Below are 57,671 nucleotides of genomic sequence, written 5' to 3'. Positions count from 1 at the left end.
CGATTTACCGCGAAATTGCTCAAAGCCCCGGCGCAGATCTGATTTCACCCGTCAACGCGTGGTGGGATCATGCGGTAGAATTCCATTTTGGAATAAGGATCGGAAGATGCACTGGCAGCCTCGGATCGCCCACTTGATGCCCGCCCCGCGTGAGTCTTGCCCCGCGGCGGAGCGTCTCGTCCGCCACGCACGATCGTGTAGCTGTATCTGAGCGCCACGAAGCGACCGGTGTGGGTTGACCGTCGGTCGTGCTTCGCTCCCCTAGAAGATTTCCAGCATTGCGCGCCACGCGCACCGTCAGCCGGCGCCTCACCAATGAGCGCGCCGGGTTGACCCACCGAGTCGTCCAAACATGAACGCACCTCAAGTTTTCGATCCGCACGGGGCCGCCGCTGCGGTGGCCGCCGATCCCGAAGCGCGTCTGCGCGAAATTCCCTATAACTACACGTCGTTCTCCGACCGTGAAATCGTTATCCGCCTACTAGGCGACGCCGCCTGGGCCGCGCTTGCCGAACTGCGCGCGGAACGCCGCACTGGCCGTTCGGCGCGGATGCTGTACGAAGTGCTCGGCGACATCTGGGTGGTGCGCCGCAATCCGTATCTGCAGGACGACCTGCTCGACAACCCAAAGCGCCGCGCGATGCTGATCGAGGCGCTGCATCACCGTTTGAGCGAGATCGAGAAGCGCCGCCGCGCCGATCTGACCGAACACGGCGATGAAGCGGGCGTGGATCGCGCCGCGCGCGTCGAAACGCTGGTTCAGGCCGCGCGCCGCGCCGTCGACGAATTCGCTAGCGAATTCCAGAAGACCTACGATCTGCGCAAGCGCGCGACCAAGGTGCTGGGCAAGGTCACGGAAAAGGACAACATCAAGTTCGACGGACTGTCCCGCGTCTCGCACGTGACCGACGCGACCGACTGGCGCGTCGAATATCCGTTCGTGGTGCTCACGCCGGATACTGAAGCCGAGATCGCCGGCATGATCAAGGCGTGTTTCGAACTCGGCCTGACCGTGATTCCGCGCGGAGGCGGCACGGGCTATACCGGCGGCGCGGTGCCGCTCACGCCGTTCTCGGCCGTCATCAATACCGAAAAGCTCGAACAGCTGGGCGCGGTCGAAATGACCGAATTGCCAGGCGTCGATCGTAAAGTCGCGACGATTTTCTCCGGCGCGGGCGTGGTCACGCGCCGCGTGACCGAGGCGGCCGAGCAGGCCGGCTTCGTGTTCGCCGTCGATCCGACCTCGCTGGATGCGTCCTGCGTGGGCGGCAACGTCGCGATGAACGCGGGCGGCAAAAAGGCGGTGCTGTGGGGCACGGCGCTCGACAACCTCGCCTGGTGGCGCATGGTCGACCCGGAAGGCAACTGGCTCGAAGTCACGCGCCTCGACCACAACATGGGCAAGATTCACGACATCGAAGTCGCGCGTTTCGAGCTCAAATGGTTCGACGGCAATTACGCGCCGGGCGAAAAGCTGCTGCGCACGGAAGCGCTCGACATCAAGGGCCGCGTGTTCCGTAAGGAAGGCCTCGGCAAGGACGTCACGGACAAATTCCTCGCCGGTCTGCCGGGCGTGCAGAAAGAAGGCTGCGATGGGCTGATCACGTCCGCGCGCTGGGTGCTGCACAAGATGCCCGCGCATACGCGCACCGTCTGCCTCGAATTCTTCGGGCAGGCGCGCGACGCGATTCCGAGCATCGTCGAAATCAAGGATTATTTGTTCGAGACGTCGAAGCAGGGCGGCGCGATTCTCGCGGGCCTCGAGCATCTGGACGAGCGCTATCTGCGTGCGGTCGGCTATGCGACCAAGAGCAAGCGCAACGCGTTTCCGAAGATGGTGCTGATCGGCGACATCGTCGGCGACGATGCGGATGCGGTCGCGCAAGCCACCTCGGAAGTCGTGCGCATGGCCAACGGCAAGAGCGGCGAAGGCTTCGTCGCGGTCAATGCCGAGGCGCGCAAGCGTTTCTGGCTCGACCGCAGCCGCACGGCGGCAATCGCCAAGCACACCAACGCGTTCAAGATCAACGAAGACGTGGTGATTCCGCTCGACCGCATGGGCGAGTACACGGACGGCATCGAACGCATCAACATCGAGCTGTCGATCAAGAACAAGCTGCAACTGGTCGACGCGCTCGAAGCGTTCTTCCAGGCCGGCAAGCTGCCGCTCGGCAAGAGCGACGACGCCAACGAAATCCCGAGCGCCGAACTGCTCGAAGACCGCGTGCAGCAGGCTCTCGATCTGCTCAAGCGCGTGCGCACGCGTTGGGAATTCCTGCGCGACAAGCTCGATCTGTCGCTTCGTGAAGCGCAGCACTATCTGGTCGGTCTCGGTTACGAAGCGCTGGCGGAGAAGTTCGCCGACCGTGCGGACGCGCAGCCCGATGCCACCGTGTTCCATGTCACGCAGGACCGCACGATCCGCGTGTCGTGGAAACAGGAGATCCGCGCCGAGTTGCGGCAGATCTTCAACGGCGGCGAGTTCAAGCCGATCCTCGAGGAAGCTCAGGCGATCCACAAGCAGGTGCTGCGCGGCCGCGTGTTCGTCGCGTTGCACATGCACGCGGGCGACGGCAACGTTCACACGAACCTGCCGGTCAACTCCGACAACTACGAGATGCTGCAGGACGCCCACACGGCAGTCGCGCGCATCATGAAGCTGGCGCGTTCGCTCGACGGCGTGATTTCCGGCGAGCACGGCATCGGCATCACCAAACTCGAATTCCTGACCGAAGACGAGATCAGCGAGTTCCGCCAGTACAAGCAGCGCGTCGATCCGCATGGCCGTTTCAACGCGGGCAAGCTGCTCGAAGGCGCCGACCTGCGTAACGCCTACACGCCGTCTTTCGGCCTGATGGGCTATGAATCGCTGATCATGCAGCAGTCTGACATCGGCGCGATTTCCGAGTCGATCAAGGACTGTTTGCGTTGCGGCAAGTGCAAGCCGGTGTGCGCGACTCACGTGCCGCGCGCCAACCTGCTGTACAGCCCGCGCAACAAGATTCTCGCCACCTCGCTGCTGGTGGAGGCGTTCCTGTACGAAGAGCAGACTCGCCGCGGCGTGTCGATCAAGCACTGGGACGAGTTCAACGACGTCGCGGATCATTGCACCGTCTGTCATAAATGCGTGACGCCGTGCCCGGTGAAGATCGACTTCGGCGACGTCACCATGAACATGCGCAACCTGCTGCGCAAGATGGGCAAGAAGAAGTTCAATCCGGGCAACGCGGCCGGCATGTTCTTCCTCAACGCGACCAACCCGCAGACCATCAACCTCGCGCGCACCGCGATGATGGGCGTCGGCTACAAGGCGCAGCGCCTCGGCAACGAAGTGCTGAAGAAGTTCACGAAGAAGCAGACGGCGCACCCGCCGGCAACCGTCGGCAAGCCGCCGGTCACGCAGCAGGTGATCCACTTCATGAACAAGAAGATGCCGGGCAACCTGCCGAAGAAGACCGCGCGCGCGTTGCTCGATATCGAGGACAACAAGATCGTCCCGATCATCCGCAATCCGAAGACGACCACCGCCGACACGGAAGCGGTGTTCTACTTCCCGGGCTGCGGCTCCGAGCGGCTGTTCTCGCAAGTGGGTCTCGCCACCCAGGCCATGTTGTGGGAAGCGGGCGTTCAAACCGTGTTGCCGCCGGGTTATCTGTGCTGCGGCTATCCGCAACGCGGGTCGGGCCAGTTCGACAAGGCCGAGCAGATCGTCACGGACAACCGCGTGCTGTTCCACCGCGTCGCCAACACGCTCAACTACCTCGACATCAAGACGGTGGTGGTGTCGTGCGGCACGTGCTACGACCAGCTCGCCGGCTACGAATTCGAGAAGATCTTCCCGGGCTGCCGGATTATCGACATCCACGAGTTTCTGCTGGAGAAAGGCATGAAGCTCGACGGCGTGAACGGCGTTCGCTACATGTATCACGACCCGTGCCACACGCCGATCAAGACGATGGATCCGGTCAAGCTCGTCAATCAGCTGATGGGCTCGGAGAAAGACGGCTACAAGATCGAGAAGAACGACCGCTGCTGCGGCGAATCCGGCACGCTCGCGGTCACGCGTCCTGACATTTCGACGCAGGTCCGCTTCCGCAAGGAAGAGGAGATCCGCAAGGGCGCGGCGAAGCTGCGCGGCATTCCTTTGGTGGCCGAAGCCGGCGCGAACGGGATCAATCCGGCCAATGCGTCGGCCGGTTCGGCGGGCGCGCCGGACGGCTCCGTCCTGAAGGCCGGCGACGGCCCGCAGCCGAAGGGCGCCACCGACGTGAAGATCCTCACGAGCTGCCCGTCCTGCCTGCAAGGCCTGTCGCGGTACAACGAAGACGCGGGCATCGAGGCGGATTACATCGTCGTCGAGATGGCACGTCACGTGCTCGGTGAAGACTGGATGGTCGACTACGTGCAACGGGCGAACAATGGCGGAATCGAGCGCGTGCTGGTTTAATGGCACGACTGACGATTTTTGCCTGAGGACGACGATGGATTGCGTTTTTTGCCGTGAAGATGGCGGCGATGTGCTGTGGCACGACGACACCTTGCGTGTCGTCCTCGCCGACGAACACGATTACCCGGGCTTTTGCCGGGTGATCTGGAACGAGCACGTGGCCGAGTTTTCCGACCTCGACGGAAACGACCGTGATCGCGTGATGAAGGCCGTGTATGCGGTCGAGCGCGCGATCCGGCGCATCCTTCAGCCGGCGAAGGTCAACCTGGCGAGCCTCGGCAACCAGGTGCCGCACGTGCACTGGCATGTGATCCCGCGTTTTTCGAACGACGCGCATTTTCCACTGCCCATCTGGGCGCCGCGCCAGCGCACGGTGTCCGAAGCCATGCTGTCGTCGCGTCGCGCGCAAGCTACCTTGCTGCGTGAAGCGGTGCGACAGGAAATCGAACAGGCTCTTGGTTGAGCGCCCCTGAACCTGTTGCGTCGCGCGAGGCTCCTGAAGGGCAAGAAAACTCGCGGCGGCGTTCTCTATGAGGTCAACATGAGCGGATTGACTCCCGATACTCCGGTGCCGACCGGCGTGGTCGTGCATTCCAAATCGCGCGTACTCGAATTGCAGTACGCAAACGGCGAATCGTATCGCCTGCCGTTCGAACTGTTGCGCGTGTATTCGCCGTCGGCGGAAGTGATGGGCCACGGGCCTGGCCAGGAAACGCTGCAGACCGGCAAGCGCGAAGTGACCATCACGATGATCGAAGGCGTCGGCAACTATGCGCTGCAGCCGACTTTCTCCGACGGCCACGCCACCGGTATCTATTCTTGGGACCTGCTGTACGACATGGCGGTGCGCCAGGATGAACTCTGGGGCGCGTATCTCGCCAAACTTCAGGCGGCGGGCGTCGATCGCGATACGCCCATGGTCCAGGCCGGCGCTGCGCACGGGCACTGTCACTGATACGATTCGCACCATCGCCGCACTGATGCGGCGCAACATTTCAGAATACGCGAAAGGACAAGCGCGATGAGCAAAACCCACTTCGGCTTTCAATCGGTCGACGAACAGGACAAGGCGCAGAAGGTGGCGGGCGTGTTCCACTCGGTTGCCGCCAACTACGACTTGATGAACGACCTGATGTCGGGCGGGTTGCACCGGGCGTGGAAGATGTTCACGATCGCCCAGGCCAACGTGCGGCCGGGCTACAAGGTTCTCGATATCGCGGGCGGCACGGGCGACCTGTCGAAGGCGTTCGCGAAGCAGGCCGGCGAAACCGGCGAAGTCTGGCATACCGACATCAATGAATCGATGCTGCGGGTGGGCCGCGACCGCCTGCTGGACAAGGGCGTGATCACCCCTGCGCTGCTGTGCGACGCCGAGAAAATTCCCTTTCCGGACAACTACTTCGACGTGGTGACGGTGGCCTTCGGCCTGCGCAACATGACGCACAAGGACGTCGCGCTGGCGGAAATGCGGCGCGTGCTGAAGCCGGCCGGGCGTTTGCTGGTGCTGGAATTTTCGAAGGTGTGGGATCCGCTCAAGAAGGTCTACGACGTCTATTCTTTTAAGGTGTTGCCGTGGTTGGGCCAACGCTTTGCGAAAGATGCCGAGAGCTATCAATACCTCGCTGAATCGATCCGGATGCATCCGGACCAGGAAACTTTGAAAACAATGATGGAACAAGCAGGCCTGGACGGCGTCAAATATTACAATTTGTCAGCTGGCGTGGTAGCTTTACATGTGGGGACCAAATACTAGGGTTCCTAACCCATCGATTTTTAAAGGAAAGTACGAAAATGTCCGATTCAGGTGCGTTATCTCCCCGTAAGGTTAAGCGGTCGCTGGTGAGAAGAATCGGACTGATCGCGATGGTCGGCCTGATCATGGCCGGCTCCCTCGCTTCGCTCGATGCGGAAGCTCGCCGCATGGGCGGTGGCCGCAGTATCGGCCGTCAGTCGAATAGCGTGACGCAGCAATCCGCTCCGTCGCAACCTTCCCAAAGCAATCAGGCCATGCAGCAGCGCGCGCAGCCCGCACCGGCGCCCGCGCCGACGCCGGCCGCGCAGCCTAACCGTTCGCGCTGGCTGGGACCGATCGCCGGTCTGGCGGCCGGTCTGGGCATCGCCGCTTTGCTGTCGCACTTCGGTCTGGGCGGCGCGTTTGCCGGCGCCATGGCCAACATCATCGTGATTGCGATCATCGCGATGATCGGTATCTGGCTGATTCGCCGTTTCATGGGCCGCAAGCGCGACGCGGCGCAACCGGCGTACGCGGGCAGTTCGCCGTCGTTCAATTCGAGCGGCACGGGCTACTCTCCGCAGGAACCGCGTTATAACGCCCCGCCTACCGGCTCGTATCTCGAACCGCAAGGCAATCCGCTGAACACGCCGACCATCAACGCCGCGCCGGTCGTGCCGGCCGGCTTCGATTCGGAAGCGTTTCTGCGTAACGCCAAGGTCTACTTCGTGCGCCTGCAAGCGGCTTGGGACGTCGGCAACACGGAAGACATCCGCGAATTCACCACGCCGGAAATGTTCGCCGAGGTGAAGGTCGATCTGTCTTCGCGCGGTGCCGAGACGAATCAGACCGATGTGGTGCAACTCAACGCCGAACTGTTGGGCGTGGAAGAGCGTGCGAACGAATACTTCGCCAGCGTGCGCTTCTCGGGCCTGATCCGCGAAGCGCCGGGCGCGGCGGCGGAGCCGTTCGTCGAAGTCTGGAACCTGTCCAAGGCGAACCGCCCCGGCGAAGGCTGGCTGCTGGCCGGCATCCAGCAGGTGGCGCAGCACTGAGACAACCGCGCGCCGGGGCCGCGGCAGGACCACACCTCCTGACCGGGCTCCTCGCGTTGGCCGTTCGGCATAGCGAGCCGCGAAGCGAACGGACGTTACAATAGGAACCCGCGCGGGCACCTCGCTCGCGCGGGTTTTTTCTTGCCACTTTCAATGACCCTCGCCGCCAAGCCATTCGCTGCTGCTGTCAATCATCTGCTCGCCCGCGAATCGTGGGCTCGTGAGCGCCTCGCCCCCTACGCGGGCAAGACCGCGAAGCTGTCCTGTCCGCCGGTCGTGCTGATGCTGCTGGTGCAACCGGACGGCTATCTGAGCGCCGTCGCCGCTACCGAGGCGCAACAGTTCGACGTGACCATCTCGGTGCCTTCCGACGCGCTGCCCGCCTTCGTGCGCGGCGGTCAGGCGGCGGTGATGAAGCACGTGAAGATCGAAGGCGACGCCGAATTCGCCACCGTGATCGCCAAGCTCGCCGAACATCTGCGCTGGGAGCCGGAAGAGGATCTGGCGAAATTCATCGGCGACGGCCCGGCGTGGCGGGTGGCGTCAGTTGTGCGCACGGTCGGCGAACATGTGCAGCGCACCGGGCGCAACCTGCTCGATACCGCCGCCGAATATCTGCTCGACGAGAATCCGCGACTGGTGCGCCGCGCCGCGCTCGAGGACTTCAACGTCGAACTGGCCCGCGCGCGCGACGCACTCGCGCGCGTGGAAAAACGCATCGAGCGTCTTGAACAGAAGGTCGAAGCCCGCGGCGCTCTTGCGCCGAGCGGCGCCGCCACGTCGCGCGGCACGCGCTAGTCACCGGGCACAACTATGCGTTTTCTGCGTTTCCTCAAGATTTTTTTCACGGTCATCCGCTTCGGTCTCGATGAGATGATGCTCAGCCGCGTCAATGACCGGCGCGTGCGTCTGTTGCTGCGTATCACGACTATCGGCCGCAAGTTCGACGCGCCGCCGGGCGTGCGTCTGCGGCTCGCGCTGGAAAGCCTCGGGCCGATCTTCGTCAAGTTTGGGCAGGTGCTGTCCACCCGGCGCGATCTATTGCCGGTGGATATCGCCAACGAACTGGCCAAGCTGCAGGATCAGGTGCCGCCGTTCGATTCGGCGGTGGCGATCGGACTGGTCGAAAAGTCGCTCGGCGCACCCGTCGACGTGCTGTTCGACGACTTCGAGCGAGTGCCGGTGGCGAGCGCCTCGATCGCGCAGGTGCACTTCGCCACAGTGAAGGCCGGGCAACACGCGGGCAAGGCTGTCGCCGTAAAGGTGCTGCGCCCGAACATGCTGCCGGTGATCGATTCCGACCTCGCGTTGCTGCGCGACATCGCCGTGTGGGCCGAGCGCCTGTGGGCCGACGGCAAGCGTCTGAAGCCGCGCGAAGTTGTCGCCGAATTCGACAAATATCTGCACGACGAGCTCGACCTGATGCGCGAGGCGGCCAACGGCAGCCAGTTGCGGCGCAACTTCGCCGGGCTCGATCTGCTGCTGGTGCCGGAGATGTACTGGGAGTTCTGCACGCCCACGGTGCTGGTCATGGAGCGCATGGTCGGCGTGCCGATCAGCCAGGTGGAAACGCTGCGCGCCGCCGGCGTGGATATTCCGAAGCTGGCGCGCGAAGGCGTCGAGATTTTCTTTACCCAGGTGTTCCGGGACGGCTTTTTCCATGCCGACATGCACCCGGGCAACATTCAGGTGAGTCTCGATCCGAAGCACTTCGGCCGCTATATCGCGCTCGACTTCGGCATCATCGGCGCGCTGTCGGACTTCGATAAGAACTACCTCGCGCAGAACTTCCTCGCGTTCTTCAAGCGTGACTACCATCGCGTCGCCACGCTGCATCTGGAGTCGGGCTGGGTGCCGCCCACTACCCGCGTCGAGGAACTCGAGAGCGCGATCCGCGCGGTCTGCGAACCGTATTTCGACCGCGCGTTGAAAGATATCTCGCTGGGCCAGGTTTTGATGCGGCTGTTTTCGACCTCGCGCCGCTTCAATGTCGAAATCCAGCCGCAACTCGTGCTGCTGCAAAAAACCATGCTGAACGTGGAAGGGCTCGGCCGTTCGCTCGATCCTGAGCTGGATCTGTGGAAGACCGCCAAGCCCTACCTCGAACGCTGGATGAACGAACAGATCGGGCTGCGCGGCTGGTACGAGCGCCTGAAGATCGAGGCGCCGCAGTGGAGCAAGACGCTGCCGCAGTTGCCGCGCCTGATTCATCACGTGCTGGCCGAGCGCCACGACCACGCGCGCGGTGCAAACGACGAAATGATTCGCCAGATTCTGCTCGAGCAGAAACGCACCAATCGTTTGTTGCAAGGTTTGCTGCTGTTTGGCGTGGCGGTCGGCGTCGGCGCGGCGCTGGCGCGGGTGTTTCTTGCGTTCGCCTACGGCGGTTGATTGCATTCTCAACGAGGTATTTGATGAGCGACCCGACCCAGCCTTCCGCGCCCGACTTCGAAACGCGCGATCCCAACTCGCCTGCTTTCTGGGACGAGCGCTTCGAGCGCCGTTTCATGCCGTGGGATCAGGCGGGCGTGCCGTCCGCGTTTCAGGCGTTCGCCGCTCGCCATAGCGGCGCCGCCGTGCTGATTCCAGGTTGCGGCAGTGCATACGAAGCGCTTTGGCTGGCCGGGCAGGGCAACCCGGTGCGGGCCATCGACTTTTCGCCGGCCGCCGTCGCAGCGGCGCACGAGCAGCTGGGCGCGCAGCACGCGCAACTGGTGGAGCAGGCGGACTTCTTCGCGTATGAGCCGCCGTTTACGCCCGCGTGGATTTACGAGCGCGCGTTTCTCTGCGCGCTGCCACTGGCGCGCCGCATTGACTACGCACGCCGAATGGCGGAGCTGCTGCCTCACGGCGCGTTGCTCGCGGGATTCTTTTTCCTCGGCGCGACGCCCAAAGGGCCGCCGTTCGGCATCGAGCGCGCGGAACTCGACGCGCTGCTCGCACCATACTTCGACCTGATCGAAGACGAAGCCGTGCACGATTCGATTGCCGTCTTCGCGGGACGTGAGCGCTGGCTAACCTGGCGCCGCCGCGCTTGAGGGCGTAGCTGCGACGCTCCCCGGCGGCGCGGGCCGCACTTGATTCAACCGCGGCTGCCCCCACTTGACTGGGCGGCGCCTACGTCGGGCGCTCGACCCCAAAATCCGGGGGAGGGGCATCGTTTGCGGCTATAATTCAAGGCTTTGCAAGCGTTTACAAGATTTCAGTAGGGAAAAGGATCATGCCGATCTACGCTTATCGTTGCGAATCATGCGGCTTCGGGAAGGATGTGCTTCAGAAGATGAGCGACCCCCAGTTGACGCAATGTCCCGAGTGCGGGAAAGACACTTTTCGCAAGCAGGTCACTGCTGCCGGCTTTCAGTTGAAGGGCTCCGGCTGGTACGTGACTGATTTTCGCGGCGGCAATGGCGGCACGAGCGCGCCTGCCAAGCCCGACGCCAATGGCGCCTCGAATGGCGCCGCCGGCGAAAATGCGGGCGCCAATAATGGCGCCGCAGCGCAAACCGACACGGCTTCGGCCGGTTCATCGAGCGCGGCCGCAACGCCGTCCGCGCCTGCTGCCGCACCGGCCGCTTCGGCGAGTTCGAGCGGTTCCGGCAGCGCCTAGTGGGACTGCCGCCCTGCGGGGCGGTGCACACGCCGCGCGTTGGGTCTCGGCCAGCGCGGCTTTCTGGCGGTACACATGACGACGAAAAAAACGACGCTCAAATCGGTGTTCCTGACTGGCCTGCTGGTGCTGGTGCCTCTGGCCATCACACTGTGGGTGCTCGGTCTGATCATCGGCACGATGGACCAGACCCTGCTGCTGCTGCCGCGCGCGTGGCAGCCGGAGCGCCTGTTCGGCTTCCGCCTGCCCGGCCTCGGGGCGGTGCTCACGCTGGCGTTCATCTTTGTCGTTGGGCTGTTGACGCAGAACTTCATTGGGCAGAAGCTCGTGAAGTGGTGGGAAGTCGTGGTCGCCCACATTCCGGTGGTCGGCCCGATCTACACCAGCGTCAAGCAGGTGTCCGACACCCTGTTGTCGAGCAGCGGCAACGCGTTTCGCAAGGCGCTGCTGATCGAGTACCCGCGCCGCGGCTCCTATACGATCGCGTTTCTGACCGGTATCCCGGGCGGCGACGTGCTCAACCACCTGAAAGAAGATCACGTCAGCGTGTATGTGCCGACTACGCCGAACCCCACGTCCGGCTTCTTCCTGATGGTGCCCAAGAGTGAAGTGATCGAGCTCGACATGACGGTCGACGCTGCGCTCAAGTACATCGTCTCGATGGGCGTCGTGGCGCCGTCCGCGCCTCCGGCGCCGGTGCGCCGCACGACAGTCGAGCCTCCGCTGTAACGCGGCACGTAGCGTTTTAATGCCACGCGCCGTTCAACCAATGCAAAACGAAAGACAAACATCATGTCGATGAGATCTGAATACTGCGGTCTGGTGACCGAAGAACTGCTGGGCCAATCCGTCTCGCTGTGCGGCTGGGTGAGCCGCCGCCGCGACCATGGCGGCGTCATCTTCATCGACCTGCGCGATCGCGAAGGCCTCGTTCAGGTCGTGTGCGACCCCGACCGCGCAGAGATGTTCAAGGCGGCCGAAGGCGTGCGCAACGAGTTCTGCCTGCAGATCAAGGGCGTGGTTCGCGCTCGTCCGGAAGGCACCACGAACGCCGCGCTCCAGAGCGGCAAGATCGAAGTGCTGTGCCATGAGCTGATCGTGCTGAACCCGTCGATCACGCCGCCGTTCCAGCTCGACGACGACAACCTGTCGGAAACCACGCGCCTTACGCACCGCGTGCTGGACCTGCGCCGTCCGCAGATGCAGCACAATCTGCGTCTGCGTTACCGCGTCGCGATCGAGGCGCGCAAGTATCTTGACTCGCTGGGCTTCATCGACATCGAAACGCCGATGCTCACCAAGAGCACGCCGGAAGGCGCGCGCGACTACCTCGTGCCGTCGCGTACGAACCCGGGCCAGTTCTTCGCGCTGCCGCAGTCGCCGCAGCTGTTCAAGCAGCTGCTGATGGTGGCGAACTTCGATCGTTACTACCAGATCGTCAAGTGCTTCCGCGACGAAGACCTGCGCGCCGACCGTCAGCCGGAATTCACGCAGATCGACTGCGAAACCTCGTTCCTGTCGGAACAGGAAATTCGCGATCTGTTCGAAGACATGATCCGTCATGTGTTCAAGGAAACGATCGGCGTCGCGCTGGACGAAAAATTCCCGGTCATGCTGTATTCGGAAGCCATGCGCCGCTTCGGTTCGGACAAGCCGGACCTGCGCGTGAAGCTCGAATTCACGGACCTCACGGATGCTGTCCGCGACGTCGACTTCAAGGTGTTCAGCGTGCCGGCCAACACGAAAGACGGCCGCGTCGCGGCCATTCGCGTGCCGAAGGGGGGCGAGCTCTCGCGTGGCGATATCGACAGCTACACGGAATTCGTGCGCATCTACGGTGCGAAGGGTCTGGCGTGGATCAAGGTCAACGAAGTCGCGAAGGGCCGTGACGGTCTGCAAAGCCCGATCGTCAAGAACCTGCACGACGAAGCGGTCAAGGCGATCATCGAGCGCACCGGCGCGCAAGACGGCGACATCATTTTCTTCGCGGCGGATCGCGCGAAGGTGGTGAACGACAGCCTCGGCGCACTGCGTCTGAAGATCGGTCATTCGGAATTCGGCAAGGCGAACGGTCTGGTCGAGACCGGCTGGAAGCCGCTGTGGGTGGTCGACTTCCCGATGTTCGAATACGACGACGAAGACAACCGTTACGTGGCCGCGCATCACCCTTTCACGAGCCCGAAAGACGAGCACCTCGAGTATCTGGAAACGGATCCGGCGCGCTGCCTCGCCAAGGCCTACGACATGGTGCTGAACGGCTGGGAAATCGGCGGCGGTTCGGTGCGTATTCACCGTGAAGAAGTGCAGAGCAAGGTGTTCCGTGCGCTGAAGATCAACGCGGAAGAAGCGCAAGCCAAGTTCGGCTTCCTGCTCGACGCGCTGCAATACGGCGCGCCGCCGCACGGTGGTATCGCATTCGGTCTGGACCGCATCGTCACGATGATGGCCGGCGCCGATTCGATCCGCGACGTGATCGCGTTCCCGAAGACGCAACGCGCGCAGTGTCTGCTCACGCAGGCGCCGAGCGAAGTGGACGAGCGCCAGCTGCGCGAGTTGCACATCCGTCTGCGTCAGCCGGAACCGAAGGCGTAATGGACTGAAGGCAGTCAGTGCTGTCTGAAAACGACAGCAGAAGCAACCGGAAAAGGCGCTCATGCGCCTTTTCCGTTTTTTGCGTTACAGTCGATGCAACTGTGTTCGACCGCTCGTCGAACCACTCTCCGACCTGTACCGCGCAAGCGTTGCTCCCAGTTTTTACGCCATGCCGAAACCGCCGAAGATTCCGCAATCCGTACTCGTCATCATTCATACACCCGCGCTCGACGTATTGTTGATCGAGCGCGCCGATCACGCCGGTTTCTGGCAGTCGGTCACGGGCTCCAAAGATCAACTCGATGAACCGCTCGTCGAGACGGCGGCGCGCGAAGTCGCCGAAGAGACCGGCATTGTGGTGGGCAGCGAGCGCGTGCCGCAGAGCGCGTTGTTCGACTGGCAGTATTCGATCGAATATGAGATTTACCCGGAGTTCCGGCATCGCTACGCCGAAGGCGTGATCCACAACACCGAACACTGGTTCAGCCTGCAGGTGCCCGAGCAACTCGAAGTCACGCTGGCGCCACGCGAGCACACCGCATTTCTGTGGCTGCCCTATGACGAGGCGGCATCGCGCTGTTTTTCCTCGTCGAATGCGGATGCGATCCTGCAGTTGCCTAAGCGGCTCGGTGCGCGTGCTGTCGCCGGGCATCCCACGGAGCGTGGCCGATGAGCGTCGGCGGCGCGCGCCGTTTCGCCCGACTGCGGCAAGCGCTGCTCGGCCGCCGCTATTGGCAGCGCTACCGGTTCACCAGCGGCAACGACGTCAAGCTGCTGCGCTCCGGCGAAGAGTTCTTCAGCGCACTGATCGCACGGGTCGATGCCGCGCAGAGCGACGTGGTGCTCGAAACGTATATCTTCTGCTACGACAACGCCGGGCAGGCGGTCAGCGCGGCGCTAAAGCGTGCCGCCGAGCGCGGCGTCAAAGTGCGCGTGATCACCGACGGCATCGGCACCGCGCGCTTGCCGATGTTCAACGAGTGGCCCGACGCCGGCATCGACCATCGCATTTACAACCCGCATCTTTTCGGCCGCTTCGGCTTCTCGCGCACGCATCGCAAACTCGCGGTGATCGACGATCAGTTCGCCTACTGCGGTGGGATCAACATCGTCGACGACTACGAGAACAACGGCGAGAAGCTGCCGTATCGGCGCTGGGACTTCGCTGTCGAATTGCACGGGCCGGTGGTCGGCGATATCCGCCAGGCGTTCGAGGTGCAGTGGCGCCGGATTCGCCTCGGGCATCGGCCGCTCGAGTCCATGGCGCCGGATCTGGGGCCGAACACCACGGCTTCGCTCGGCAGTCTGCGCCGTCGCCGCCGCCGTCGTAACGAGGAGTTGTGGGCGGGCGGTCAGCCCTGCGTCGCGTTCGTCGCGCGCGACAACCTGATCAATCGGCGCGCCATCGAGAAGGCCTATCTGGCGGCGATCGGGCAGGCGCGCAACGAAGTACTGCTCGCCAATCCGTACTTCATGCCGGGGCGCAAGCTGCGGCGCGCGCTGGTGTACGCCGCGCGCCGCGGCGTGGAGGTGAAGCTCATTATCGGGCGCAAGGAATTCAAGGCGCTCGACTATGCGGTGCCGTTTCTGTATCGCTCGTTGCTCAAGGCCGGCGTGCAGATCGCGGAGTATGAGAAAACGCTGCTGCACGGCAAGGTCGCGGTGGTGGATTCGAACTGGGGGACGGTCGGCTCGTCGAACCTCGATGCGCTGAGCCTGATGCTCAACAACGAAGCCAATGTCGTGCTGGTGAACGACCCGTCGATCGACGCGCTGCGCGAGGCGATCCTCGTCGCCTTCAAGGACTCGCGCCGCATCGACGAGGCGCGCTACGACGCCCGCCCGGCCAGTGAGCGCGTGCTCAACTGGCTCGCCTACACGACCTACCGCGCGGTGATGAAGCTGCTCACGGTCGGCGGATATGACTGACTGCGTGGCAACGCGCTGAGCCACGCTCGGCAGGCTCAAGTGCAATGCTTAAGCCTTCTTGCCATGCATCGACGCACGGCATGCCACGTTTCGGAACGGTCCTAGAGACGGGCCGCCTCTCTGGCAAACATAATCTGCGCTCCTTATCGATCGGGCGACCCGGCGAATTGCACGCGCCACTCAACTCCCCCGCTCGTCAAGCCTCGCTGCCGTTTCGACTGCGCGCTCACGGCAACCGGATCGGCAGCGTAATGCTTACGCATCCGGATACGCATTCGCCAAACATGTCCACTTTCCCTTCATCGCAGGCAGTCGACCTTTCGAGTCTCCATGACGAGGCCGTGCACGCCTATCAAACAGGCCGCCACGATGTGGTGCAGACACTCGTCGAGCGGATCCTCGCCGAGGACGCGGAGCATGTCGGCGCCATTCACTTGCGAGGCCTGCTCGCGCTGGCGTCCGGCGAGGCGCACGACGCGCTGCGCTGGCTCGAGCGCGCGATCCGGATTCGGCCGGAGCCGATTCTGTTCAACACGCTCTACGCGATTCGGCTGAACCTGGGAGATTTCGCCGGTGCGGTGCAGACTATTCGGCAGGGACTCGCGATCCAGCCTGACTTTGCCGCGTTCCACTACAACCTGGCGTTGACGCTGCAACATCTCGGTCATATCGAGGACGCCGCGGTGGGCTATCGGCGCACGCTCGAACTCGATCCGGTCAACTCGGCGGCGCATAACAATTTGGGTCGCGTTTGCGCGGACCTCGGCGCAATGGACGAAGCCGAGCGTCACTACCGGCGCGCGATTGAACTGGCGCCCGCCAACCTCGTCGCGCGTAATAACCTTGCCATGGCTTTGCTTGCGACCGGCCGCTACGACGAAGCGTGGCCATATTTCGAGGATCGCTGGGTCAGTTTCAAGCTGCCCGATGGCCGCCCCGCGCCCGCGCCGGTGGAGGTGCCGCTGCCGCGCTGGTCGGGCGAGAGCGTCTCTCACATCCAGGGCGCGCAAGCGGCGGGCGCATCGGCGCAATGCCTTCTCGTGCTTCACGAGCAAGGCTTGGGCGACAGCTTGCAGTTCGTGCGCTACCTGCCGCTGGCGCTCGCGCACTTTGCCCGGGTCGGCTATGTGTGCCCGCCGGCCTTACGGCGCCTCTATGAACGGTCATTGTGTTCACGCTGGCCGGGCCTCGTGTTGCTCGACGCTGTGCCCGTCGATCTGGCGCAGTGGGACCGCCATATTCCGATGATGTCGCTGCCAATGGCGTTCGCCACGCAAGTGGCGACAATCCCGGCCGCGCTGCCCTACCTCCATGCCGACGCCCGGCTCGCCGCCGCCTGGCGCGCGCGGCTCGAAGCGCTGCCGGCCCCGCAGCTGCCGCGCGTTGGCGTCGTGTGGGCGGGCGGTCATTCCGGCATTGCCGTGGACGGTTTGCGCAGCCTCGCTGCCGTGCAAATCGCACCTTTGCTGGCGATGCCTCACGTGCGCTGGATCAGTCTGCAAAAGACCGACGATCCCGACAAGCTTCCCGACGCCGCCGCCCGGGCGCACCTGATCGACTGGACCGATGAAATCGCCGACTTCGCGGACACCGCGGCGCTGATCGACAACCTCGATCTGGTGATTTCGGTCGATACCTCGGTCGCCCATCTCGCCGCGGCAATGGGCAAGCCGGTCTGGCTGCTCAACCGTTTCGCGGGTTGCTGGCGCTGGCTGTATGGCCGGGACGACAGCCCGTGGTATCCCGGATTGCGTCTTTTCACGCAGACGAGGCGCGCCGATTGGCATGACGTGCTGGCGCGGGTTGCCGCCGCTCTTACCCAGACTTTCCCACGGCAAGACAACGCGTCCTGATGCGGTGCGTTCCGTTCCCGCATGTTCCAGGCGAGCGACCCTGAGCCGGCCGCCGAAGCAGCGGCAACACCTTGTCGGGCCGACGTCTCACGGAACGATCGCCGGTCGTTGCGCGCTGCGATTCACCCTGTCGCGGTGGCCTTCCTATACTCGTGATATGCCGAATCCTTCTGGATTCGCGCCGACTTGCTGCATGATATCGGCCGGCTGTACTGATCCGGGAAGCGAGCCTTTCGGTAGGCAAAGACCGCCTCAAGGCAAACGCCTCTAAAAAATCTCATTCCTCTGATTGACGGATGCCGCAGAATTGAAACCAGGTTAGAAACCGGTTTCTAATAAAGTCCTTGTTTCGCGGACGGCAGCACTCAATAATAGTACGGCCGTTCGATTTTCTTTCGGTCACATTAGAACGGTAAAAAAGCTATGCGAAAAGGCGAACAGACGCGAGCCGCAATTCTCGAAGCAGCACTTGATCTGGCCAGCCGCGACGGACTCGAAGGTCTGACGATCGGCTTGCTGGCTGAGCGCATGCAGATGAGCAAAAGCGGTGTGTTCGCGCATTTCGGGTCGCGCGAGGATTTGCAGGTTGAAGTCGTGCGCGAATATCACCGTCGTTTCGAAGACGAGGTGTTCTTCCCGAGTTTGCGCGAGCCTCGTGGATTGCCGCGCTTGCGCGCGATGATTTCCCGCTGGATCGAGAAACGCATTCAGGAAGTCACTACCGGCTGCATCTATATCAGCGGCGCCGTCGAATACGACGACCGCGCGGATAACCCGGTGCGTGAACAACTGGTGTCGAGCGTGACGATCTGGCGTGCGGCGCTCACTCGCGCGATTTCGCAGGCAATGGAAGAAGGGCATCTGCGCGCCGACACCGATCCGCAACTGATGCTGTTCGAACTGTACAGCTTCACGCTCGGTCTGCATCACGACGCGCGCTTTCTGCATTTGCCGGATGCGGTGCGTCTCACGTGGGCCGCGCTGGAAAAATTGATTGTTTCGTATCAGAGCGAAAGCCGTTAGCGGCGTCGCCGCCAACTAAGGCGGATTCAGCGGCGCAGAAAGTTCCGATCCACGGACTCAGCTAACGGCCTGGCTTCTTGTCAAACTTGGGAGAGAGTCATGGGACAGTACGCCGCGCCGCTGCGCGACATGCAATTCGTGTTGCACGAACTGCTTAACGTCGAAGCCGAAATCAAGCAGATGCCGAAGCACGCGGATCTCGATGCCGACACGATCAACGCGGTGCTCGAAGAAGCCGGCAAATTCTGCTCCGAAGTATTGTTCCCGCTCAACCACAGCGGCGACCAGGAAGGCTGCACATACGCCGGCGACGGCGTCGTGACCACGCCGAAGGGCTTCAAGGAAGCCTATGCGCAGTACGTCGAAGCCGGCTGGCCCGCACTGGGCTGCGATCCGGAATACGGCGGTCAGGGTCTGCCCGCGTTCGTCAATAACGCGCTGTATGAAATGCTGAACTCGGCGAATCAGGCGTGGACCATGTATCCGGGTCTCTCGCACGGCGCGTACGAATGTCTGCATGCGCACGGCACGCCGGAATTGCAGCAACGCTATCTGCCGAAGCTCGTCGCCGGTGTGTGGACCGGCACGATGTGTCTGACCGAGCCGCATTGCGGCACCGATCTCGGCATTCTGCGCACCAAGGCCGAACCGAACAGCGACGGCTCGTACGCGATCAGCGGCACGAAAATTTTCATCTCCAGCGGCGAACACGATCTCGCGGAGAACATTGTTCATCTGGTGCTCGCGCGTCTGCCGGATGCGCCCAAGGGCACCAAGGGCATTTCGCTCTTCATCGTGCCGAAGTTCGTGCCCAACGAGGCGGGCGAACCCGGCGAGCGCAACGGCGTGAAGTGCGGTTCCATCGAGCACAAGATGGGCATTCACGGCAACGCCACCTGCGTGATCAATCTGGACAACGCCAAGGGTTGGCTCGTCGGCGAGCCGAACAAGGGCTTGAACGCCATGTTCGTGATGATGAACGCCGCGCGCCTGGGCGTCGGCATGCAGAGCCTGGGTCTGACCGAAGTCGGCTATCAGAACTCGTTGGTATATGCGAAAGAGCGTCTGCAGATGCGTTCGCTGACCGGCCCGAAGGCGCCCGAAAAGGCGGCTGATCCGATCATCGTGCATCCGGACGTGCGCCGCATGCTGCTCACGCAAAAGGCCTACGCCGAAGGCGCGCGCGCTTTCTCGTACTGGTCCGCGCTGCACATCGACAAGGAACTGTCGCACGCTGACGAATCGGTGCGCAAGGAAGCCGCCGACCTCGTCGCGCTGCTCACGCCGATCCTGAAAGCGTTCCTGTCGGACAACGCGTTCGAGAGCACCAACCACGCCATGCAGATTTATGGCGGCCACGGCTTCATCGCCGAGTGGGGCATGGAGCAGTACGTGCGCGACGCGCGCATCAACATGATCTACGAAGGCACCAACGCGATTCAGGCGCTCGACCTGCTCGGCCGCAAGATCCTCGGCGACATGGGCGCGAAGATGAAGAAGTTCGGCAAGCTGGTGTCCGAATTCGTCGAAGCCGAAGGCGTGAAGCCGGAGATGCAGGAGTTCATCAACCCGCTCGCCGACATCGGCGAAAAGGTGCAGAAGCTGACGATGGAAATCGGCATGAAGGCCATGCAGAACCCGGACGAAGTCGGCGCCGCCGCCGTGCCGTATCTGCGCACGGTCGGCCACCTGGTGTTCTCGTACTTCTGGGCGCGCATGGCACGCATCGCGCTGGACAAGGAAGCATCGGGCGATCCGTTCTACAAGGCGAAGCTCGCCACGGCACGCTTCTACTTTGCGAAGCTGCTGCCGGAAACGGCCATGACGATCCGTCAGGCGCGTGCCGGCTCGAAATCGATGATGGAAGTCGACGAAGCGCTGTTCTAAGTCGCTGTTTTCAGGCGTCAGGCAATCCCATCAAAGCAGGCGCCGCGCGTGTCGAACTCGCGGCGTCTCTCCTCAAACACACAACGCGAAGCGTCCATCGAAGCTTCGCGACCTCGCATAACTCTCCGGAGGAACGACGTGAGCAATCTGATCATTCGCAAGGTAGCCGTGCTCGGCGCCGGCGTGATGGGCGCGCAGATCGCCGCGCACCTGATCAACGCCAAGGTGCCCGTGCTGCTGTTCGATCTGCCCGCAAAAGAAGGCCCGAAGAATGCGATCGCGCTGAAGGCGATCGAGAATCTGAAGAAGCTGTCGCCGGCGCCGTTCGGCGTGAAGGACGACGCGCAATACATCCAGCCCGCGAACTACGACGACGACATCGAGAAGCTCGCTGAATGCGACCTCGTGATCGAAGCGATTGCCGAGCGCATGGACTGGAAGCACGACCTGTACAAGAAGGTCGCACCGCATCTCGCGCCGAACGCGATTTTCGCGACCAACACGTCGGGTCTGTCGATTACCGCCTTGTCGGAAGGTTTCTCGGACGAACTGAAGGCGCGCTTTTGCGGCGTGCACTTCTTCAATCCGCCGCGCTACATGCACCTGGTCGAACTGATTCCGACCGCGACCACGCGTCCGGAAATTCTCGACCAACTCGAGTCGTTCCTGACCAGCGTGGTCGGTAAGGGCGTTGTGCGTGCGAAAGACACGCCGAACTTCATCGCCAATCGCGTGGGGATTTTCTCGATTCTCGCCGTCGTCACCGAAGCCGCGAAATTCGGTCTGCGTTTCGACGAAGTGGACGATCTGACGGGCGCACGTCTGGGCCGCGCGAAGTCGGCCACCTTCCGCACCGCCGACGTGGTCGGTCTGGACACGATGGCGCACGTCATCAAGACGATGCAGGACACGCTGAAGGACGATCCGTTCTATCCGGTCTACGAAACGCCGGCCGTGCTGGCCGAACTCGTAAAGAAGGGCGCGCTGGGTCAGAAAACCGGCGGCGGCTTCTACAAGAAGGAAGGCAAGGCGATCAAGGTGCTCGACGCCAAAACCGGCGAGTACGTGGACGGCGGCGCTAAGGCGGACGAACTGGTCGGCCGCATCCTCAAGCGCCCGCCGGCGGAGCGTCTGAAGCTGCTGCGCGAATCGCAGCATCCGCAGGCGCAGTTCCTGTGGGCGATTTTCCGCGACGTGTATCACTACATCGGCGTGCATCTGGAGTCGATCGCCGACAACGCGCGCGACGTCGATCTGGCAATCCGCTGGGGCTTCGGCTGGAACGAAGGCCCGTTCGAAGGCTGGCAGACGGCCGGCTGGAAGCAGGTCGCCGAGTGGGTGCAGGAAGACATCGCGGCCGGCAAGGCGCTCTCGAACGTGCCGCTGCCGTCTTGGGTGCTGGAAGGTCCGGTGGCCGAGAAGGGCGGCGTGCATACGAACGAAGGTTCGTGGTCGCCGGCTTCCAGGACGTTCGTACCGCGCTCGTCGCTGTCGGTGTACGACAAGCAGGTGTTCCGTGCGCCGCTGGTCGGCGAAACCGCGGCTGATCCGAAGACCTACGGCAAGACGCTGTTCGAAACCGACGCCGTGCGCGCATGGGTCGACGATCGCGCCGGCGAGAACGACGTGCTGATCGTTTCGTTCAAGAGCAAGATGAACACGATCGGACCGTCGGTGATCGACGGTCTGACGCAGGCGATCGAACTGGCCGAAAAGGAGTACAAGGGCCTGGTGGTGTGGCAGCCGACGTCGCTCAAGCTCGGCACGCCGGGCGGCCCGTTCTCCGCGGGCGCCAACCTCGAAGAAGCGATGCCGGCCTTCATGATGGGCGGCGCGAAGGGCATCGAGCCGTTCGTGAAGAAATTCCAGCAAGGCATGCTGCGCGTGAAGTACGCCAGCGTGCCGGTCATCTCGGCCGTGTCGGGCATCGCGCTCGGCGGCGGTTGCGAACTGGCGCTGCATAGCGCGAAGCGGGTCGCGCACATCGAAAGCTATATCGGTCTGGTGGAAGTCGGCGTGGGTCTCGTGCCCGCGGGCGGCGGCCTGAAGGAAGCGGCGCTGCGCGCGGCGGAAGCGGCGACGCAAGTCGGCGCGACCAACGACCTGCTGAAGTTCGTGCAGAAGTCGTTCGAAAACGCGGCGATGGCGAAGGTCTCGGCCTCCGCGCTCGACGCCCGCGCAATGGGCTACCTGAAGCCGTCCGACACGATCGTCTTCAACGTATTCGAACTGCTCGACGTCGCGAAGAAGGAAGCGCGCGCGTTGTCGGTGGCGGGTTACCGTCCGCCGCTGCGGGTCACGCAAGTGCCGGTGGCCGGCCGCTCGGCGATCGCGACCATCAAGGCGTCGCTCGTCAACATGCGTGATGGCCGTTTCATCAGCGAGCACGATTTCCTGATTGCTAGCCGTATCGCGGAAGCGGTGTGCGGCGGTGACGTGGAAGCGGGCAGTCTGGTCGATGAAGAGTGGCTGCTGCAACTCGAGCGTCGCGCGTTCGTCGATCTGCTCGGCACGCAAAAGACGCAGGAACGGATCATGGGCATGCTGCAAACCGGCAAGCCGGTGCGCAACTGAGCGAGCGACCGCACTACGTGCATGGGACCGGAGTAAGCGGTAAAGCGCTAACTCCGGTCGACAAAGGAGATTCAGATGGCAAAGCAACTGCAAGACGCATACATCGTCGCCGCGAGCCGCACGCCAATCGGCAAGGCGCCGCGCGGGATGTTCAAGAACACGCGCCCCGACGAACTGCTGGTGCACGCGATCAAGTCGGCCGTGGCGCAAGTGCCCGGCCTCGACACGAAGGTGATCGAAGACGCGATCATCGGCTGCGCGATTCCGGAAGCGGAACAAGGCCTGAACGTGGCGCGCATGGGCGCGCTGCTGGCCGGCCTGCCGAATACCGTCGGCGGCGTGACGGTGAACCGCTTCTGCGCGTCGGGCCTGACGGCGCTGGCGATGGCGGCGGACCGCATCCGCGTCGGCGAGTCGGACGCGATGATCGCGGGCGGCTGCGAATCGATGAGCATGGTGCCGATGATGGGCAACAAGCCGTCCATGTCGCCGCATATCTTCGATCGCAATGAAGACATCGGCATTGCATACGGCATGGGCCTGACAGCGGAGAAGGTCGCCGAGCGCTGGAAGATCAGCCGCGAAGCGCAAGACGCGTTCTCGGTCGAATCGCACCGCCGCGCGATCGCCGCGCAGCAGGCCGGCGAGTTCAACGACGAAATCGCCGCCTACACGATCACCGAGCGCTTCCCCGATCTCGCCACCGGCGAAGTCCGCGTGAAGACCCGCGAAGTCTCGCTCGACGAAGGTCCGCGCGCGGAAACCTCGCTCGAAGGTCTGGCCAAGCTGCGCGCGGTATTCGCGAACAAGGGTTCGGTGACGGCGGGCAACAGCTCGCAGACCTCGGACGGCGCGGGCGCACTGATCGTGGTATCGGAAAAAATGTTGAAGGAATTCAACCTGACGCCGCTCGCGCGTTTCGTCAGCTTCGCCGTGCGCGGCGTGCCGCCGGAAATCATGGGCATCGGCCCGAAGGAAGCGATTCCCGCCGCGCTGAAGGCCGCCGGCCTGAAGATCGACGACCTGGACTGGATCGAGCTGAACGAAGCGTTCGCCGCGCAATCGCTGGCGGTGATTCAGGACCTCGGTCTCGATCCGGCGAAGATCAACCCGCTCGGCGGCGCGATCGCACTCGGCCACCCGCTGGGCGCGACGGGCGCGATTCGTGCGTCGACCGTGGTGCATGGTTTGCGCCGCCGTAACTACAAGTACGGCATGGTGACGATGTGCGTCGGCACCGGCATGGGCGCAGCGGGCATCATCGAGCGCCTGTGAGCGTGACCGGCCCGGTGTTCAGCCCGGCGTTCGCTTCGGTCCACACGGCGAGCTTCGGGGCGGCCCCCGGAGCGGCCCCCGGAGCGGCCCATTAGGCACCGCGCAACGGTTCGCAGGCCATCCGGCTTGCGAACCGTTTTTACATTCTGAGCAGGAGTACGAGGAGATGACGATGGATATTCTGGTCGAGCGCGCCGACGGCGTGCTGACGATTGCCTTCAACCGGCCCGACAAGAAGAACGCGATCACGGCAGCGATGTATCAGACAATGGCCGATGCGCTAGTCGAAGCGCAAGGCGACGCCGCGGTGCGCGCCATCCTGATTCGCGGCAGCGCGGGCATTTTCAGCGCCGGCAACGATCTCGAAGATTTCATGAAGACGCCGCCGATGGGCGAAAACGCGCCGGTGTTCCAGTTCCTGCGCGCGATCAGTTCGGCGGAGAAGCCGGTGGTGGCGTCGGTGGCGGGCCCGGCGGTTGGGATCGGCACGACCTTGCTGTTGCATTGCGATCTGGTCTACGCCGCCGACACGGCGAGCTTCTCGCTGCCGTTCGCGCAACTCGGCCTGTGCCCGGAAGCGGCGTCGAGTCTGCTGTTGCAGCGTGTGGGCGGCTATCAGGCGGCGGCGGAGAAACTGCTGCTCGGCGAAGCGTTCGACGCCACCGAGGCACAACGCATGGGCTTCGTGAATCGCGTGCTGCCCGCCGCAGAAGTCGACGGTTTCGCCGCTTCGCAAGCCGCGAAACTGGCCGCGCTGCCGGCCTCGTCATTGCGCGTGACGAAGAGCCTGATGAAGCGCGCGAGCCACCAGGAACTGCAAACGCAGATGTCGGAAGAAGCCGTGCATTTCGGCAAGATGCTGCTCGCGCCCGAAGCACGCGAGGCGTTCAAGGCGTTCTTCGAGAAGCGCAAGCCGGACTTCCGGCAGTTCGACTGAGCGGCGCGCCGGAGCGCTTGAAGCACTGTGAGCGCGAGCGTTCTGGCGTAGAACGGACTGCCCAGCTTGGGCGGGCTACGCCTTTTTGCACGGCTGGACCTTCGCCCGCTCGCACCTCAGGCGCGTCGCCGTTCAAAGCTGCGCCGGCTGCAACGTATCGTAGTCGACGTAGCTCTTCTCGCGGCAGAAGCTCACCAGCCGCACGCCCGCCTTGCGGGCAATCGCAATCGCCAGCGACGACGGCGCCGAGATCGTCGCGACCATCGGCACGCCAACGCGCGCCGCCTTGCGCACCAGCTCATAGCTCGCGCGGCTCGACAGAAACACGAAACCCTCTTTGGTATCCACGCGATCGAGCACGAGCTGGCCGATCAGCTTGTCGAGCGCATTGTGGCGGCCCACGTCCTCGAACGCATAGCGGATCGCGCCTGCCGCGTCGCACCATGCGGCGGCGTGCAGGCCACCGGTCAGCCGCGTCAATGCCTGATGCTCGGGCAGTTCGCGGGCGGCGCGCGCAATCGCATCCGGTGCGAGCCGTTGCAGGAAACCGGTGTCCGGCACGCGCTCCGGTTCCAGATCCAGCAGATCGATGCTTTCGATCCCGCACACCCCGCAACCGGTGCGCCCGGCGAGCGCGCGGCGCTTTTCCTTCAGTGCGACGAACGCCTGCTGCACGACCTGCAATTGCACTTCGGCGTGCGGCAATTCGCCCTCGTCGTGCAGTTCGACCTCGATGTCCTGAATGTCGCTGCCGCGTTCCACGATCCCTTCGGAAATCGCGAATCCGACCGCGAACGCTTCCAGATCGCACGGCGTGCACATCATCACCGCATGCGAAATGCCGTTGAAGACCAGCGCGACCGGCCATTCCTGACCGACGTGGTCGGTCACGGTCTCGACTTCGGCGCCGCGATGCCGGCGCACCTGGCGCTCCACCGCGCCCGGTTGCCCGCCTGTTTCCAGTTCGTCCAAGCTTGTCACTCCTTTGCCATGCCGCGCGCGCCTGAGCGGCAGGTGGGCTCGCGGGTTGCCGCCAGGCCGTGCCGCCGTCGCGCGAATAAGGTTCTAAAATACCTCAAGCTGGGCTTGAGCGTTGCCCGCCATCCACGAGGGACACTGTCATGGGACTCAACGAAGCGCCGCTTCTGTTCAACTTCGAGGTCGAGTCTTCGGAGAATTTCACTTACATCCCGATGTCGGTGCGCTTCAACCTCGACCGGTTCGGGCTGCGCATCTCGCTTCAACAATGGCAACTGCTGCCGCTGGAAGACCGCAAGCTGCTGGCGCGTTTCCCGGTCGAGGAAGACGCGGAGATCGAGCCGAACTTCGATCACGCCCTGTTCGAAATGCTGCGCACCCATGCGAACGTCGAGCCGGAGTGGTTCACGCCCGAGGAAGCGCCGGCCTGGCGCCGCACGGATAGCGTGCCGGAGGGCATCGCGCATCAGGCGCAACTGGCCGGCATCGTCGCGCCGGGTGTGGCCCGTTGGGCCGAACTCGATCCGTTCAAGCGCTACGTGCTCGCCAAGCTGTCGCGCAAGCCGGAGGCCAACCACGACTTCGTCCCGGCCATGAAGGAGTTCGGTGCGGCCGGCTAGGTGCGGCCGGCTAGGTGCGACCGGCCCGGTTGCGGTCGGTCAACCGCACCGGCCACGAGTTGCCGGCCACGTTTTTTTCATTCACCACCCTCAACCTGTTCCGAACGCTGCCGTTATCCATGGGTTGGCGCGTAAAGAAAATCCGTATCGATGCGGCCCGATGCATCGAAATCGACCGCGCGCTCCCCGCCCGCAGAACGATTGACGTTCGGAACCCATGACTCCTTTTCTATCGAAGCGGCTGCTGATCAACATAGCGGTCGTCGCCGCGGCGGTCGGCGCGAACGCGTTCGTCGCCTACACGCAGATTTGCGGCCAACGCGACGCGGACGCGCGCATGCTGCGTTCGACGAGCGTGCGCCAGAACCTCGACGCCTACCAGTCGGCGCTCGACGGCGGTCTCGCCGCGCTCGGCCGCTTCGAGGCGTCGGGCAAGTCCGCGCCGGCAGGTTCCGCTGCCGCGATGGTCACGACGCTTGCGCGTCTGGAGCGCGACCTGCGCAGTGAATTTGCCGGCGAACCCGCCATGCTCGACGCGCTCGCCAGGCTGAGCGCGGACAGTCATGCGTTGCAACACGATATCGACGACGCGCTGCTCAGGAGCGCCGGCGCCGGGCCGAACGCCTCGCGCGCGTGGGCGGCGTCGACCTACACCCATCTCGGGCTCGGGCTGGATCGTGTGGAAGCCGCGCTGGCCTCGTTGCGCGGCGAGGAGAATCGCGCCTTGCGGGCCTCGCTCGCGGCGTCGGCAAGCGAAACCCAGCGGGCCATGTTCCTGCTGATCGTGACGATGCTGGCCGGCAGCGTGCTGCTGATCTACACGTTCGGCGTTCGCGAAAACAGCGCGCGCGAGAAGCTGCGCAGCGTGCGCGCGCTCGGTCGCCACGACGAACGCTTTCGCGGCCTGTTCGACGAACATCCGGTGCCGATGTACATCGTCGATCGCGAGACGCTGCGCTTTCTCGCCGTCAACGCGGCCGCAATCCAGCAATACGGCTATTCCGAAAGCGAATTTCTCGGCATGACGATTCGCGCGATCCGGCCGCAAGCGGAAATCTCGCGTCTCGAATCGCATCTGCAGCGCAGCGACGCCAGCCAGCATGGCCGTACCATGGCGGGCATCTGGCATCACCGGCGCAAGGACGGCTCGACGATCAGCGCCGACATTTCGTATCACGCGCTGAATTTCATGGGCCGCGGCGCGTTCTTCGTGCTGGCCGACGACGTCACCGACCAGATCAACGCCGAAGCCGAAGCACACCGTTCGAACCAGATGCTCGAAGCGGTGATCGACAATATTCCGCAGCGCATTTTCTGGAAGGACATGGAGTCGCGCTACCTCGGCTGCAACATGGCGTTCGCGCGCGATGCGGGACTCGCGTATCCCGAGCAGGTGGTGGGCAAGAGCGACGCCGACATGCCGTGGCGCGACTTCTCCAACCTGCTGGGCGACCATGACCGGGAAGTCGTGAGCACCGGCGTGCCGAAGATGAACTTCGAGGTCGATCTGGTGATCGACGGCGTGCACCGCACCACGGTCACGAGCAAGCTGCCGTTCACCGACGGCGACGGCCGCGTGATCGGCGTGCTCGGTTCGTACACGGACATCACCGAGCGCAAGCGCGCCGATCTGGCCTTGCGTCTGCAAAGCCGCGCGCTCGATGCCAGCGTCAACGCGATTCTGATCACGGCGCCGTCGCCCACGGGCAATCTGATCGAGTACGTGAACCCCGCGTTCATGCGCATTACCGGCTACGACGCCGCCGAGGCGATCGGTCACGATTGCCGCCTGCTGCAGCGCGACGACCGCGACCAGGAAGGCGTCGCGCTGATCCGTCAGGCACTCGCGGCGAACCGTGAGGTGAGCGCGGTGGTGCGCAACTATCGCAAGGACGGCGCGCTGTTCTGGAATCAGCTCTTCATCGCGCCGGTGCCGAATCAGGACGGGGTGATCACGCATCACATCGGCGTGATCAACGACGTGACGGACCTGATGCGCTATCAGGAGCAGCTCGAATATCAGGCCAACTACGACAGCCTGACGCGCCTGCCGAACCGCAATCTGCTGCGCGACCGTCTGCAGCATGCGTTGGTCGTCGCGCAACGGCATCACAAGGGCGTCGCGGTCGTGTTCATCGATCTGGACGGCTTCAAGAACGTCAACGACAGCCTCGGCCACAGTGTCGGCGACCGTTTGTTGAGCGTGGTTGCCGAGCGCCTCGCCCGTTGCACGCGCACGAGCGATACGGTGGCGCGGCACGGCGGCGACGAGTTCGTGATCGTGATGACCGATACCGTCGACGAACAGTCGCTGATCGCGTGGATGGAGCGCGTGCGCGTGTCGATCTCCGAGCCGGTCTGGCTCGACGGCACCGAACTGTATGTCGGCTGCAGCATGGGCGCGAGCCTCTTCCCGCAAGACGGCGAAGATGCCGAAACGCTGATGAAGAAGGCCGATCTCGCCATGTATCGCGCCAAGGACATGGGCCGCAACACGTTCCAGTTCTATCAGCCGGAAATGAACGCGAGCGCGGGCACGCGACTGAATCTCGAACGGCGTTTGCGCCGCGCGTTGCGCGACAACCAGTTCCTGCTGCACTACCAGCCGCAGGTGGACATCGAGAGCGGACAGATCGTCGGCACCGAAGCGCTGGTGCGCTGGTGCGATCCGGAAGTCGGCCTGGTGCCGCCGTCGTCGTTCATTCCGGTGGCGGAAGAAAGCGGGCTGATCGGGCCGCTCTCGGAGTGGGTGTTGCGTGAAGCGTGCCGGCAGAACAAGGCGTGGCAGGACGAAGGCCTGCCGCCGGCGCGTGTCTCGGTGAATCTGTCGGCGCGGGTGTTCCAGCAGCGCGATATCGCCAAGCTCGTCATGCAGGTGCTGGCCGAGACCGGCCTCGCGCCGCAATATCTCGAACTCGAGCTGACCGAAAGCACCATCATGCGCAACGCCGAAGAGGCCGTGTCGATGCTCAACGAACTGCACGCGCTCGGCATCGGCCTTGCCATCGACGACTTCGGCACCGGCTATTCGAGTCTCAGCTATCTGAAGCGTTTCCCGGTGGATCGCCTGAAGATCGACCGCTCATTCGTCTCCGACATTGGCGTGTCGGGCGACGACGAGACCATCACCTCGGCGATCATCGCGCTCGCGCACTCGCTGAAATTGCAGGTGATCGCCGAGGGCGTGGAGACGTCCGCGCAGCTCGACTTCCTGAAAGAGCGCGCATGCGACGAGATGCAGGGCTTTTACTTCGCGAAGCCGTTGTCGACCGACGCGATGTCGGAACTGCTGCAGGGTGGCGTGGGGCGCGAACTGGCGATGGTTTGAGCGTTCGCGCCCGGCGCGCTCATTGTGCCGGCGTGCTCAGGAAAGCCGGCAGGTCTTCCGCCATGTCGGAAAACGACTGCAGGAAGGGATGGGCAGTCTTGCTCACCATGCCGGGCAACATCATCTGCGTGAATTGCCAGGCCACCGCCACGGTGACGTCAGCCGCGTCGAACTGGTTGGCTTCGATCGGCAGTGCCGTTGCCGCGAGGTCGCGTTCGAGTTCGGCGTAAGCGGCGGATAACTGCGTGCTTACGCGGTCGATCCATGGCTCATGCTGCTTTTCCACTGGACGCAGATTGCGTTCGTAGACGATCTGCACGGTTTTCTCGCACGCGGCAAGCGCGAGTCCAGTGAGATGGGCGGTGCGCAATGCGGCCTCGGGCTGGGTCGGGAAAAGTCGCTGGTCCGGCCCGGCGAGCGTGGCGAGGTACTGGAGAATCACCGTCGAGTCCATCACGGTCTGGCCGTTGTCGGCGATCAGCGTGGGCGCCTTGACGACGGGGTTGATTCTCGCGAACTGGTCGTAGGTGCGGAACACCGAGATCGCCTCGTGCTCGAACTCCAGCTTCAGCAATTTGAGGCAGATAGCGACCCGGCGTACGTAGGGCGAATCCAGCATTCCGATCAGTTTCATCTCATTCCCGTTAGAACATCTATCATGAGGCGCCCGGCTCCGCGGCTCCCACGGTTCCCCTGTCTGTAAGGGATAAGGGCGCGTTGAGCCAATAGATTAAGCATCTACGGGCAGCAAAAAAAGCGACAATTAACGACGATTTACGTCAGAATTTCTTACATGAAGCCAATCCCGCCTTTGACCGCGTTACGCTGCTTCGAAGCCGTCGCCCGCCTGGGTGGCGTGACGCAAGCCGCGCGCGAACTGCATGTCACGCACTCGGCGGTGAGCCAGCAAATCAAGGTGCTGGAAGATTCGATGGGCATCGCGCTCTTCATGCGCGAGGCGCGCGGGCTGCGGCTGACCGAGGAAGGGCGGCTCTACGCGCTCGACATCCGCATGGCGCTGCGCGACATCACGCATGCCACGCGCCGTGCGCAGGCCCGCCCGCACGAAAGCGAACTGGTGATCACGACCTTGCCGTCGTTCGCTCAGCATTGGCTCGTGCCGCGCCTCGCTAGTTTTCGCGAGGCGCATCCGTACTACCGGATCCGGCTGCTGACGAGTTTGCAGGTGGAGGATTTCCGCCAGGGCGTGAGCGATATCGGCATCCGCATGGGGCAGGGGCATTGGCCCGACGTCGCGCAGCAGAAGCTGTTCGACGACGACATGGTGGTGGTCGCCGCGCCCCATTTCGCGCTCGCGCCGAACGGCCGCTTTCCCGTCACCGCGCTGGATGTGATGGCCTGTCCGTTGATCTCGAGTCCCGATACACCGTGGCATGACTGGTGTCAGGCGGCGCAGGTGGCGGAGCCGGCCGACGGGGCTGTGGTGTTGTCGGCGAGCGATTCGAATATCGTGATCGGCGCCGTGCTGCATGGCCAGGGTGTCGCGCTGGAACGGCGCAGCCTGGTCGCGAATGCGCTGGCGCGGGGCGACCTGCTGCAGATCACCGATATTCGCGTGCCCTATCGTTACCCGTACTGGCTGGTGTGGCAGCAACGCGAAATTCTCGATGCCTCGCAGGCGCATTTCGCGCAGTGGATCGAAGGGCAGGTCGACGTCTACCTGCGCGGTAGCGGGGCAGCGGTGGTGGCGAATCGTGCCGGTTAGCCCGCGCGGGTTCGCGCTGAGCAGGCCATGACGCCTGGGCTCTGATGCGTGGGCAGTGATGCGCGAGCTTCGACGCACCGTCTTCGACGCTGGCGTTTCGAAAATGCGACGCTTGCAATGACGTTTTCGAAAAGCGCCTCGTCGGATATATTGATGTTTCCCATCTCAGACCGCGCTGGGAACCACGAAGCACCGATTCACGTGGCGTTGCGCCCGCCTTTCGCTGCTTGCACCGGGTGATGGGCGTTTCGCCATCGACTATTCGCCAATCCGACTGGAGAGAACAATGACGTCGTCACCTGCAAAGAAACTGTCTGTGTTGCTGGCATCGGTTGTATTGAGCGTGGCGTGTGCCGCACCGGCGTTCGCCCAAAGCGGCGGCGGTGGTGGCCCGGCGGGGAACGATTCCGACGCGGCGATACCGTCGGCCGCATCGAAAGCGGCTCCGTCCACCAAGGCTGAGCGCAAGGCCGCGCGCAAACAGGCGCGGGCGAAGAAAAACGCCGAGTTGAAAAAGTTGGAGGCCAACGGCTATCAGCCGTCGCGTAACGATCCGAACTATCCGAACGATATTCAGAACGCGCAGAAGAAGGCGGGAATCGGCGCGGCGGCGAGCCAGTAAGCAGGTTCAGCGCATGACGGTGCAGCCGAGGTAGAAGCCGAGGTAGAAGCCAAAGCCGAAGCCAAAAGACAACGAGGCGCTAAAAGCGCCTCGTTTTTCGTTTACCGCGAGCCGCTCAATCCAGCGCCGGCAACGCGCGCGGACGCCGGTCGCTGTCTGTCGCGACATAGGTCAGCGTGGCTTCGGTGACCTTCACGAGGTCTTCGGTCAGGCTCATGCGCTGCGCGTAGACCTCGACCTCGACGGTGACCGAGGTATTGCCCGTCTTGACGATATCCGCGTAAAAGCTCAGCAGATCGCCGACGAACACCGGCTGCTTGAACACGAACGAATTGACCGCGATGGTCGCCACCCGCCCGTTGGCGCGGCGGCTTGCCGGGATCGAGCCGGCAATGTCCACTTGCGCCATGATCCAGCCGCCGAACACGTCGCCGTGGACGTTCGCATCCGAAGGCTGCGGCACCACGCGCAGCGCGCAGTGCTTTTGCGGGAGTTGAAGAAGATCGGTCATCGGGGCACCCTTGAGAAACGTGTTGGTTCGGTCGGCTGGACCAGCGGGCGGGGCAATTCACGACAACGGTACGGCACGCACCGCGCGGCTAACGTGCCACCTACGGCCGGACAACTCATGAAAAGCGGCGCCAGCCGGCTTCTGCGACAATAGAAAGATCAGGAATTGTACGGGAAAGCGCCCAGCCGGGTCGCGCGACAAAATGCAGTGTGCCGGGTCGGCATGCGGCGGTCGGCGCGCCGCTGCGAACTCCGGCCTTTCCACACTCTCCCCAGCCGATCCCCATGCGCCGCTCGCCTTCGTCCGAACCTTCTCCGATCTCCACCCAGCCGCGCAACGACTGGCAGACGATTCTTTCGCTGCTGCCGTACCTCGCCACGTATAAATGGCGAGTCGCCTTCGCGCTGAGCTGCCTGATCGGCGCGAAGGTCGCCAATCTGGGGGTGCCGATCGTCATGAAGCGGATCGTCGACAGCCTCGCCTCGGTGCAGCATCTCACCGCGCTCGGCCGCGCCAACGATTCGCCGGCCATCGTTCTGCTGGGCGGCGTCGGCCTGCTGGTGGTCGCGTATGCGGTGGTGCGGTTGTCCACGTCGCTGTTCACCGAACTGCGCGAGATTCTGTTCTCGAAGGTGACCGAGAGCGCGGTGCGCCAACTGGCGCTGAAAGTGTTCCGCCATCTGCATGCGCTGTCGCTGCGCTTTCATCTCGAACGGCAGACGGGCGGCATGTCGCGCGATATCGAGCGCGGCACGCGCGGCATCACGCAACTGATCTCGTATTCGCTGTACAGCATTCTGCCGACGCTCGTCGAAGTCGGCCTCGTGCTCGGCTTTTTCGTCGTCAAATACGAGGCGTATTACGCGGTGGTCACGTTCATCGCGCTGGCGGTGTACATCGTCTTCACGGTGAAAGTGACGGAGTGGCGCACGCATTTTCGCCGCACCATGAATGATCTCGATTCGAAGGCGAATTCACGCGCGATCGATTCGCTGCTGAACTACGAGACGGTCAAGTATTTCGGCAACGAAGAGTGGGAAGCGAGCCGTTACGACGAAAACCTGAAGCGCTATCGCACGGCGGCGATCAAGTCGCAGCGCTCGCTGTCGGCGCTGAATTTCGGGCAGCAGGCGATCATCGGTACGGGGCTGGTGTTCATTCTGTGGCGCGCTACGCAAGGCGTGATGGCCGGTCGTCTCACGCTCGGCGATCTGGTGTTGATCAACACCTTCATGCTGCAGCTTTATATTCCGCTGAATTTTCTCGGCGTGGTGTACCGCGAGTTGAAGCAGAGTCTCACCGATATGGACCGCATGTTCACGCTGCTCGGCGCGGCGCAGGAAGTGCCGGACGTGGACGGTGCGCCCGCGCTGCGCGTGAACGGCGCGCAGGTGCGCTTCGAACATGTGAATTTCGCGTACGAGCCGGCGCGGCAGATTCTGCACGACGTGAGCTTCACGATTCCGGCGGGGACCACGACGGCGGTGGTCGGCCATAGCGGCTCGGGGAAGTCGACCCTCGCGCGGCTCATGTTCCGCTTCTACGATCTGGACCGCGCGACGGGCGGCGCGATCACCATCGACGGTCAGGATATTCGTGACGTCACGCAGGATTCGCTGCGCGCGTCGATCGGCATCGTGCCGCAGGATACGGTGCTGTTCAACGACTCGATCTACTACAACATCGCTTACGGCCGGCCATCGGCGACGCGCGAGGAAGTGATCGCGGCGGCGCGCGCGGCGCATATTCACGAGTTCATCGAGGGGCTGCCGAAGGGCTATGAGACGCCGGTCGGCGAGCGCGGTCTGAAGTTGTCGGGCGGTGAAAAGCAGCGCGTGGCGATTGCCCGGACCATCCTCAAGAATCCGCCCATTCTGTTGTTCGACGAAGCGACCTCGGCGCTCGATTCACGTTCCGAGCGCGCCATTCAGCACGAGCTCGATCTGATCGCCCGCGAGCGCACCACGCTGATCATCGCGCACCGGCTTTCGACCGTCGTGCATGCACAGCAGATCATCGTGATGGACAAAGGGCGGATCGTCGAGCGCGGCACGCATGCGGAGTTGTTGCGCGCAAACGGCCTGTTCGCGCAGATGTGGGCTTTGCAGCAGCAGCGCGCAAGTGAGGCGCCGGAACAGGTGGAAACGGTCGATGCGGGAGGGCGTGGGCGATAGGCTTCGATGACGCGTTTGCGTGGCCGCCTGGCAATTGGCGCGGAGTTAAGGTCGAGAGTTGAGACCCGAACGCCGAACGCCGAACGCCTAGCGCGCCCCAGCCAGCGCGCGCACACGCTGATCCAGCTCGCCTAACTGCGCGGGCGTGCCGACGTTCTCCCACAGACCCTCGTACAGCTCACCGCTCGCCAGACCGCGTGCAATGGTGTCGCGATAATACGGCGTGAGCGCGCGCCGCGTGCCGTGCGGCAGATCGCGGAACATGCGGGTGTCATATAGCCCGATGTTGCCGAACGTGAAGCGCGGCTCGCCCTCGAGCGAGAGCGCGCCGTCGGCCAGGCCGAAGTCGCCGACCGGATGAAACGCTGGATTCGGCACCATCACGAGATGCATGCCCGGCTCGGGCAAGGCCGCGAGTTTTTCCGCGCGAGCATTCAGCGTGGCGTAGTCGAAGTCGGCGTACACGTCGCCGCTGACCGCGACGAACACTTCGCTCGCGCCGTTATCTTCGAGCAACGGCAACGCCTGCACGATGCCGCCCGCGGTTTCCAGCGCCTCGCGTTCGGCCGAGTAGCGCAACGCCACCTGCCAGCGCGAGCCGTCGCCGAGCGTGGCCTCGATCTGCTCGCCGAGCCACGCGTGATTGATCACGATGGTGCGAAAGCCAGCCTGCGCGAGCCGTTCGATCTGCCATACGATCAGCGGCTTGCCGCCCACTTCGAGCAAAGGCTTGGGACGCGTGTCGGTCAACGGACGCATGCGCTCGCCGCGGCCGGCGGCGAAAATCATCGCTTTCTTCAGGGACATCGTCATCGGTCAGAAGGTGTAGCCGACTTCATTCGCGCGGCCTTCGAGATCGTCGAGCAGCTTCGCGAACGGACGCAGCGGTGCATAACGATCGGCCACCTTGCGCGCATAGCCGATGAAACGCGGCAGGTCTTTCATGTAATGCGGCTTGCCGTCGCGGTAGTTGATCCGGCAGAAGAGGCCCAGCACCTTGATGTGCCGTTGCAGACCCATCCACTCGACCTGGCGGTAGAACTCGCCGAAATCGGCATCCACCGGCAGGCCGGCTTTTTTCGCCCGCTCCCAGTAGTACACGAAGCAATCCAGCTCGAACTCCTCGTCCCAGCTCAGGAACGCGTCGCGCAACAGCGAGGCGACGTCGTAGGTGATCGGGCCGTACACCGCGTCCTGGAAGTCCAGCACGCCGGGGTTGACCGCGGGGTGTCCAGGCTCCGGCTCGGTTGCGATCATCAGATTGCGCGGCATGAAGTCGCGCAGCATGAACATCTGCGGCTGCGCGCGGGCGCTCGCGATCAGCAGCGCGAAGGTGCGATCCAGCACGCCGCGGGTCTTTTCGTCGGCCTCACGGCCCAGATGCCGGCCGAGGAACCATTCCGGCATCAACTCCATCTCGCGGCGCAGGAACGCTTCGTCGAAGGGCGGCAGCACGTCTTCGCGCGACGTGAGCTGCCAGCGGATCAACGCGTCGAGCGCGTCACGCATCAGCGTGCGGGCGCGGCGCGAGTCGCCTGCGCTTTGCGCTTCGGTCAGCGCGCCGAGGTACGACGCGGTGCCCAGATCCGTGACCAGCATGAGGCCGGCCTCGAAATCGACCTCCAGCACGCGCGGCACGTACACGCCGGCGGCCTCGAGCAACTGCGCGACCTGCACAAATTCGCGGCACTTTTCGGGCGGCGGAGCGTCGACGGCGATCAGGGTGGCGCGGCTTTCGCCTTCCGCCGCCTTACCGGCGAGCCGGAAATAACGCCGGAAACTGGCGTCTGACGAAGCCGGAACGAGGGTGTCGAGCTCGAGCGCATAGCGCGCCGCATGGCCTTTCAGCCAGGCTTTGAGCAGTTCGAGACGGGGATCGGTGGAGTCTTGGAGTGGGGGCAGCGTCATGAAAACCGGCGGCAAATTCAGAGGGGCAACGTCTTGCCATATAATACCCCACGACTTTTTTGACGCGGCTCACGCCGGCTTTCGCGACTTCCGCTTTACCGCCCGCCTCATCGTTCGACAGATTGTAAATATTGATGTGCAGCCGACTGTCACGGTCGGGGTGTGCAGGCGGTAGACCGTGACTGCAGAAGCTGACGGACGAGCCGATTCGCCAAACGATACATGCCGCCTAGACAGCTTTCCCAAACGATTCCCTCTTGTGCCCCAGCGCCGCGCAAAAGGCGGCTCGTCGCGGCGTTGATCGCCGTTCCGGGCCTGATGCCCGCGCTTGCGCACGCCCAGCTGGTGGGGGAAGCTGCGCAGCCGCAACCCATCGACGCGCCCTGGGGCATGCAGCTCGCCCCGCAGCTCGAAGAGCGTCCGTTGCAGCCGGGCCAGAAGCCGGCCACGTTCGTGCTCGGCGATACGACGAGCGGCACGACCGACCAGGACATGGCTGCCAAGGGTTCGGCCGAGGTGCGCCGCAATACGGTCGTGATCAAGGCCGACGCGCTGCACTATGACCAGGACACGGACATGGCCGACGCGTACGGCTCGGTCCACGTGGTCAACAACGGTAATTCCTTCGTCGGGCCGGAAGCGCATATGCGCGTGGATTCGAGCGAAGGCTTCATGACCGCGCCGAAGTACCACTTCAACGTGACGGGCGGCTCGGGCAGCGCGGAGCGCGTCGACCTGCTCGACAACGAGCGCTCGGTTTTCACGAAAGGCACCTACACGGCCTGCGCATGCGCGGACGATCCGGCCTGGTACATCAAGGGCAGCGAGTTCGATTTCGACACCGGCGCGGACGAAGGCGTCGCCCATAACGGCGTGCTGTTCTTCCAGGGCTTTCCGGTGTTCGCCTCGCCGTGGCTGTCGTTCCCGCTTTCGGGTGAACGGCGCAGCGGGATTTTGCCGCCCACGTTCTCGGTGAGTTCGTCGAACGGCTTCGAACTGTCGGTGCCGTATTACTTCAACATCGCGCCGAATCGCGATCTGACGCTCACGCCGCGTCTGATCTCCAAGCGCGGCGTGCAGTTGCAGTCCACGTTCCGTTATCTGTCGCCCACGTATTCCGGCTCGATCACCGGCGAATTCCTGCCTGACGATCACCTGACCAAGACCAACCGCTACGCGCTGTACATCCAGCACAACCAGAACTTCGGCAACGGGTTCGGCGGCTACATCTACTACAACAAGGTTTCGGACAACACCTATCCGGAAGACCTGTCGTCGTCGGTCAATCAGTTCATGAACGGCACCCAGCTCCTGTATCAACAGGAAGCCGGGTTGACCTACAACAACGGCCCGTGGTCGGTGCTCGCGCGCGAACAGCACTGGCAGACGCTCACGCCGTCCGTGGCGCCGTACGGCCGCGAGCCGCAGTTGAACGTGAAGTACGCGAAGTACAACGTCGGCGGCTTCGACTACGGCGCGGAAGCCGACTACACGAATTTCCGCATCACCACCGCGGACATGACCGAAGGTCAGCGGGTGATGTTCAACCCGTACCTGTCGTATTCGGTGGTCGGGCCGGGTTACTTCGTCACGCCGAAGGTGCAATGGCACTTTGCGTCGTACAACCTGAACCACCTGAGCGCCGCTGACGTCGCGGCCGGCACGCCGAAAAACTTTACCGAATCGATCCCGACGCTCTCCTTCGATACGGGACTGATCTTCGACCGCTCGGTGCGGCTCTTCGGTCAGGATTACATCCAGACGCTCGAACCGCGCCTGTACTACGTGTACACGCCGTATCGCAACCAGCAGTCGGCGCCGCTGTTCGACACGGCCGAGTCCGACTTCGGGCTCGCGGAAATCTTCACGCCGAACACCTTCGTCGGCAACGACCGGATCGCCGACGCGAACCGTCTGACGGCCGCCCTCACCACGCGTTTCATCGACGCGGCCACGGGCGACGAACGGGCGCGTTTCGTGATCGCGCAGCAGTATTACTTCCAGGATCAGCGGGTCACGCTGCAGTCGACCCAGACCAGCGCGCAGGCCACGCATTCGGACCTGATCGCGGGTGCGTCCTTCAAGCTCGGCGCGGGTTTCGCTTCGGAAACGGCGTTCCAATATAATGCCGACAACAACCAGTTGGTGAAAACGAGCGTCGGCTTCGGGTTCAGTCCGGCGACCGGCAAGGTGATCAACGTCGCGTATCGCTACACCCGCGCGAACACCACGCTGGACAACACGCCAATCAATCAGGTGCTGATTTCGGGGCAATGGCCGCTCGCCCACCGGGTGTACGGGGTGGGCCGTTTCAATTACGACCTCGGCGGACATCGGATCGTCGACGGTCTGGTCGGCCTGCAGTACGACGCCGACTGCTGGACGCTCGGCGCGGGGATTCAACGCTACGCGAACGGCCTGAACACCTCGGGGCAGAATCAGTCGAGCACGCGGTTTCTCGCGCAGTTGACGTTCAAGGGCTTGTCGAGCGTCGACAACGGGCTGATGACCGCCTTCCGCAGCAGCGTGGCGGGCTATACGCCGTTGCCGCCGCCGCCGGCGCCGGAATCGCGTTTCACCAACTACGAATGACGCTCACCCGATCATTCATAAAATGCGAAAAGACGGGCCAGGCGCGCCCGACATCATTGGAGTATCTGTGGCAATCATGAAAAAGCTTCGCTTGGCAACGCTTGCGGCCGGTCTTGCCGCCGCGGCGTCTTTCCTGTCGGTTGCGCCGGTGCAGGCGCAGGCGCTCTCCGGCAGTGGCGGCCAGACGGTCGACACCATTGCCGCAGTGGTCAACAACGGTGTCATCACGCGGCGCGAACTCGACGAACGCATGGGCCTGATCACCCGCCGCCTGAACCAGCAGAACGCGCCGGTCCCGCCGATCGATCAGCTGCGCCAGCAGGTGCTCAACCAGATGGTGCTGGAGCGCATCCAGTTGCAGAAGGCGAAAGAAGACGGCATCAATATCGACGACGCCACCGTGCAAAGAACGCTCGAACGGCTTGCCGCGGCGAACAACCTGACGCTCGACGTGTACCGCTCGCGGATCGAGGCGCAAGGCGTGCCCTGGAGCACCTTCACCGGCGACGCGCGGACCGAGCTCACGCTCTCGCGCCTGCGCGAGAAGGAAGTGGACAGCAAGGTCACGGTCTCGGACGCCGAGGTCGCGAACTATATCGCCAGCCAGCGCGGCCCGAACGCCGGCCAGACGAGCGACCTGCATCTGCAGCACATTTTCATCAAGGCGCCGCTGAACGCGTCGGAGACCGATATCGAGGCGGCGCAGAAAAAGGCGCAGGCCCTGCTTGCCGAAGCCAAGGGCGGCACCAACTTCGAAAAGCTGGCGAAGTCGAATTCGCAGGCGCCGGATGCATCGAAAGGCGGCGATACGGGTTTCCTTTCGCCGGCCAAGTTGCCGCCTGAATTCGTCACGGCTGCCGCGACATTGCGCCCCGGCCAGATCAATCCGGATCTGATCCGCACCAACGACGGTTTCGAAATCGTGCGTCTGGTCGATCGTCGCGCCGGGCAGGGCACCAGTTCGGATGCGCCGAAGCTCGTGCAAACGCACGTGCGCCACATTCTGCTGCGCGTCGGCGACGGCATGTCGGAGCCGCAAGCGCGTCAGAAGCTGCTCGAAATCAAGAACCAGATCGCCGCGGGCGGGGACTTCGCCAAGTTCGCGCACACCTACTCGCAAGACGGTTCGTCGTCGCAAGGCGGTGACCTTGGCTGGATCAGCCCGGGCGAGACGGTGCCGGAATTCGAGCGCGCCATGAACAGCCTGCAGGACGGCCAGATCAGCGACCCGGTTCGCAGCGAATACGGCTACCATCTGATTCAGGTGCTGGGCCGCCGCGAATCCGAAGGCTCGGTTTCGCAGCAAATGGATCTGGCGCGCCAGGCCATCGGTCAGCGCAAAGCGGAACAGGCCTACGCCGACTGGTTGCGCGCACTGCGCGACACCGCGTATGTGGAAGTGAAGCCCACGCTGTCGAGCACGCAATAACCGTTATGACAACCGCCGCCCAGTCCGCCCGCCCACCGTTGCAGATCGCGATCACGACCGGCGAGCCCGCCGGCGTCGGCCCCGAGCTGACGGCGCAGGCGCTCGCCGGCGCGGCGGCGCACTGGCCCCACGCACAGTTCACCGTGCTCGGCGACGCGGACCTGCTCGCCGAACGCGCGCGCGCCGTGGGCGTCGATTGGAGCGCGCTGGTGGCGGATGGCAAGCGCGTGCGTCTGCAACACCGGCCGCTTGCGGCGCCTGCTGTCGCGGGCAAGCTGGACGCGGCCAACGGCCGCTACGTGCTCGATCTGCTCGACAGCGCAATAGACGGAGCGCTGGCTGGCACGTTCGACGCGATCGTTACCGCGCCGCTGCAAAAGAGCACCATCAACGACGCCGGCGTGCCGTTCACCGGCCACACGGAGTATCTGGCCGAGCGCACGCACACGCCGCGCGTGGTGATGATGCTGGCCGGCACCGGCAAGCGCCCGTTGCGCGTCGCGCTGGCCACCACGCATCTGCCGCTCAAGGATGTCTCCGCGGCGTTGTCGATTGAAGGCATTCTGGAGACGCTGCGCATCATCGATCACGATTTGCGGCATCACTTCGGTTTGCCGGCGCCGCGCATTCTCGTGACCGGGCTGAATCCGCACGCGGGCGAAAACGGCTATCTTGGCCGCGAGGAAATCGAGGTCATTTCACCGGCGCTGAAGCTCGCGAACGAGCAAGGCATCGACGCGCGCGGTCCCTACCCGGCTGACACGCTGTTCCAGCCGCGTTACCTTGAGCAGGCCGACTGCGTGCTGGCCATGTTCCACGACCAGGGCCTGCCGGTGTTGAAGTACGCCACGTTCGGCGAAGGCATCAATATCACGCTCGGTTTGCCGATCATCCGCACCTCGGTCGATCACGGCACCGCGCTCGATCTGGCCGGCACGGGGCGTGCCGACGCGGGCAGCCTGATTGCCGCGATAGAAACAGCGGTGTCGATGGCGCAGCACCGTCGCGCGGGCTGATCTGGCGCCACCGCACGGGCTTCTTGCGCGCGCCTGGCGCGTTTTTTACCATGTGCGCTGCCGCCGGCAGCGGGCGCGGCATGGCGGGCGCCGGCGAGAAATCGCGTCGTGCAGCAGGTTCCTTTTCTTAAGCAGTTTTCTTTCTTAGCGTTTCTTCGATGTCCACCAGCAGACAGCAACAGGGCCGGCACCAAGGTCATATCGCGCGCAAGCGTTTCGGTCAGAATTTTCTGGTCGACATGGGCGTGATCGACTCGATCATCGACGTCATCGGGCCGCAGCGCGGCGAGCGCATGGTCGAGATCGGACCGGGCCTCGGTGCGCTCACTGAACCGCTGATCGAGCGTCTGGCGACGCCGGAAGCGCCCTTGCACGCGGTCGAACTGGACCGCGATCTGATCGGCCGTCTGAAGACGAAATTCGGCGACCTGCTCGAACTGCATGCGGGCGACGCGCTCGCGTTCGACTTCGGCTCGCTGGCCGCGCCGGGCGACAAGGCGTCGCTGCGCATTGTCGGCAATCTGCCGTACAACATTTCGAGCCCGCTGCTGTTTCATCTGACTTCGTTCGCGCATCGCGTGATCGATCAGCACTTCATGTTGCAGAACGAAGTGGTCGAGCGGATGGTGGCGGAGCCAGGCACCAAGGCGTTCAGCCGTCTCTCGGTGATGCTGCAATACCGTTACGTGATCGACAAGCAACTCGACGTGCCGCCCGACGCATTCAACCCGCCGCCAAAAGTCGATTCGGCGATCGTGCGCATGATCCCGTACGAACTGCATGAACTGCCGCCCGTCGACGAGCGTGTGCTCGGCGAAGTGGTGACGGCCGCGTTCTCGCAGCGCCGCAAGATGCTGCGCAACACGCTCGCTGCGTATCGCGATTCGGTGGATTTCGAAGCGCTCGGCTTCGACCTGCAGCGCCGCGCCGAAGACGTGCCGGTGGCCGAATATGTGCGCGTCGCGCAGATCGTGGCGGGCAAGGCCTGAGCGCCGAGCCCGAGGCCAAAGCCCGGCCCTGGTAAACTCGAACGCTAGGCCGTCACACGCCTTGCCGGTGCATTGACCAGCGCGATGCCGGTCAGCACCAGCACCGCGGCCATCAGAAAGCGCACGCTGAACGACTCGCCGAGCAGCAGCACACCGAAGCTCACGCCGAACAGCGGCGTGAGAAACGAGAAAACCGACAGGCGCGACGCGATATAGCGCGTCAGCAACCAGAACCACACCAGATAGCTGACGAACGCCACAATCACGGCCTGATACGCGAGGCTCACCACCGCCAGCGGCGTGACGGTTTCCACGCGCGCCTGGCCAAGCCCGAGGGCAAGCGCGAGCAGGACTACCGCCGACACCGTCAGTTGATAGAACAGCGTCTTGCTGGCGCTCGAATGAGCGAGGCGTGTGGCGCGCACCACCACGGTCGTCGCGGCCCACGCAATACCGGCCAGCACGCCGAGCGCGTCGCCGGCGACACCCTTCAGCACCGAACCCTGCGCGGCGTGGCCATGCAGGAAGCCGTCCGCGAAAGCGAGCGCCATGCCCGTGAACGCGACGAAGATACCGAGCCACTGAAGGCGCCGCATGCGCTCGCCGTCGACGAACCAGTGCAGGCCGAGCGCCGTGAAGCACGGCGCGGTGTAAAGAAAGACCGCCATGCGCGACGCACTGGTCAGCGTCAGGCCGAGAAAAATGCACACGAACTCACTGGCGAACAGCACGCCCGCGAGCACGCCGGCGCCCAGGGTGCCGTCGTCGCGAAAGAGCGGCGTGCCGCGTGAGCGCGCCCAGCCCCACACGAGCACGGCCGCGATCGCCGAGCGCACGCCGGCCTGAAAGACCGGCGGCAGCGCGATGTTGGTGCTTTTGATCGCAACTTGCTGGAGCCCCCAGATCGCGCACAGGCCGATCATCAAGAGGATGGCGAAGCTATCCGGGGCGCGACGTGCGGGCAGGGCGGAGGTGCTCATGGGCTGAGTGGAGGCGGGGACAGGTCGTACGATAGCAAACCCGTCCGCTCAGCCGTCCGATGACCCCACCGCCTACGCGTGCTTCTTACAGGCCGCAAGTTTTTTGCCGATTTCACGACGCCCGCGCAACACCTACCTCAGACTAATTTCGCACTATTGCCGTTTCGCGCTAAGGTTCAGCCACTACCGTTTCGTCAGGACATTCGCGCCGGCTGCATGCGGTGCGGTGCAAGGCTTCTCAGTACGAAGAATGCGAAGAACAGGCGGCCAGCGCAACGGACTGATTCGTTGCTCCGCCGAAGCAGACTGACCCTCTCCGCGCAGCGCGGAACCTGTACGAGGAAAAGCGATGAAGAACGTAGGCAGGTGGGCAGCGGGCGCAGTGCCCGCGGCGTTGGCGTCGTTGGCATGCCAGATGGCGCACGCGCAATCCAGCGTGACGCTGTACGGCGTGGTCGATGAGAGCGTGCGCTATCTGACTCACGTCAACGCGGCCGGCGATTCGTCGATCGGACTCGGCAACGGTGGCATGACGCAAAGCCGTTGGGGCCTGAAAGGCGTCGAAGATCTGGGCGGCGGCTGGTCTACTTTCTTCAAGCTCGAAAACCGCATCTATATCAACAGCGGGCAAAGCGATCCCACGCTGCCGTTCTTCAACGAAGCGCAGGTCGGCGTGCGTTCGGACTCCTACGGCCAGATCATCCTCGGCCGTCAATACAACGTGGTGATCGAAGGCGTCACGGTGGCCGGCTACGGCAGCAACTCCTGGATCCCGTACGACTTCAGCTTTCAACCTGAAGTGACAATGACGGGCGGCATCTGGACCAGCAACCAGGTGCAATATCAGGCGAGATATAACGGCTTTACGTTCGCGGCCGGTTACGCATTCGGCGGCAACGCGGGCAATTCCTACGGCAGCCAGATCGGCGCGGCCGCGGCTTATAAGCCGGAAGGCGGGCCGTTCAGCGTGGGCGGCGCGTACGAAGAGTCGAAGGACTCCGTCAACGGCGCGGCCGCGAAGACATGGACATTCGGCGGCGCGTACACCTGGAATCTCACGCGCTTTTCCGCCGGCTACATCGTCAACCAGAACGATGCGGGCTTTTCGAATTTCGCCAACGGGCCGTTCACCGCACCGGTGCTGGCAGCGCTCAAGTACACGGACTTTGCGCGGCGCCGCATGATCCTGGGCGGCATCACGCAGCAGGTCAGCAACAAGTGGCACTTCGCCGCGAATGTCTGGCGCACGCTGCAGGACGGCAAGACCGCCGCGCAGGACGGCTCAGCCTGGCAGTACCAACTGGTCGCCGACTACAACCTCTCCAGACGCACCGACATCTATCTGGAAGGCGACTATGCGATCTATCGGGGCGGTCTGATCGGAGCGCAACTGCAAGGCGTCAACGGCGTCGGGCTCGCGCAGAAGGGCACGCAGATCGGCTTGATGGCAGGCGTGCGGCATCAGTTCTGAGCATCGGTTCACGAGCGGCGCGCTCTGCAGCGGTGCCTGATTCCGGGTACATTGACGGTCTCGCTATCATGCAACAGGGAGTGCACCATGCGCCTGCTTCACACCATGCTCCGGGTCGGCGACCTGGATCGTTCCATTGCCTTCTACACCGAACTGCTCGGCATGAAACTGCTGCGCCGCGAAGATTATCCGGACGGCAAATTCACGCTGGCATTCGTCGGTTACGAAGACGAGCGCGACGGCACCGTGCTCGAACTCACGCACAACTGGGACACACCCTCTTACGATCTCGGTACCGGTTTCGGTCACCTCGCCGTCGAAGTGGACGATGCCTACGCCGCATGTGACAAGATCAAGGCGCAAGGCGGCACGGTCGTGCGCGAGGCGGGCCCGATGAAACACGGCACGACCGTGATCGCTTTCGTTACCGACCCGGACGGCTACAAGATCGAGTTCATCCAGAAGAAGAAATAATAGAGCAGGCCGTGGGGCGAGGTTAGACGATGAATAACAGCAATCCCTACTTCAACGAACTCGACGAGATCCACGTCGAAATCGAGGCCTTGTTCGACGGTTCCGCGGATGAAGGCGCGCTGCAAAGAATCATGGCGCGCTTCGCTCCGCAGTTCACGCTGGTCATGACTTCGGGTGCCGCACTCGATCACGCCGGTTTGCGCGAGACATTTTCGAAGCTGCGCGGCGCGCGCCCAGGCGCGCACATCACCATTCGCGACAAGGAGATCGTCGCCGAATACCCGTCAGGGGCGGTGGTGAAATATCGCGAGTATCAGCGCGACAACACCGGCAACGCGAACGTGCGGCGCTCCACGGCGGTGATGGATCTCGACGCGCACGGCAAGGTGACGTGGCGTCATTTGCAGGAAACTTTCTGCTCGGAGTGAGCGGAAGAATGTGACAAGCCGGTGCTTCAGTCTGAAACTGAAGCGCCGGTTTCAATGCGCAAGGAAAGGGCTAAAGCGTCGGCAGCAATTCCGGCGGATGCGACTTCAACGTCTGCCGCGCCTCGCGGAATTCCGGAAAAATCGATTCGACTGTTTGCCAGAAACGCGGGCTGTGATTCATTTCACGCAGATGCGCGAGTTCGTGAGCGACGACGTAATCGATGATGGAAAGCGGAAAGTGAATGAGCCGCCAGTTCAGGCGAATCTTGCCGTCACTCGAACAACTGCCCCAACGCGTGGCCGCTGAAGAAAGCGCATACGCGCGATAGTTCACGCCCAGCTTCTCCGCGTAGATCGCAAGGCGCTCGCCGAACAGGCGCTTCGCTTCGCCTTGCAGCCACCCTTGCACGCGGTCCTTGATCTGCTGCGGGTCCGCTTGCAACGGCAGCGGCACTTGCAGCGCCGCGTCGTTCGCGCTGAACGCGAGCGTGCCTTGCGGCGAGCCGAGCTTCACGCGCACGGGCTGTCCCAGATAAGGCACCTCGGCGCCATCTTTCCAGTCGACCTTCGGCAACGCGCGTTGCTCGACACGCGTTTGCCATTCGATCAGCTTCGTGAAAATCCAGCGCTGTTTTTCGGTGATCGCGGTTTCGATATCGGCGAGCGTAACCCAACGCGGTGCCGTGATCGTGAGACCCGTGCTGTCGATCGCAAAGCCGATCGAGCGTCGCGCCGAACGCTTGAGCACGTAATGCAGCGTGCGTGAGCCGATCGCGAGGCTGCGCAGCTTGCTGCCATCCGGCGCGAACAACACGGCCGGTTGCTGGCTCCCCGGCGAGCCCTGCAAAGAGCCAGGCGACGGTGCGGAAGGTGAAGGGGACGACGACGTCGACCCCGGCTCGGCAAAGAGCGGGAGATCGAGCTGCCGGTTATCGAGCGCCGCAGCGTGCTGCGGCGTAGGAGACTTCTGCATCGGATTCGGCTTCGCGCTAATACGCCTTCTAGGGCGTGGGCGCGTCAGATTGGTGCGGCGGCGGAACTGCTTTCCGCCGCGCGGTACGCGGTAGGATCGATGCGACGCATTTCAGCTTCGATCCACCGTTCGACGCGCGTGTTCACTTCATCGGGCGTGAGCCCCGTCGTGTCGATCGGCTTGCCGATCGACACTGTGACTATACCCGCATATTTGAGAAACGAGTTGCGCGGCCACACGCGTCCTGCGTTGTGCGCGATCGGTACGACCGGCGCGCCGGTTGCCGTCGCGAAGCGCGCGCCACCGGTTTTGTACTTGCCTTGCTTGCCGGTCGGCGTGCGCGTGCCTTCCGGAAACATGATGACCCAAGCGCCTTCCGCCATGCGTGCCTTGCCCTGTTTGATGACCGATTCGAACGCGTACTTGCCTTCCTTGCGATCGATGTGAACCATCTTCAGCATGCCGAGCGCCCAGCCGAAGAACGGCACATACAGCAGTTCGCGCTTGAACACATAGCACAGCGGCCGGGGCATGAGCGCCGGAAACGCCAGCGTTTCCCATGCCGACTGATGCTTGGACAGCAGCACGGCGGGACCGTTGGGCAGGTTCTCCATGCCCTCGATCCGGTAGCGGATGCCGTTGAGCCAACGCACCGTATGCAGCGTCGCGCGGCACCAGCCGGCCGCCATCCAGTAGCGCTTGTCGGCGCGCATGAACGGAAACGCGATGAAGCATGCCGTCGCGTACGGCACCGTGAAGAGAACGAAGTAGATCAGCAGGAGCAAAGAACGGATGAAGCGCATCGGCGTGGTCAGTGAGGGATGGGGACGCGCGTGGCGCGCGTCACTCTTGAGCGTCGGCGAGGAAGTCGAGCGCGAAGGCACGCAGATCGTCGTGCACGATCGTGCCTTCGGGCAAGTTGCCGGCCGCGAGCGTTTTGCGACCCTTGCCGGTCAGCACCAGATGAGTCGGATGGCCGAGCGAAGCGCCCGCTTGCAGATCGCGTTTGGAGTCGCCGACCACCGGCGTATGTTCCGGATCGACTTCGAAACGTTCGGCGATCATCTTCAGCATCCCGGGCTTCGGCTTGCGGCACTCGCAGTGGTCTTCCGCCGTGTGCGGGCAGAAGAACACCGCGTCGATGCGCCCGCCGACCGCGGCCGCCATGCGGTGCATCTTCAGATGCATCGCATTGAGCGCGTTCATGTCGAACAGGCCGCGGCCGATGCCCGACTGGTTGGTCGCGATCGCCACGCGATAGCCCGCCTGATTCAGACGCGCGATGGCTTCCAGCGAACCGGGCAGGGCAACCCATTCGTCCGGCGACTTGATGAACGCGTCGGAGTCGACGTTGATCACGCCGTCGCGGTCGAGGATCACCACTTTTTTGGTCGGCATGGCGCGGTGCTCAGGCGGCGAGTCGGGAAATGTCGGCGACGCAGTTCATCTGCTGATGCAGTGCGCCGAGCAGGGTCAGACGGTTGGCGCGCAACGCCGGATCTTCGGCGTTGACCATCACGTCGTTGAAGAACGTGTCGACCGGTTCGCGCAACGCGGCGAGCGCGGTGAGCGCACCCGTGTAGTCGCGTGCGGCCAGTTGCGATTGCACGCGCGGCGCGACCTGTTCGAGTTGCGCATGCAAGGCTTTTTCCGCCGCTTCGACGAGCAGCGTGACTTGCACACCGCCGGTCGCCGCGCCTTCCGACTTCTTCAGGATGTTCGAGATGCGCTTGTTGGCCGCCGCGAGCGAAGCCGCTTCAGCCAGCGACGCGAATTCGCGCACGGCATCCAGACGCGCGACGATGTCGTCCAGACGCGTGGGATTCAGCGCCAGCACCGCGTCGATCTCGCCGACTGCATAGCCGCGCTCGCGCAGCAGACCGCGCAGGCGGTCCATGCTGAACTCGTAGATCGCTTGCGTCGAATCGGCGACGTTCGGCACCGCGGCGAATTGCGCGTGAGCCGTGCGCAGCAGTTCGACCAGATCGACCGGCAGTTGCTTCTCGACGAGAATGCGCAGCACGCCGAGCGCGTGACGGCGCAGCGCGAACGGGTCTTTTTCGCCGGTGGGTTGCAGGCCGATACCCCAGATGCCGACCAGCGTTTCGAGCTTGTCGGCGAGCGCGACGACGGTGCCGGTTGCGGTGGTGGGCAACGCGTCGCCGGAGAAACGCGGCTGATAATGTTCCGAGCAAGCGAGCGCGACTTCTTCCGGCTCGCCGTCGTGGCGCGCGTAGTACGTGCCCATCGTGCCTTGCAGCTCGGGGAATTCACCCACCATGTCGGTGATCAGGTCGGCCTTCGCGAGACGCGCGGCGCGCTTTGCGAGCGCCACGTCCGCGCCGATCAGTTCGGCAATCGCACCGGCCAGCGCTTCGACGCGCTCCACGCGTTGCAGCGCCGAGCCCAGCTTGTTGTGATACACCACGTTCGCGAGCAGCGGCACGCGATCGGCGAGGGTCTTCTTCTTGTCCTGCTCGAAGAAGAACTTCGCGTCGGCCAGACGCGGACGCACCACGCGCTCATTGCCTTCGACGATATCGCCCGGCGTGGCCGTTTCGATATTCGATACGATCAGGAAGCGCGAACGCAGCTTGCCGTTCGCATCGGTCAGCGCGAAGTATTTCTGGTTGGTCTGCATGGTGAGGATCAGGCATTCCTGCGGCACTTGCAGGAATTCGTCCTCGAAACGGCACGCGTAGACCACCGGCCATTCAACCAGCGAGGTCACTTCGTCCAGCAGCGATTCCGGCATCACCACCTGGTCGCCGTTGGCTTGCGCGAGCAGATGCGTGCGGATGGCGGCCTTGCGGTCGGCGAAATTCGCGACCACGCGGCCTTTGTGCAACAGCGTCTCGGCGTACGAATCCGCGTGCTGGATCTGCACGAAGCCTTCGGAGAGGAAGCGATGGCCGAGCGTGGTGTCGTCGGCGTCGATGCCGAGCGCGCTCACCGGCACGACCTGTTCGCCATGCAGCGCGGTCAGGCGATGCGCCGGACGCACGAACTGCACATTGGTGCCGTCCGGGCGCTGATAGGTCATGACCTTCGGAATGGGCAGCTTGGCGAGCGTTTCGTCGAGCGCGCCTTGCAGGCCTTCGGCGAGCGTGGCGCCGGGCGCGGCGTAACGCAGGAAGAAGGCTTCGGCCTTGCCGTCCTGCGCGCGCTCCAGGTCGTTCACCGAGAAATCGGGGAAGCCGAGCGCGGCCAGTTTCTTGGCGAGCGGCGCGGTGGGCTGGCCGTCTTTATCCAGCGCGACAGAAACCGGCAGCACTTTTTCGCGCACGTGTTTTTCCGGCGCGACCGCGCGCACGTTTTTGATCGTGACTGCGAGGCGGCGCGGCGTGGCATAACGTTCGAACGACAGTTCGCCTTCGACCAGGTCGCGCGCCGCGAGGCGCTGCGCAATGCCTTCGGCGAAGGCGTCGCCGAGACGCGCGAGCGCTTTGGGCGGCAGTTCTTCGGTCAGCAGCTCGACGAGCAGGGTAGCTTGATGGGGTTGAGTCATTTCCTGGTGTTCTCGTCTCGTCAGTCTTGGTCGATCTTGCGTTCGACTTTCAGCGGCGGCGCCCATGCGGGCATCGCGGCGTCCTGTTCGTCAGTCGTGAGGCCCGGCACGCCGTGCACGGGATTGCCGAGCATCGGGAAGCCGAGCTTTTCGCGCGAGTCGTAATAAGCCTGGGCGACCAGCTTCGACAGTGCGCGAATGCGGCCGATATACGCCGCGCGTTCCGTGACCGAAATGGCGCCGCGTGCGTCGAGCAGGTTGAACGTGTGGCCGGCCTTCAGCACGAGTTCATACGCCGGCAGCGCGATCTGCGCTTCGATCATGCGCTTGGCTTCGGCTTCGTAGCTGTTGAAGATCGAGAACAGCAACTCGACGTTCGCGTATTCGAAGTTGTAGGTGGACTGCTCGACTTCGTTCTGATGGTAGACATCGCCATAAGTGAGGCGGCGCAGTTCAGGGCCGTTCGGGCCTTGCTCTTCCCATTCCGTCCAGACGAGGTCGTAGACGTTCTCGACCTTCTGCAAATACATGGCGAGGCGCTCGAGGCCGTATGTGATTTCGCCGAGCACCGGCTTGCAGTCGAGACCGCCGACCTGCTGGAAGTAGGTGAACTGGGTCACTTCCATGCCGTTCAGCCACACTTCCCAGCCGAGGCCCCAGGCGCCGAGCGTGGGATTTTCCCAGTCGTCTTCGACAAAGCGCACGTCGTTCTGCTTCAGGTCGAAGCCGAGGGCTTCGAGCGAGCCGAGGTAGAGGTCGAGGATATTTTCCGGCGCCGGCTTGAGCACCACCTGGTACTGGTAGTAATGCTGCAGACGGTTCGGGTTCTCGCCGTAGCGGCCGTCTTTCGGGCGGCGCGACGGTTGCACGTATGCCGCGCGCCACGGCTCGGGACCGACCGCGCGCAGGAAAGTGTGGACGTGGGAGGTGCCCGCGCCGACTTCCATGTCGATCGGCTGGAGCAATGCGCAACCCTGCTTGTCCCAGTAGGACTGCATTGTCAGGATGATTTGCTGAAACGTGAGCATGAAGTGCCTTTCGGGCATGGGGCCGCGCCGTGAGCGCCGAAGCGCGCCGGGCTGGCCGTGGAGCGAAGTGCTAAACCAGAGATTTTAACGGAAAGGGAGGGGGGTGTCCGTTTTGGCGGTGGGCGGAGGGGTGGTCCGCTGCGCGCAGCGGGAATTTAGCGTTTGTAGCGCAGGCCCTGCTCAGATTCCTGCCGGTATCCGTGAAGTGACTACAGATAGCTGGGAATTTGCGCCTTGCATGCTTCAAGCGATTGTGTACTGAAGTGGGCTACGCCGAATCGATACTTACAGTAATCGGCAAATCGGGCACGGTCGACGGACGATAGATGATCGAGTGGCGTATCGTCGCCTTCGTTGGCAAAGGGGTCGTAGAACTCCATCTGGAACGTCGGATATTGCTTAACAAAGAACGTCGTTTGCACTTCGTGGTCCAGGTGTGACTCGACGTAGCCGGTGTACGCAATTGCAACGATGGCTGCGGCAGCACAGCCGATCGCCACAAGCCACTTCTTTCGCAGCACGTTCATGGCACTCTCAAGCCTGTCGATTTTCGTATTTCGTTGACAATCGCCAGGCCGACGTTGCCCGGGCATATCTTCCCTTCGCCCAATTGACCAGGAAACTCGCGATGCCCGCCAAGGGTATGGATATTGAAGAACTCTCGCAGAGTGGAAATAAATGCTGTGAGCGCAAGCTTCTGCTTTTCGGGTACGTGCGGTTTGTGTTTGAAGCCGATCGAGTTCAGCAGCTTTGTGATTCGCGCAACGCCGTCGTGCCCTTCGCCTGGTTCTGTCAGATTTTCCAGCAGTACGATCCCGATAACCTCCGAGTTGTGGTTATGCACGTTTTCGCCCTTGAACCTTATATCGCGGCCCTCGAAGATATTCCCGAAACAATCGAGTGCGTAGTGATAGCCGATGTCGTCGCTTGCCGCCGTGCTGCGTCCCATCTGCAGATCTTGAATATCCTGCAACTGGAGTGCAGCAGGTCCACACGTAAAACTGCGTCCCGCATGATGGATGGCGATCTTGGTGTAATTCCAGTCGTCACGCATGCGAGATGAACGGTTCTTATGCGCAGCCCAGTCGGATCGCTCGACAAAGTTTATACCGGTTTGTCGTATGCGATTGATGATGGCCTGCCGGGTGGCCGCGCGGTTGTTGACGGAGATGGAGATCGCATTGCCGGTGGCGCGGTCCAATGTCGTTCGCCCAGAGGTCCAGTGCTCAATTATGTAGTCTGCCATCCTCACCCTCTCTGGCTGGGTGTGAGTTCACGCTGCGGTGACGAAAAGACAATGTGGATGCGAAATGTCTCTGACCCGGGCGTCTCAATTACCGCATAACCTTCTTTGTCGGTTCTGGCCGATCGCATCTTGCCTTCAATATCAACTATGAATCGTTGATTTTCTAACGGCTGGCCTGTCATGCTATCCCACACGAACACGCGTTGGGAGTGCATGCGTGGCGGTTGAAAGGTAGGTAGATCGCTTAGTTGGGGCTCTTTGTTGACGTCAAGCCGTTGCTCGGGCCCAGTGACAGCAAACTCCTGAAACATATCTTTCTGAGAAGCGATGATGATCGGAGATGGCTCGCACTTGCATAGGCAAATGTCGCCTTCCAGTGCTGCGTCCGTGCCCATTATGCTGTTCAGCAAGCGCGGCCCTTTTCCGGAAATAACACCGACAGTCCCGCAGGAGTGGCATTCGACCTTCGCGCCGAGGTAGGTTAATGCCGTGCCATGGTGGGTACAGGTTTCATCCCCTTCGAGAACAAATCCCCCAGCCGAAGAGCGATCACCTTGTTTCAGGTGGTACCGTCGCATGCGTTTCACCGGTAATCGTGAGTGCTTTCGCGTCGATGCCCGGCCACATCGGCAATCGATACGAGGGCGAGCGTTCGGCCCGCAGCATTGGGTGTGGCCGACGAGCGCGTGGCCTTAGTGAGGTCCCCGCGCATCACGAGCATACTGCGGCGAGATGTCCGGGCGAGATGCGGGCGTGTGCCGAGCGGCAATGACGTACAGAGCGGAGCGGGCGTAACCATAACCATCGAATGGAGCAATAGACCTCGTCAATGTACGGTCCATTCTGAAGGTTGTATATAAGACGAATTCTTGTGGATTCTTAAAAGGAACTCATCTCTGTACGTGGATTAAACATCGACGCGATCGGCATGCTTGCCGATCGCGTCCGCGCCGAATCACGTCGCCGCCAGTTCCACCTTCGGCGAGAACGAATCGCTTTGCGCCACCGGCCAGTACTTTTCGAACAGCGAGTAACGGTAATTGCCGTTGAGCAGGTCGTTCGGATCGAGATACTTCAGCAAGTCCGACATGAGGCGCACCTCATGCGACGACACGCGCCGCACGATGTGATGCGCGCGCAGTTCCGCCGGATGCTTCAGCCCCGCGGCCTGAATGATTTCCTTCAGCGCGTGCAGCGTGTTGTGATGGAAATTGAAAACACGGTCGGCCTTGTCCGGCACCACCAGCGCGCGCTGGCGCACCGGGTCTTGCGTCGCGACGCCGGTCGGGCAACGCCCCGTATGGCAGGTCTGCGCCTGAATGCAGCCCACCGCGAACATGAAGCCGCGCGCCGCATTGACCCAATCGGCGCCGATGGCAAGCGTCTTGGTGATATCGAATGCGGTGATCATCTTGCCGCTCGCGCCGATGCGGATGCGCTGGCGCAAGCCGATGCCCACCAGCGTGTTATGCACCAGCAGCAGGCCCTCTTGTAACGGCACGCCGACGTGGTCGGTGAATTCCAGCGGCGCCGCGCCGGTGCCGCCTTCCGCGCCGTCCACCACGATGAAGTCCGGCAGGATGCCCGTTTCCAGCATCGCCTTCGCAATGCCGAAAAATTCCCATGGGTGCCCGATGCACAGCTTGAACCCGGTCGGCTTGCCGCCCGACAGCGTGCGCAGACGGTCGACGAATTCGAGCAGACCGCGCGGTGTGGAGAACTCCGAGTGCGTGGCCGGCGAGATGCAGTCGCGGCCCATCGGCACGCCGCGCGTTTCGGCGATTTCCGGCGTGATCTTGGCCGCCGGCAGCACGCCGCCGTGACCCGGCTTCGCGCCTTGCGAGAGCTTCACCTCGATCATCTTCACTTGCGGCTCGGCGGCCTGTTTCGCGAACTTCTCCGCGCTGAAAGTGCCGTCGTCGTTGCGGCAGCCGAAGTAGCCCGAAGCGATTTCCCAGATGATGTCGCCGCCATGCTCGCGGTGATACTTCGACATCGAACCTTCGCCGGTGTCGTGCGCGAAGTTGCCTTTCTTCGCGCCGAGGTTCAGCGCCATGATCGCGTTCGCCGACAGTGAGCCGAAGCTCATTGCCGAGACGTTGAAGATCGACATCGAATAAGGCTGCGCGCGGTCCGGTCCGACGACGACGCGAAAGTCGTGGTGATCGAGCACGGTCGGCGCGAGCGAGTGGCTGATCCATTCGTGCGAGACGGCCTTGACGTCGAGCTCGGTGCCGTACGGTCGGCTGTCGACGTCGTTCTTCGCACGCTGGTAGACGATGCTGCGCTGAGCGCGCGAGAACGGCTTTTCGTCGGTATCGCCTTCAACGAAATACTGACGGATTTCCGGCCGGATGAATTCGAACAGGAAACGGAAGTGCCCCCACAGCGGATAGTTGCGCAGGATCGCGTGACGCTGCTGCGTCAGGTCGAACAGGCCGAGCGCGACCAATGCAAGCGGCACGATGATCCAGAACCACGAAATGTGATGCGTGGCGGCGAGCGCCGCGCAGACCGCGAGTAGCGCGGCCGCGCACCACATGGCGAGATAACGTCGAGAAAACATGGGGACTCCGTTGCGGTGAGGATCGTCACGGCGGGATCGCCAACGCCGTTGGCGCAGGCGGAATCCGTCGTGAAGGAAAACGGGCGACTGCTTGTCGTGGCGAAGCGGGCTGCCGTTTGAAGTGCGAACGCATGAATGCCGCGACCGGGTTCAGACGTGAACGCGCGGCGCGTACGGCGACGCGCAGCATGGTTCATCGATTGAAAGCATGGATCAGCGGGTGGTCAGCAATGCCGCTTGTTGCGGCTGGCGTGAGACCGGCTGGCCGGTTACCGCATGTTCGATGATGCCGCCGCCCAGGCACACGTCGCCATCGTAGAGCACGGCGGATTGCCCCGGTGTGACAGCCCATTGCGCCGTGTCGAAATTCAGCTCGAAGAGGCCTTCGCCGGCCCCCGCCGAACTGAACGTGCACGGCGCGTCCGCTTGCCGGTAGCGGGTCTTCGCGCCGCACGCGAAGCCGTCCGCCGGCGGCTCGCCCGCCACCCAGCTCGTGTTGCCCGCGGACAGCGTATGGCTCAGCAGCCACGGATGATCGTGGCCCTGCGCAACGTACAGCGTGTTCGACGGGATGTCCTTGCCGGCCACGAACCACGGCTCGCCGCTGCCGTCCTTGCTGCCGCCGAGGCCGATGCCCTTGCGCTGGCCGAACGTGTAGAACGCGAGGCCGATGTGTTCGCCGACCACTTTGCCTTCGGTGGTTTTCATCGGGCCGGGCTTGGTCGGCAGATAGCGGTTCAGGAAGTCGCGGAACGGCCGTTCGCCGATAAAGCAGATGCCGGTCGAGTCTTTCTTCTTCGCATTGGGCAGCGCGATCTGTTCGGCGATTTCGCGCACCTTGGTTTTCGGAATTTCGCCGAGCGGAAACAGCGTTTTCGACAACTGCGCCTGATTCAACCTGTGCAGGAAGTAGGACTGATCTTTCGTATGGTCGAATGCCTTCAGCAGTTCGAAGCGGCCATTGTTCTCGCGCACGCGCGCATAGTGGCCGGTCGCGATGGTTTCCGCGCCGAGCGACATGGCGTGATCGAGGAACGCCTTGAACTTGATTTCGGCGTTGCACAGCACGTCCGGATTCGGCGTGCGGCCGGCCGAATATTCGCGCAGGAATTCGGCGAACACGCGGTCCTTGTATTCGGAGGCGAAGTTGACCGCTTCGACGTCGATGCCGATCAGGTCCGCCACCGAGACCACGTCGATCCAGTCCTGCCGCGTCGAGCAGTACTCGCTGTCGTCGTCGTCTTCCCAGTTTTTCATGAACAGGCCGACCACGTCGTAGCCCTGTTCCTTCAGCAGCCACGCGGTAACCGACGAATCGACGCCGCCCGACATGCCTACTACGACTTTCTGCTTGCTCATAAGGTGCTCACTGGGTGCTGCGTGACTTCATGGATCGTGGGTAGGCCGCTCGTGACGGCTGCCGCGATATTTACTGTTTTTTACTGTTTGGGCCCGACCGAATGCGTGTGCACGAAGTCGAGCGGGAAACGCCGGCCCGCGAGGTAGTCGTCCAGACATTGCATGACGAGCGGCGTGCGGTGCCGTTCGGGACAGGCGCGCAATTCGTCGGCGCTCATCCACAATGTGCGGACGATGTCGGGGTCGAGCGCGCGCTCCGTGTCCGGTTCGCCGCCCGGGCCGCAATAGGTGAAGCGCAGGTAGGTCACCCCGCCTGCCGCGCCCTCGCTGCCGGGACGCTCGAAGTGGGTCATATACATGCCCACCAGTGCCACGGGCACGAACGGATGGGCGGTTTCCTCGAGCGTTTCGCGGATCACGGCTTCAAGCAGCGTTTCGCCCGCTTCCAGATGGCCCGCGGGCTGATTCAGGCGCAGGCCCTCGGCGGTATGTTCCTCGACCACGAGGAAGCGCCCGTCACGTTCGACGATGGCCGCGACGGTGACGTGCGGCAGCCAGGTTTCCGGTTTCATGGGTGCGCATTTTACCGTTTATGGGCTTCGCTTGCCGGGAAGCTGGCGGCGCGCGGCGCCCGGTCTTGGCCATTCGTGGCCCGCCACGACGCAGCCTGCATCCGCCAAGGCCCCCCGCATTGTCCCCGATTTCGGCGCGGCGTCCGTTTCGGTTAAAGTGAGGCGTTAGCCGTTGCACTTGCAAGCCGGCGTGCCTCGTCGGCGGATCTGTCGTAAAACAGGAAGTCGAGGAGGAACAACGATGCACATCGGAGTGCCAGCC

At 63.3% G+C, this 57,671-nt stretch carries 49 protein-coding genes (1 of these 49 running past the window's edge); 32 read left to right on the top strand and 17 right to left on the bottom strand.

What is annotated here, in order from left to right; translation table 11 throughout:
• The 20 genes from P0D68_RS34635 to P0D68_RS34540 form a co-directional block, all read left to right on the top strand.
• Nucleotides 1-137 carry part of the coding region annotated (locus P0D68_RS34635) for a hypothetical protein (protein WP_408468820.1) on the top strand (this coding region is incomplete at its 5' end). 159 nt of the annotated region lie to the left of the window's left edge, so 137 of the 296 annotated nt are shown.
• A 215-nt stretch (nucleotides 138-352) separates the two neighbouring features.
• A complete protein-coding gene (locus P0D68_RS34630; RefSeq protein WP_408302502.1) occupies nucleotides 353-4,447 on the top strand; it encodes a DUF3683 domain-containing protein in 4,095 nt (1,364 codons plus the stop codon).
• A 34-nt stretch (nucleotides 4,448-4,481) separates the two neighbouring features.
• Nucleotides 4,482-4,910, top strand: coding sequence for an HIT family protein (locus P0D68_RS34625; protein WP_408186523.1), 429 nt, complete (start codon nucleotides 4,482-4,484; stop codon nucleotides 4,908-4,910).
• A 78-nt stretch (nucleotides 4,911-4,988) separates the two neighbouring features.
• Nucleotides 4,989-5,402, top strand: coding sequence for a gamma-butyrobetaine hydroxylase family protein (locus P0D68_RS34620; protein ID WP_091800814.1), 414 nt, complete (start codon nucleotides 4,989-4,991; stop codon nucleotides 5,400-5,402).
• Between the two features lie 66 nt (nucleotides 5,403-5,468).
• Nucleotides 5,469-6,200 (top strand): bifunctional demethylmenaquinone methyltransferase/2-methoxy-6-polyprenyl-1,4-benzoquinol methylase UbiE, encoded by a 732-nt coding sequence (gene ubiE, locus P0D68_RS34615; protein WP_091796750.1) that lies wholly within the window; start codon nucleotides 5,469-5,471, stop codon nucleotides 6,198-6,200.
• Nucleotides 6,201-6,238: 38 nt separating this feature from the next.
• A complete protein-coding gene (locus tag P0D68_RS34610; RefSeq protein WP_091796749.1) occupies nucleotides 6,239-7,234 on the top strand; it encodes a Tim44 domain-containing protein in 996 nt (331 codons plus the stop codon).
• A 153-nt stretch (nucleotides 7,235-7,387) separates the two neighbouring features.
• The gene (locus P0D68_RS34605; RefSeq protein ID WP_408468819.1) at nucleotides 7,388-8,032 is read left to right on the top strand and encodes a ubiquinone biosynthesis accessory factor UbiJ; all 645 of its coding nucleotides are present in this window, start codon (nucleotides 7,388-7,390) and stop codon (nucleotides 8,030-8,032) included.
• A 15-nt stretch (nucleotides 8,033-8,047) separates the two neighbouring features.
• On the top strand, nucleotides 8,048-9,625 hold the full coding sequence (ubiB, locus tag P0D68_RS34600; protein WP_091796747.1) for a ubiquinone biosynthesis regulatory protein kinase UbiB: 1,578 nt from the start codon (nucleotides 8,048-8,050) through the stop codon (nucleotides 9,623-9,625).
• Nucleotides 9,626-9,648: 23 nt separating this feature from the next.
• Complete coding sequence (locus tag P0D68_RS34595; protein ID WP_091796746.1) at nucleotides 9,649-10,272, top strand: class I SAM-dependent methyltransferase; 624 nt, start codon at nucleotides 9,649-9,651, stop codon at nucleotides 10,270-10,272.
• 182 nt (nucleotides 10,273-10,454) lie between these two features.
• Nucleotides 10,455-10,841 (top strand): FmdB family zinc ribbon protein, encoded by a 387-nt coding sequence (locus P0D68_RS34590; protein ID WP_408186519.1) that lies wholly within the window; start codon nucleotides 10,455-10,457, stop codon nucleotides 10,839-10,841.
• Nucleotides 10,842-10,916: 75 nt separating this feature from the next.
• Nucleotides 10,917-11,570, top strand: coding sequence for a DUF502 domain-containing protein (locus tag P0D68_RS34585; protein WP_091796744.1), 654 nt, complete (start codon nucleotides 10,917-10,919; stop codon nucleotides 11,568-11,570).
• A 63-nt stretch (nucleotides 11,571-11,633) separates the two neighbouring features.
• On the top strand, nucleotides 11,634-13,433 hold the full coding sequence (aspS, locus tag P0D68_RS34580) for an aspartate--tRNA ligase (RefSeq protein ID WP_408302508.1): 1,800 nt from the start codon (nucleotides 11,634-11,636) through the stop codon (nucleotides 13,431-13,433).
• A gap of 169 nt (nucleotides 13,434-13,602) precedes the next feature.
• Entirely contained in the window at nucleotides 13,603-14,106 is a 504-nt protein-coding gene (gene nudB, locus P0D68_RS34575) for a dihydroneopterin triphosphate diphosphatase (protein WP_091796742.1), read from the top strand.
• Complete coding sequence (clsB, locus tag P0D68_RS34570; RefSeq protein ID WP_091796741.1) at nucleotides 14,103-15,362, top strand: cardiolipin synthase ClsB; 1,260 nt, start codon at nucleotides 14,103-14,105, stop codon at nucleotides 15,360-15,362. Before nudB ends, clsB begins: the two co-directional genes overlap by 4 nt.
• Nucleotides 15,363-15,646: 284 nt before the next feature.
• Complete coding sequence (locus P0D68_RS34565; RefSeq protein WP_408302511.1) at nucleotides 15,647-17,215, top strand: tetratricopeptide repeat protein; 1,569 nt, start codon at nucleotides 15,647-15,649, stop codon at nucleotides 17,213-17,215.
• A 423-nt stretch (nucleotides 17,216-17,638) separates the two neighbouring features.
• On the top strand, nucleotides 17,639-18,238 hold the full coding sequence (locus P0D68_RS34560) for a TetR/AcrR family transcriptional regulator (RefSeq protein WP_091796739.1): 600 nt from the start codon (nucleotides 17,639-17,641) through the stop codon (nucleotides 18,236-18,238).
• Between the two features lie 99 nt (nucleotides 18,239-18,337).
• Entirely contained in the window at nucleotides 18,338-20,125 is a 1,788-nt protein-coding gene (locus tag P0D68_RS34555) for an acyl-CoA dehydrogenase C-terminal domain-containing protein (RefSeq protein ID WP_408302513.1), read from the top strand.
• A gap of 138 nt (nucleotides 20,126-20,263) precedes the next feature.
• Nucleotides 20,264-22,699 carry a 3-hydroxyacyl-CoA dehydrogenase/enoyl-CoA hydratase family protein gene (locus P0D68_RS34550; protein WP_408302515.1) on the top strand — a complete coding sequence of 812 codons (2,436 nt, stop codon included), beginning with the start codon at nucleotides 20,264-20,266 and terminating at the stop codon, nucleotides 22,697-22,699.
• A 75-nt stretch (nucleotides 22,700-22,774) separates the two neighbouring features.
• Nucleotides 22,775-23,974 (top strand): acetyl-CoA C-acyltransferase, encoded by a 1,200-nt coding sequence (locus P0D68_RS34545; RefSeq protein WP_408186514.1) that lies wholly within the window; start codon nucleotides 22,775-22,777, stop codon nucleotides 23,972-23,974.
• A gap of 166 nt (nucleotides 23,975-24,140) precedes the next feature.
• Nucleotides 24,141-24,911: an enoyl-CoA hydratase gene (locus P0D68_RS34540; protein WP_408302517.1), complete on the top strand. Its 771-nt coding sequence runs from the start codon at nucleotides 24,141-24,143 to the stop codon at nucleotides 24,909-24,911.
• 132 nt (nucleotides 24,912-25,043) lie between these two features.
• Here P0D68_RS34540 and fdhD read toward each other — a convergent pair whose 3' ends face one another.
• On the bottom strand, nucleotides 25,044-25,883 hold the full coding sequence (fdhD, locus tag P0D68_RS34535) for a formate dehydrogenase accessory sulfurtransferase FdhD (RefSeq protein WP_408302519.1): 840 nt from the start codon (nucleotides 25,881-25,883) through the stop codon (nucleotides 25,044-25,046).
• 149 nt (nucleotides 25,884-26,032) lie between these two features.
• Here fdhD and P0D68_RS34530 point away from each other — a divergent pair, with 149 nt between their 5' ends.
• Nucleotides 26,033-26,509: a nitrate reductase associated protein gene (locus P0D68_RS34530; RefSeq protein ID WP_408302521.1), complete on the top strand. Its 477-nt coding sequence runs from the start codon at nucleotides 26,033-26,035 to the stop codon at nucleotides 26,507-26,509.
• A 217-nt stretch (nucleotides 26,510-26,726) separates the two neighbouring features.
• Nucleotides 26,727-29,837, top strand: a complete 3,111-nt coding sequence (locus tag P0D68_RS34525; protein ID WP_408302523.1) for a sensor domain-containing protein — start codon at nucleotides 26,727-26,729, stop codon at nucleotides 29,835-29,837.
• Nucleotides 29,838-29,856: 19 nt separating this feature from the next.
• Here P0D68_RS34525 and P0D68_RS34520 read toward each other — a convergent pair whose 3' ends face one another.
• Entirely contained in the window at nucleotides 29,857-30,471 is a 615-nt protein-coding gene (locus tag P0D68_RS34520) for a glutathione S-transferase (RefSeq protein ID WP_408302525.1), read from the bottom strand.
• Nucleotides 30,472-30,630: 159 nt separating this feature from the next.
• Between P0D68_RS34520 and P0D68_RS34515 the strand changes: the two genes are divergently transcribed.
• Both P0D68_RS34515 and P0D68_RS34510 read left to right on the top strand, forming a co-directional pair.
• The gene (locus P0D68_RS34515) at nucleotides 30,631-31,563 is read left to right on the top strand and encodes a LysR substrate-binding domain-containing protein (protein WP_408302527.1); all 933 of its coding nucleotides are present in this window, start codon (nucleotides 30,631-30,633) and stop codon (nucleotides 31,561-31,563) included.
• A 286-nt stretch (nucleotides 31,564-31,849) separates the two neighbouring features.
• Nucleotides 31,850-32,185 carry a DUF4148 domain-containing protein gene (locus P0D68_RS34510; RefSeq protein ID WP_091796729.1) on the top strand — a complete coding sequence of 112 codons (336 nt, stop codon included), beginning with the start codon at nucleotides 31,850-31,852 and terminating at the stop codon, nucleotides 32,183-32,185.
• Between the two features lie 115 nt (nucleotides 32,186-32,300).
• Here P0D68_RS34510 and P0D68_RS34505 read toward each other — a convergent pair whose 3' ends face one another.
• Nucleotides 32,301-32,696, bottom strand: a complete 396-nt coding sequence (locus P0D68_RS34505) for an acyl-CoA thioesterase (RefSeq protein ID WP_091796728.1) — start codon at nucleotides 32,694-32,696, stop codon at nucleotides 32,301-32,303.
• Nucleotides 32,697-32,980: 284 nt separating this feature from the next.
• Here P0D68_RS34505 and P0D68_RS34500 point away from each other — a divergent pair, with 284 nt between their 5' ends.
• Entirely contained in the window at nucleotides 32,981-34,870 is a 1,890-nt protein-coding gene (locus P0D68_RS34500) for an ABCB family ABC transporter ATP-binding protein/permease (RefSeq protein ID WP_091796727.1), read from the top strand.
• 87 nt (nucleotides 34,871-34,957) lie between these two features.
• Here P0D68_RS34500 and murU read toward each other — a convergent pair whose 3' ends face one another.
• Nucleotides 34,958-35,683, bottom strand: coding sequence for an N-acetylmuramate alpha-1-phosphate uridylyltransferase MurU (gene murU / locus P0D68_RS34495; RefSeq protein WP_408302531.1), 726 nt, complete (start codon nucleotides 35,681-35,683; stop codon nucleotides 34,958-34,960).
• Nucleotides 35,684-35,686: 3 nt separating this feature from the next.
• Entirely contained in the window at nucleotides 35,687-36,778 is a 1,092-nt protein-coding gene (locus tag P0D68_RS34490) for an aminoglycoside phosphotransferase family protein (protein WP_408302533.1), read from the bottom strand.
• Nucleotides 36,779-37,000: 222 nt separating this feature from the next.
• Between P0D68_RS34490 and P0D68_RS34485 the strand changes: the two genes are divergently transcribed.
• From P0D68_RS34485 to rsmA, 4 genes are all read left to right on the top strand, one after another.
• Nucleotides 37,001-39,370: an LPS-assembly protein LptD gene (locus P0D68_RS34485; protein ID WP_091796724.1), complete on the top strand. Its 2,370-nt coding sequence runs from the start codon at nucleotides 37,001-37,003 to the stop codon at nucleotides 39,368-39,370.
• A gap of 67 nt (nucleotides 39,371-39,437) precedes the next feature.
• Complete coding sequence (locus tag P0D68_RS34480; protein ID WP_408302535.1) at nucleotides 39,438-40,799, top strand: peptidylprolyl isomerase; 1,362 nt, start codon at nucleotides 39,438-39,440, stop codon at nucleotides 40,797-40,799.
• A gap of 5 nt (nucleotides 40,800-40,804) precedes the next feature.
• A complete protein-coding gene (gene pdxA, locus P0D68_RS34475) occupies nucleotides 40,805-41,815 on the top strand; it encodes a 4-hydroxythreonine-4-phosphate dehydrogenase PdxA (protein ID WP_408186504.1) in 1,011 nt (336 codons plus the stop codon).
• Nucleotides 41,816-41,973: 158 nt separating this feature from the next.
• Complete coding sequence (gene rsmA / locus P0D68_RS34470) at nucleotides 41,974-42,804, top strand: 16S rRNA (adenine(1518)-N(6)/adenine(1519)-N(6))-dimethyltransferase RsmA (protein WP_408302537.1); 831 nt, start codon at nucleotides 41,974-41,976, stop codon at nucleotides 42,802-42,804.
• A 44-nt stretch (nucleotides 42,805-42,848) separates the two neighbouring features.
• Here the strand turns inward: rsmA and P0D68_RS34465 are convergent, their stop codons facing one another.
• A complete protein-coding gene (locus P0D68_RS34465; protein WP_408302539.1) occupies nucleotides 42,849-43,784 on the bottom strand; it encodes a DMT family transporter in 936 nt (311 codons plus the stop codon).
• A 349-nt stretch (nucleotides 43,785-44,133) separates the two neighbouring features.
• On the opposite strand from P0D68_RS34465, the gene P0D68_RS34460 reads away from it, so the two are divergent.
• From P0D68_RS34460 to P0D68_RS34450, 3 genes are all read left to right on the top strand, one after another.
• Nucleotides 44,134-45,255 (top strand): porin, encoded by a 1,122-nt coding sequence (locus P0D68_RS34460; protein ID WP_091796719.1) that lies wholly within the window; start codon nucleotides 44,134-44,136, stop codon nucleotides 45,253-45,255.
• Between the two features lie 87 nt (nucleotides 45,256-45,342).
• Nucleotides 45,343-45,729, top strand: coding sequence for a lactoylglutathione lyase (gene gloA / locus P0D68_RS34455; RefSeq protein ID WP_095417469.1), 387 nt, complete (start codon nucleotides 45,343-45,345; stop codon nucleotides 45,727-45,729).
• 29 nt (nucleotides 45,730-45,758) lie between these two features.
• A complete protein-coding gene (locus P0D68_RS34450) occupies nucleotides 45,759-46,157 on the top strand; it encodes a hypothetical protein (protein WP_091796717.1) in 399 nt (132 codons plus the stop codon).
• 70 nt (nucleotides 46,158-46,227) lie between these two features.
• Here the strand turns inward: P0D68_RS34450 and P0D68_RS34445 are convergent, their stop codons facing one another.
• The 11 genes from P0D68_RS34445 to P0D68_RS34395 all read right to left on the bottom strand — a co-directional run bounded on the left by P0D68_RS34445 (nucleotide 46,228) and on the right by P0D68_RS34395 (nucleotide 57,409).
• On the bottom strand, nucleotides 46,228-47,130 hold the full coding sequence (locus P0D68_RS34445; RefSeq protein WP_091796716.1) for a M48 family metallopeptidase: 903 nt from the start codon (nucleotides 47,128-47,130) through the stop codon (nucleotides 46,228-46,230).
• A gap of 44 nt (nucleotides 47,131-47,174) precedes the next feature.
• The gene (locus P0D68_RS34440) at nucleotides 47,175-47,933 is read right to left on the bottom strand and encodes a lysophospholipid acyltransferase family protein (RefSeq protein WP_091796715.1); all 759 of its coding nucleotides are present in this window, start codon (nucleotides 47,931-47,933) and stop codon (nucleotides 47,175-47,177) included.
• Between the two features lie 40 nt (nucleotides 47,934-47,973).
• A complete protein-coding gene (gmhB, locus tag P0D68_RS34435; protein WP_091796714.1) occupies nucleotides 47,974-48,528 on the bottom strand; it encodes a D-glycero-beta-D-manno-heptose 1,7-bisphosphate 7-phosphatase in 555 nt (184 codons plus the stop codon).
• A 10-nt stretch (nucleotides 48,529-48,538) separates the two neighbouring features.
• Nucleotides 48,539-50,638, bottom strand: coding sequence for a glycine--tRNA ligase subunit beta (glyS, locus tag P0D68_RS34430; protein ID WP_408302543.1), 2,100 nt, complete (start codon nucleotides 50,636-50,638; stop codon nucleotides 48,539-48,541).
• A gap of 20 nt (nucleotides 50,639-50,658) precedes the next feature.
• Nucleotides 50,659-51,666 (bottom strand): glycine--tRNA ligase subunit alpha, encoded by a 1,008-nt coding sequence (glyQ, locus tag P0D68_RS34425; RefSeq protein WP_408186525.1) that lies wholly within the window; start codon nucleotides 51,664-51,666, stop codon nucleotides 50,659-50,661.
• A gap of 209 nt (nucleotides 51,667-51,875) precedes the next feature.
• Nucleotides 51,876-52,193, bottom strand: a complete 318-nt coding sequence (locus tag P0D68_RS34420) for a hypothetical protein (protein WP_408302545.1) — start codon at nucleotides 52,191-52,193, stop codon at nucleotides 51,876-51,878.
• On the bottom strand, nucleotides 52,190-52,912 hold the full coding sequence (locus P0D68_RS34415) for a peptidoglycan recognition protein family protein (protein WP_408302547.1): 723 nt from the start codon (nucleotides 52,910-52,912) through the stop codon (nucleotides 52,190-52,192). Before P0D68_RS34415 ends, P0D68_RS34420 begins: the two co-directional genes overlap by 4 nt.
• Nucleotides 52,913-52,914: 2 nt before the next feature.
• Nucleotides 52,915-53,490, bottom strand: coding sequence for a PAAR domain-containing protein (locus tag P0D68_RS34410; protein WP_408302549.1), 576 nt, complete (start codon nucleotides 53,488-53,490; stop codon nucleotides 52,915-52,917).
• 377 nt (nucleotides 53,491-53,867) lie between these two features.
• On the bottom strand, nucleotides 53,868-55,478 hold the full coding sequence (locus tag P0D68_RS34405) for an FMN-binding glutamate synthase family protein (protein ID WP_408302551.1): 1,611 nt from the start codon (nucleotides 55,476-55,478) through the stop codon (nucleotides 53,868-53,870).
• A 213-nt stretch (nucleotides 55,479-55,691) separates the two neighbouring features.
• A complete protein-coding gene (mnmA, locus tag P0D68_RS34400; RefSeq protein WP_091796711.1) occupies nucleotides 55,692-56,837 on the bottom strand; it encodes a tRNA 2-thiouridine(34) synthase MnmA in 1,146 nt (381 codons plus the stop codon).
• Nucleotides 56,838-56,917: 80 nt separating this feature from the next.
• Nucleotides 56,918-57,409, bottom strand: a complete 492-nt coding sequence (locus tag P0D68_RS34395) for an NUDIX hydrolase (RefSeq protein ID WP_091796710.1) — start codon at nucleotides 57,407-57,409, stop codon at nucleotides 56,918-56,920.
• Nucleotides 57,410-57,671: the final 262 nt, after the last annotated feature.

The sequence above is a fragment of the Paraburkholderia sp. RL17-380-BIE-A genome (assembly GCF_046028085.1).
Lineage (GTDB): Bacteria > Pseudomonadota > Gammaproteobacteria > Burkholderiales > Burkholderiaceae > Paraburkholderia.
Note: the sequence above shows the minus strand (reverse complement) of the source record. Positions and strands in the feature narration are given on the sequence as shown.

Bases quoted from the DNA above. Each gene is read 5' to 3' on its own strand.
- P0D68_RS34630 (WP_408302502.1), top strand. From the start codon at position 353: ATGAACGCACCTCAAGTTTTCGATCCGCACGGGGCCGCCGCTGCGGTG.
- P0D68_RS34625 (WP_408186523.1), top strand. From the start codon at position 4,482: ATGGATTGCGTTTTTTGCCGTGAAGATGGCGGCGATGTGCTGTGGCAC.
- P0D68_RS34620 (WP_091800814.1), top strand. From the start codon at position 4,989: ATGAGCGGATTGACTCCCGATACTCCGGTGCCGACCGGCGTGGTCGTG.
- ubiE (WP_091796750.1), top strand. From the start codon at position 5,469: ATGAGCAAAACCCACTTCGGCTTTCAATCGGTCGACGAACAGGACAAG.
- P0D68_RS34610 (WP_091796749.1), top strand. From the start codon at position 6,239: ATGTCCGATTCAGGTGCGTTATCTCCCCGTAAGGTTAAGCGGTCGCTG.
- P0D68_RS34605 (WP_408468819.1), top strand. From the start codon at position 7,388: ATGACCCTCGCCGCCAAGCCATTCGCTGCTGCTGTCAATCATCTGCTC.
- ubiB (WP_091796747.1), top strand. From the start codon at position 8,048: ATGCGTTTTCTGCGTTTCCTCAAGATTTTTTTCACGGTCATCCGCTTC.
- P0D68_RS34595 (WP_091796746.1), top strand. From the start codon at position 9,649: ATGAGCGACCCGACCCAGCCTTCCGCGCCCGACTTCGAAACGCGCGAT.
- P0D68_RS34590 (WP_408186519.1), top strand. From the start codon at position 10,455: ATGCCGATCTACGCTTATCGTTGCGAATCATGCGGCTTCGGGAAGGAT.
- P0D68_RS34585 (WP_091796744.1), top strand. From the start codon at position 10,917: ATGACGACGAAAAAAACGACGCTCAAATCGGTGTTCCTGACTGGCCTG.
- aspS (WP_408302508.1), top strand. From the start codon at position 11,634: ATGTCGATGAGATCTGAATACTGCGGTCTGGTGACCGAAGAACTGCTG.
- nudB (WP_091796742.1), top strand. From the start codon at position 13,603: ATGCCGAAACCGCCGAAGATTCCGCAATCCGTACTCGTCATCATTCAT.
- clsB (WP_091796741.1), top strand. From the start codon at position 14,103: ATGAGCGTCGGCGGCGCGCGCCGTTTCGCCCGACTGCGGCAAGCGCTG.
- P0D68_RS34565 (WP_408302511.1), top strand. From the start codon at position 15,647: ATGTCCACTTTCCCTTCATCGCAGGCAGTCGACCTTTCGAGTCTCCAT.
- P0D68_RS34560 (WP_091796739.1), top strand. From the start codon at position 17,639: ATGCGAAAAGGCGAACAGACGCGAGCCGCAATTCTCGAAGCAGCACTT.
- P0D68_RS34555 (WP_408302513.1), top strand. From the start codon at position 18,338: ATGGGACAGTACGCCGCGCCGCTGCGCGACATGCAATTCGTGTTGCAC.
- P0D68_RS34545 (WP_408186514.1), top strand. From the start codon at position 22,775: ATGGCAAAGCAACTGCAAGACGCATACATCGTCGCCGCGAGCCGCACG.
- P0D68_RS34540 (WP_408302517.1), top strand. From the start codon at position 24,141: ATGACGATGGATATTCTGGTCGAGCGCGCCGACGGCGTGCTGACGATT.
- P0D68_RS34530 (WP_408302521.1), top strand. From the start codon at position 26,033: ATGGGACTCAACGAAGCGCCGCTTCTGTTCAACTTCGAGGTCGAGTCT.
- P0D68_RS34525 (WP_408302523.1), top strand. From the start codon at position 26,727: ATGACTCCTTTTCTATCGAAGCGGCTGCTGATCAACATAGCGGTCGTC.
- P0D68_RS34520 (WP_408302525.1), bottom strand. From the start codon at position 30,471: ATGAAACTGATCGGAATGCTGGATTCGCCCTACGTACGCCGGGTCGCT.
- P0D68_RS34515 (WP_408302527.1), top strand. From the start codon at position 30,631: ATGAAGCCAATCCCGCCTTTGACCGCGTTACGCTGCTTCGAAGCCGTC.
- P0D68_RS34510 (WP_091796729.1), top strand. From the start codon at position 31,850: ATGACGTCGTCACCTGCAAAGAAACTGTCTGTGTTGCTGGCATCGGTT.
- P0D68_RS34505 (WP_091796728.1), bottom strand. From the start codon at position 32,696: ATGACCGATCTTCTTCAACTCCCGCAAAAGCACTGCGCGCTGCGCGTG.
- P0D68_RS34500 (WP_091796727.1), top strand. From the start codon at position 32,981: ATGCGCCGCTCGCCTTCGTCCGAACCTTCTCCGATCTCCACCCAGCCG.
- murU (WP_408302531.1), bottom strand. From the start codon at position 35,683: ATGACGATGTCCCTGAAGAAAGCGATGATTTTCGCCGCCGGCCGCGGC.
- P0D68_RS34490 (WP_408302533.1), bottom strand. From the start codon at position 36,778: ATGACGCTGCCCCCACTCCAAGACTCCACCGATCCCCGTCTCGAACTG.
- P0D68_RS34485 (WP_091796724.1), top strand. From the start codon at position 37,001: ATGCCGCCTAGACAGCTTTCCCAAACGATTCCCTCTTGTGCCCCAGCG.
- pdxA (WP_408186504.1), top strand. From the start codon at position 40,805: ATGACAACCGCCGCCCAGTCCGCCCGCCCACCGTTGCAGATCGCGATC.
- rsmA (WP_408302537.1), top strand. From the start codon at position 41,974: ATGTCCACCAGCAGACAGCAACAGGGCCGGCACCAAGGTCATATCGCG.
- P0D68_RS34465 (WP_408302539.1), bottom strand. From the start codon at position 43,784: ATGAGCACCTCCGCCCTGCCCGCACGTCGCGCCCCGGATAGCTTCGCC.
- P0D68_RS34460 (WP_091796719.1), top strand. From the start codon at position 44,134: ATGAAGAACGTAGGCAGGTGGGCAGCGGGCGCAGTGCCCGCGGCGTTG.
- gloA (WP_095417469.1), top strand. From the start codon at position 45,343: ATGCGCCTGCTTCACACCATGCTCCGGGTCGGCGACCTGGATCGTTCC.
- P0D68_RS34450 (WP_091796717.1), top strand. From the start codon at position 45,759: ATGAATAACAGCAATCCCTACTTCAACGAACTCGACGAGATCCACGTC.
- P0D68_RS34445 (WP_091796716.1), bottom strand. From the start codon at position 47,130: ATGCAGAAGTCTCCTACGCCGCAGCACGCTGCGGCGCTCGATAACCGG.
- P0D68_RS34440 (WP_091796715.1), bottom strand. From the start codon at position 47,933: ATGCGCTTCATCCGTTCTTTGCTCCTGCTGATCTACTTCGTTCTCTTC.
- gmhB (WP_091796714.1), bottom strand. From the start codon at position 48,528: ATGCCGACCAAAAAAGTGGTGATCCTCGACCGCGACGGCGTGATCAAC.
- glyS (WP_408302543.1), bottom strand. From the start codon at position 50,638: ATGACTCAACCCCATCAAGCTACCCTGCTCGTCGAGCTGCTGACCGAA.
- glyQ (WP_408186525.1), bottom strand. From the start codon at position 51,666: ATGCTCACGTTTCAGCAAATCATCCTGACAATGCAGTCCTACTGGGAC.
- P0D68_RS34420 (WP_408302545.1), bottom strand. From the start codon at position 52,193: ATGAACGTGCTGCGAAAGAAGTGGCTTGTGGCGATCGGCTGTGCTGCC.
- P0D68_RS34415 (WP_408302547.1), bottom strand. From the start codon at position 52,912: ATGGCAGACTACATAATTGAGCACTGGACCTCTGGGCGAACGACATTG.
- P0D68_RS34410 (WP_408302549.1), bottom strand. From the start codon at position 53,490: ATGCGACGGTACCACCTGAAACAAGGTGATCGCTCTTCGGCTGGGGGA.
- P0D68_RS34405 (WP_408302551.1), bottom strand. From the start codon at position 55,478: ATGTTTTCTCGACGTTATCTCGCCATGTGGTGCGCGGCCGCGCTACTC.
- mnmA (WP_091796711.1), bottom strand. From the start codon at position 56,837: ATGAGCAAGCAGAAAGTCGTAGTAGGCATGTCGGGCGGCGTCGATTCG.
- P0D68_RS34395 (WP_091796710.1), bottom strand. From the start codon at position 57,409: ATGAAACCGGAAACCTGGCTGCCGCACGTCACCGTCGCGGCCATCGTC.